Origin of the sequence: Micromonospora sp. NPDC047465, assembly GCF_040643125.1 — a bacterium.
Classification (GTDB): domain Bacteria; phylum Actinomycetota; class Actinomycetes; order Mycobacteriales; family Micromonosporaceae; genus Micromonospora.
On the sequence record NZ_JBEYTP010000001.1, the window covers coordinates 343,944 to 400,688 of the forward strand.

Annotated in this window: 49 protein-coding genes and 1 pseudogene (2 of these 50 running past the window's edge); 23 read left to right on the forward strand and 27 right to left on the reverse strand. The window is 73.4% G+C overall.

Annotation, left to right across the window (positions count from 1 at the left end; genetic code table 11):
• The 4 genes from ABZ793_RS01705 to murJ all read right to left on the reverse strand — a co-directional run.
• On the reverse strand, window positions 1-502 hold the 5' end (the start) of the coding sequence (locus ABZ793_RS01705) for a hypothetical protein (protein WP_357450267.1). It extends 578 nt beyond the left edge of the window; 502 of the gene's 1,080 nt are visible here — the first part of the coding sequence; it begins with the start codon at window positions 500-502; its stop codon lies off the left edge, out of view.
• A complete protein-coding gene (sigM, locus tag ABZ793_RS01710; protein ID WP_357450270.1) occupies window positions 499-1,320 on the reverse strand; it encodes an RNA polymerase sigma factor SigM in 822 nt (273 codons plus the stop codon). The genes ABZ793_RS01705 and sigM overlap by 4 nt, the downstream gene beginning before the upstream one ends.
• A gap of 43 nt (window positions 1,321-1,363) precedes the next feature.
• Window positions 1,364-2,965: a protein kinase family protein gene (locus tag ABZ793_RS01715; RefSeq protein WP_357450273.1), complete on the reverse strand. Its 1,602-nt coding sequence runs from the start codon at window positions 2,963-2,965 to the stop codon at window positions 1,364-1,366.
• A 457-nt stretch (window positions 2,966-3,422) separates the two neighbouring features.
• A complete protein-coding gene (murJ, locus tag ABZ793_RS01720; protein ID WP_357450276.1) occupies window positions 3,423-5,171 on the reverse strand; it encodes a murein biosynthesis integral membrane protein MurJ in 1,749 nt (582 codons plus the stop codon).
• A 135-nt stretch (window positions 5,172-5,306) separates the two neighbouring features.
• Here murJ and ABZ793_RS01725 point away from each other — a divergent pair, with 135 nt between their 5' ends.
• Window positions 5,307-6,767, forward strand: a complete 1,461-nt coding sequence (locus tag ABZ793_RS01725; RefSeq protein ID WP_357450279.1) for a CCA tRNA nucleotidyltransferase — start codon at window positions 5,307-5,309, stop codon at window positions 6,765-6,767.
• A gap of 80 nt (window positions 6,768-6,847) precedes the next feature.
• On the opposite strand, the gene ABZ793_RS01730 is transcribed toward ABZ793_RS01725, so the two are convergent.
• Both ABZ793_RS01730 and ABZ793_RS01735 read right to left on the reverse strand, forming a co-directional pair.
• Complete coding sequence (locus tag ABZ793_RS01730) at window positions 6,848-8,365, reverse strand: SPFH domain-containing protein (protein WP_357450283.1); 1,518 nt, start codon at window positions 8,363-8,365, stop codon at window positions 6,848-6,850.
• A 29-nt stretch (window positions 8,366-8,394) separates the two neighbouring features.
• On the reverse strand, window positions 8,395-8,916 hold the full coding sequence (locus ABZ793_RS01735; protein ID WP_357450629.1) for a hypothetical protein: 522 nt from the start codon (window positions 8,914-8,916) through the stop codon (window positions 8,395-8,397).
• Window positions 8,917-9,024: 108 nt separating this feature from the next.
• Here ABZ793_RS01735 and ABZ793_RS01740 point away from each other — a divergent pair, with 108 nt between their 5' ends.
• A complete protein-coding gene (locus tag ABZ793_RS01740) occupies window positions 9,025-9,429 on the forward strand; it encodes a hypothetical protein (protein ID WP_357450286.1) in 405 nt (134 codons plus the stop codon).
• 90 nt (window positions 9,430-9,519) lie between these two features.
• Window positions 9,520-9,999, forward strand: coding sequence for a methylated-DNA--[protein]-cysteine S-methyltransferase (locus ABZ793_RS01745; RefSeq protein WP_357450289.1), 480 nt, complete (start codon window positions 9,520-9,522; stop codon window positions 9,997-9,999).
• 344 nt (window positions 10,000-10,343) lie between these two features.
• Here ABZ793_RS01745 and ABZ793_RS01750 read toward each other — a convergent pair whose 3' ends face one another.
• The gene (locus ABZ793_RS01750; RefSeq protein ID WP_350677805.1) at window positions 10,344-11,423 is read right to left on the reverse strand and encodes an inositol-3-phosphate synthase; all 1,080 of its coding nucleotides are present in this window, start codon (window positions 11,421-11,423) and stop codon (window positions 10,344-10,346) included.
• Between the two features lie 23 nt (window positions 11,424-11,446).
• On the reverse strand, window positions 11,447-12,085 hold the full coding sequence (locus ABZ793_RS01755) for a PadR family transcriptional regulator (RefSeq protein WP_350677787.1): 639 nt from the start codon (window positions 12,083-12,085) through the stop codon (window positions 11,447-11,449).
• Between the two features lie 175 nt (window positions 12,086-12,260).
• On the opposite strand from ABZ793_RS01755, the gene ABZ793_RS01760 reads away from it, so the two are divergent.
• From ABZ793_RS01760 to ABZ793_RS01770, 3 genes are all read left to right on the forward strand, one after another.
• Window positions 12,261-12,728 (forward strand): DUF5318 domain-containing protein, encoded by a 468-nt coding sequence (locus ABZ793_RS01760; RefSeq protein WP_357450292.1) that lies wholly within the window; start codon window positions 12,261-12,263, stop codon window positions 12,726-12,728.
• Window positions 12,729-12,924: 196 nt separating this feature from the next.
• Window positions 12,925-15,789 carry a transglycosylase domain-containing protein gene (locus ABZ793_RS01765; protein ID WP_357450296.1) on the forward strand — a complete coding sequence of 955 codons (2,865 nt, stop codon included), beginning with the start codon at window positions 12,925-12,927 and terminating at the stop codon, window positions 15,787-15,789.
• A gap of 118 nt (window positions 15,790-15,907) precedes the next feature.
• Window positions 15,908-17,413, forward strand: coding sequence for a glycosyltransferase 87 family protein (locus tag ABZ793_RS01770; protein WP_357450300.1), 1,506 nt, complete (start codon window positions 15,908-15,910; stop codon window positions 17,411-17,413).
• Window positions 17,414-17,468: 55 nt separating this feature from the next.
• Here ABZ793_RS01770 and ABZ793_RS01775 read toward each other — a convergent pair whose 3' ends face one another.
• Window positions 17,469-19,841, reverse strand: a complete 2,373-nt coding sequence (locus tag ABZ793_RS01775; protein ID WP_357450303.1) for a hypothetical protein — start codon at window positions 19,839-19,841, stop codon at window positions 17,469-17,471.
• Entirely contained in the window at window positions 19,838-20,629 is a 792-nt protein-coding gene (locus tag ABZ793_RS01780) for a deoxyribonuclease IV (RefSeq protein WP_357450306.1), read from the reverse strand. Before ABZ793_RS01780 ends, ABZ793_RS01775 begins: the two co-directional genes overlap by 4 nt.
• Before the next feature lie 637 nt (window positions 20,630-21,266).
• On the opposite strand from ABZ793_RS01780, the gene rpsF reads away from it, so the two are divergent.
• The 4 genes from rpsF (at window position 21,267) to rplI (ending at window position 22,906) form a co-directional block, all read left to right on the forward strand.
• Window positions 21,267-21,557, forward strand: coding sequence for a 30S ribosomal protein S6 (gene rpsF, locus ABZ793_RS01785; protein WP_076468436.1), 291 nt, complete (start codon window positions 21,267-21,269; stop codon window positions 21,555-21,557).
• A gap of 79 nt (window positions 21,558-21,636) precedes the next feature.
• On the forward strand, window positions 21,637-22,164 hold the full coding sequence (locus ABZ793_RS01790; protein ID WP_176731587.1) for a single-stranded DNA-binding protein: 528 nt from the start codon (window positions 21,637-21,639) through the stop codon (window positions 22,162-22,164).
• Window positions 22,165-22,205: 41 nt separating this feature from the next.
• Window positions 22,206-22,445, forward strand: coding sequence for a 30S ribosomal protein S18 (rpsR, locus tag ABZ793_RS01795; protein ID WP_007073789.1), 240 nt, complete (start codon window positions 22,206-22,208; stop codon window positions 22,443-22,445).
• Between the two features lie 14 nt (window positions 22,446-22,459).
• A complete protein-coding gene (gene rplI / locus ABZ793_RS01800) occupies window positions 22,460-22,906 on the forward strand; it encodes a 50S ribosomal protein L9 (protein WP_357450312.1) in 447 nt (148 codons plus the stop codon).
• Between the two features lie 90 nt (window positions 22,907-22,996).
• Here rplI and ABZ793_RS01805 read toward each other — a convergent pair whose 3' ends face one another.
• A complete protein-coding gene (locus tag ABZ793_RS01805; protein WP_357450315.1) occupies window positions 22,997-23,287 on the reverse strand; it encodes a hypothetical protein in 291 nt (96 codons plus the stop codon).
• A gap of 917 nt (window positions 23,288-24,204) precedes the next feature.
• Between ABZ793_RS01805 and ABZ793_RS01810 the strand changes: the two genes are divergently transcribed.
• Window positions 24,205-28,290 (forward strand): replicative DNA helicase, encoded by a 4,086-nt coding sequence (locus tag ABZ793_RS01810; RefSeq protein WP_357450633.1) that lies wholly within the window; start codon window positions 24,205-24,207, stop codon window positions 28,288-28,290.
• 15 nt (window positions 28,291-28,305) lie between these two features.
• On the opposite strand, the gene ABZ793_RS01815 is transcribed toward ABZ793_RS01810, so the two are convergent.
• Window positions 28,306-28,986 carry a maleylpyruvate isomerase N-terminal domain-containing protein gene (locus ABZ793_RS01815; protein ID WP_357450318.1) on the reverse strand — a complete coding sequence of 227 codons (681 nt, stop codon included), beginning with the start codon at window positions 28,984-28,986 and terminating at the stop codon, window positions 28,306-28,308.
• 3 nt (window positions 28,987-28,989) lie between these two features.
• Here ABZ793_RS01815 and ABZ793_RS01820 point away from each other — a divergent pair, with 3 nt between their 5' ends.
• Entirely contained in the window at window positions 28,990-29,124 is a 135-nt protein-coding gene (locus ABZ793_RS01820) for a hypothetical protein (protein ID WP_357450321.1), read from the forward strand.
• Between the two features lie 67 nt (window positions 29,125-29,191).
• Here the strand turns inward: ABZ793_RS01820 and ABZ793_RS01825 are convergent, their stop codons facing one another.
• From ABZ793_RS01825 to ABZ793_RS01840, 4 genes are all read right to left on the reverse strand, one after another.
• The gene (locus tag ABZ793_RS01825; protein ID WP_357450324.1) at window positions 29,192-29,611 is read right to left on the reverse strand and encodes a zf-TFIIB domain-containing protein; all 420 of its coding nucleotides are present in this window, start codon (window positions 29,609-29,611) and stop codon (window positions 29,192-29,194) included.
• Window positions 29,612-29,633: 22 nt separating this feature from the next.
• Window positions 29,634-30,269, reverse strand: a complete 636-nt coding sequence (locus ABZ793_RS01830; protein ID WP_357450327.1) for a phosphoribosyltransferase family protein — start codon at window positions 30,267-30,269, stop codon at window positions 29,634-29,636.
• Window positions 30,270-30,278: 9 nt separating this feature from the next.
• Entirely contained in the window at window positions 30,279-31,580 is a 1,302-nt protein-coding gene (locus ABZ793_RS01835; protein ID WP_357450330.1) for a glycosyltransferase family 87 protein, read from the reverse strand.
• 71 nt (window positions 31,581-31,651) lie between these two features.
• Complete coding sequence (locus ABZ793_RS01840) at window positions 31,652-34,168, reverse strand: bifunctional diguanylate cyclase/phosphodiesterase (protein WP_357450333.1); 2,517 nt, start codon at window positions 34,166-34,168, stop codon at window positions 31,652-31,654.
• 1,025 nt (window positions 34,169-35,193) lie between these two features.
• Between ABZ793_RS01840 and moaC the strand changes: the two genes are divergently transcribed.
• The 4 genes from moaC (at window position 35,194) to ABZ793_RS01860 (ending at window position 37,972) form a co-directional block, all read left to right on the forward strand.
• Complete coding sequence (gene moaC, locus ABZ793_RS01845) at window positions 35,194-35,685, forward strand: cyclic pyranopterin monophosphate synthase MoaC (RefSeq protein ID WP_357450336.1); 492 nt, start codon at window positions 35,194-35,196, stop codon at window positions 35,683-35,685.
• Entirely contained in the window at window positions 35,682-36,152 is a 471-nt protein-coding gene (locus tag ABZ793_RS01850; RefSeq protein WP_357450339.1) for a MogA/MoaB family molybdenum cofactor biosynthesis protein, read from the forward strand. Before moaC ends, ABZ793_RS01850 begins: the two co-directional genes overlap by 4 nt.
• Window positions 36,153-36,251: 99 nt before the next feature.
• Window positions 36,252-37,511, forward strand: a complete 1,260-nt coding sequence (locus tag ABZ793_RS01855) for a molybdopterin molybdotransferase MoeA (protein ID WP_357450342.1) — start codon at window positions 36,252-36,254, stop codon at window positions 37,509-37,511.
• A complete protein-coding gene (locus ABZ793_RS01860) occupies window positions 37,508-37,972 on the forward strand; it encodes a molybdenum cofactor biosynthesis protein MoaE (RefSeq protein ID WP_357450345.1) in 465 nt (154 codons plus the stop codon). Before ABZ793_RS01855 ends, ABZ793_RS01860 begins: the two co-directional genes overlap by 4 nt.
• 19 nt (window positions 37,973-37,991) lie before the next feature.
• Here the strand turns inward: ABZ793_RS01860 and ABZ793_RS01865 are convergent, their stop codons facing one another.
• Together ABZ793_RS01865 and ABZ793_RS01870 are read right to left on the reverse strand one after the other, a co-directional pair.
• On the reverse strand, window positions 37,992-39,434 hold the full coding sequence (locus ABZ793_RS01865) for a glycosyltransferase 87 family protein (protein WP_357450348.1): 1,443 nt from the start codon (window positions 39,432-39,434) through the stop codon (window positions 37,992-37,994).
• Between the two features lie 215 nt (window positions 39,435-39,649).
• Window positions 39,650-40,195 carry a DoxX family protein gene (locus ABZ793_RS01870; protein ID WP_350702512.1) on the reverse strand — a complete coding sequence of 182 codons (546 nt, stop codon included), beginning with the start codon at window positions 40,193-40,195 and terminating at the stop codon, window positions 39,650-39,652.
• 147 nt (window positions 40,196-40,342) lie between these two features.
• On the opposite strand from ABZ793_RS01870, the gene ABZ793_RS01875 reads away from it, so the two are divergent.
• Window positions 40,343-40,909: an N-acetyltransferase gene (locus ABZ793_RS01875; RefSeq protein ID WP_357450352.1), complete on the forward strand. Its 567-nt coding sequence runs from the start codon at window positions 40,343-40,345 to the stop codon at window positions 40,907-40,909.
• A gap of 20 nt (window positions 40,910-40,929) precedes the next feature.
• On the opposite strand, the gene ABZ793_RS01880 is transcribed toward ABZ793_RS01875, so the two are convergent.
• From ABZ793_RS01880 to ABZ793_RS01890, 3 genes and pseudogenes are all read right to left on the reverse strand, one after another.
• Complete coding sequence (locus tag ABZ793_RS01880; protein ID WP_350702516.1) at window positions 40,930-42,171, reverse strand: ATP-binding protein; 1,242 nt, start codon at window positions 42,169-42,171, stop codon at window positions 40,930-40,932.
• Between the two features lie 150 nt (window positions 42,172-42,321).
• On the reverse strand, window positions 42,322-42,753 hold the full coding sequence (locus tag ABZ793_RS01885) for a hypothetical protein (RefSeq protein ID WP_350702723.1): 432 nt from the start codon (window positions 42,751-42,753) through the stop codon (window positions 42,322-42,324).
• 572 nt (window positions 42,754-43,325) lie between these two features.
• Window positions 43,326-43,778 (reverse strand): annotated as a pseudogene (locus tag ABZ793_RS01890) (hypothetical protein); the annotation flags it as partial.
• A gap of 392 nt (window positions 43,779-44,170) precedes the next feature.
• Here ABZ793_RS01890 and ABZ793_RS01895 point away from each other — a divergent pair.
• Complete coding sequence (locus tag ABZ793_RS01895) at window positions 44,171-45,199, forward strand: EamA family transporter (protein ID WP_357450356.1); 1,029 nt, start codon at window positions 44,171-44,173, stop codon at window positions 45,197-45,199.
• A gap of 10 nt (window positions 45,200-45,209) precedes the next feature.
• Window positions 45,210-45,947, forward strand: a complete 738-nt coding sequence (locus tag ABZ793_RS01900; protein ID WP_357450359.1) for an A24 family peptidase — start codon at window positions 45,210-45,212, stop codon at window positions 45,945-45,947.
• Window positions 45,948-45,960: 13 nt separating this feature from the next.
• Here ABZ793_RS01900 and ABZ793_RS01905 read toward each other — a convergent pair whose 3' ends face one another.
• From ABZ793_RS01905 to ABZ793_RS01930, 6 genes are all read right to left on the reverse strand, one after another.
• A complete protein-coding gene (locus tag ABZ793_RS01905) occupies window positions 45,961-49,155 on the reverse strand; it encodes a UvrD-helicase domain-containing protein (protein ID WP_357450362.1) in 3,195 nt (1,064 codons plus the stop codon).
• Window positions 49,156-49,255: 100 nt separating this feature from the next.
• Window positions 49,256-50,500, reverse strand: coding sequence for a metallophosphoesterase (locus tag ABZ793_RS01910; RefSeq protein ID WP_357450365.1), 1,245 nt, complete (start codon window positions 50,498-50,500; stop codon window positions 49,256-49,258).
• Window positions 50,501-50,513: 13 nt separating this feature from the next.
• Window positions 50,514-50,792, reverse strand: coding sequence for a MoaD/ThiS family protein (locus ABZ793_RS01915; protein ID WP_357450368.1), 279 nt, complete (start codon window positions 50,790-50,792; stop codon window positions 50,514-50,516).
• Between the two features lie 65 nt (window positions 50,793-50,857).
• Entirely contained in the window at window positions 50,858-51,871 is a 1,014-nt protein-coding gene (moaA, locus tag ABZ793_RS01920) for a GTP 3',8-cyclase MoaA (RefSeq protein ID WP_357450371.1), read from the reverse strand.
• Window positions 51,868-52,782, reverse strand: a complete 915-nt coding sequence (locus ABZ793_RS01925; RefSeq protein WP_357450374.1) for a fructosamine kinase family protein — start codon at window positions 52,780-52,782, stop codon at window positions 51,868-51,870. Before ABZ793_RS01925 ends, moaA begins: the two co-directional genes overlap by 4 nt.
• Window positions 52,783-52,799: 17 nt before the next feature.
• Window positions 52,800-54,191, reverse strand: coding sequence for an MFS transporter (locus ABZ793_RS01930; RefSeq protein ID WP_357450377.1), 1,392 nt, complete (start codon window positions 54,189-54,191; stop codon window positions 52,800-52,802).
• Window positions 54,192-54,356: 165 nt separating this feature from the next.
• Between ABZ793_RS01930 and ABZ793_RS01935 the strand changes: the two genes are divergently transcribed.
• The 4 genes in view from ABZ793_RS01935 to ABZ793_RS01950 are tightly spaced (at most 30 nt apart) and all read left to right on the forward strand, a layout consistent with a single transcriptional unit that may run on beyond the window.
• Window positions 54,357-54,938 (forward strand): NAD(P)H-dependent oxidoreductase, encoded by a 582-nt coding sequence (locus ABZ793_RS01935; protein WP_357450380.1) that lies wholly within the window; start codon window positions 54,357-54,359, stop codon window positions 54,936-54,938.
• A gap of 30 nt (window positions 54,939-54,968) precedes the next feature.
• A complete protein-coding gene (locus tag ABZ793_RS01940) occupies window positions 54,969-55,217 on the forward strand; it encodes a DsbA family protein (RefSeq protein WP_357450382.1) in 249 nt (82 codons plus the stop codon).
• Between the two features lie 20 nt (window positions 55,218-55,237).
• Complete coding sequence (locus ABZ793_RS01945) at window positions 55,238-55,564, forward strand: DsbA family protein (protein ID WP_357450385.1); 327 nt, start codon at window positions 55,238-55,240, stop codon at window positions 55,562-55,564.
• An 11-nt stretch (window positions 55,565-55,575) separates the two neighbouring features.
• On the forward strand, window positions 55,576-56,745 hold the start of the coding sequence (locus ABZ793_RS01950; RefSeq protein WP_357450388.1) for an AAA family ATPase. It continues 1,521 nt past the right edge of the window; 1,170 of the gene's 2,691 nt are visible here — the first part of the coding sequence; it begins with the start codon at window positions 55,576-55,578; its stop codon lies beyond the right edge, outside the window.

Consider the following 56,745-nt stretch of genomic DNA (forward strand, 5'->3'; position numbering starts at 1 on the left):
TGGTCGCGGCCCGGCCGGGCTCCGAGCGGGGTACGCCGGCAGGGCGCCGCGCGGACCCGCCGAGCGGCTGTGCCGGCACGGCCCCGCCCGACCTGCCCGTCCCCGGCTCGTCGGCCGGCAGCGCGTCGCCGCCCCCGGCCCGGGAGCGAACGTCCTCGGAGCGGGCCGGCACGGAGTCGCGCGGCTCGGGATGCACCAGGTCGGAGCGGGCCGGCGTCGGATCGAGCGGGCCAGAGTCGGGCGCGGGGGCGTTGGCCAGGGCCGCGACGAGCCGGTCGGTGACGTCCGTGGGCATCTCGGGGGCCGGGCCAGCCCAGGCGGCGGCCAGGTCGGCCCGGACGCTTGCCAGGGCCGGTGCCAGCAGCGCGTACGCCTCCGCCCAGGCCACGTCCTCGTCGACCAGCCGGGCGACGCGCGCTTCGTCCGGGGTGCCGTCCAGCGCCCCGCCGACGTAGTCGGCGAGCAGGTCGTGGTCGACCTCTCCGAACCCCCCGGCCGTCACACGTCCTCCTGGTGGGCATCCTGCCGGGACCGTCCCGACCCCGATCGGACGCCCTCGGGCGGTCGCGGGTTCCCTCCGGTGACGGCCGGCACGTTGGGGCCCGCCGCCGGGGCGGGCTGCGGCGACTCCTGCCGCTGCGGGGCGGGGCCCGGCGGCTCGGACTGCTGTGGGGTGGGCCGGGGGCGCAGGTGCCCGAGTTGCGTCGCGAGGCGGGCCCGGCCCCGGGCGCACCGGCTCTTGACCGTGCCCTCGGCGACGCCGAGGATCCGGGCCACCTCGGCCACCGGGTAGCCCTGCACGTCCACCAGGATCAGCGCCGCCCGCTGCTCGGCCGGCAGCCCGGCGAGCGCCTGGCGGACCACCAGCGCCGTGTCGTGGTCGTGGACGGGAGCCGCCGGCTCGACGCCGCCGGTGGCGGAGCCGGAGTCGCCGTCCCGGACCCCGTCCGGCAGCGGGACCGTGGGATGCGCCTGCCGGCGGCGGATCCGGTCCAGGCAGGCGTTCACGACGATCCGGTGCAGCCAGGTGGTGACCGCCGAGTCGCCCCGGAACCGGCCGGCGGCGCGGTGGGCGGACAGCAGCGCGTCCTGGAGAGCGTCGGCGGCCTCCTCGCGGTCGCCGAGCGTCCGCAGCGCCACCGCCCAGAGGCGGTCGCGGTGCCGGTGGAACAGCTCGGTGAAGGCGTCCCGGTCGCCCGCCACGTGGGCGTGCAGGAGTTCGAGGTCCGTCGGCCCGTCCGGCGGCACCGACGACGCGACCGGTGGGCCGCTCACTCCGCCCACCGGTCCACCGCCCGTCCGCTCCCCGCGTACGCCCATCACCACGTCCGGCGGGTGCGGTGCCCTGGGCGCGGCGGCCGGCTCACGATCCCTGGACCGTGATCTCCTGGACGCCGAGCTTGTAGCCGCCGTCGCTCGGGGGCAGCTCGGTGATCCAGAGCAGCAGGTAGCGGTACTTCTGGTCGGCGTTGAAGCCGTTGAAGGTCATCTTGGTGCCGTCGTGCTCCTCGAACGGCTGCCCGATCGGCTTCCCCTTGTATTCGGCGTAGAGCTGGCCGTCGCCCGTTGACGACGAGGGCGGGTTGGATGCTCCGGTGAGCAGTTCCGCGGAGGCGCCCCGGGCGGAGAGGAGCACCTGCACCGACTTGACGGTGTGCTCGCCGCCGAGGTCGATCCAGACCCCCATGCCCTTCTTCAGGTTGCCGAAGTTGGACCGGTTGTAGGTGTCGGTCTCCCAGCCCTTGTCCTCGTTGTTGTCGAAGACCTTCTCGGCTCCACCGAGCTCGTCCCGGGACTTGCTGTCCGGGTCGATGATCCGCGCCGCGCTGATCTTCAGCGGTCCGGTCGTGGTGGCGGCCGGGGTGGCTTCGCCGGCGGGCGGGGCCGACGAGGGGGCGGCGACCGGGCTGGGCCGTGGATCGTCACCGCCACGCAGCGCGCTGATGCCGACCAGCAGGCCGACCAGGGCGACCGCCAGCAGACCGGCGATGCCGATCGCGACCTTGCGGCCGCCGGCTGCGGCCAGCGGGGACGGCTCGTCGCCGGTGTCGGCGGCGAAGCGCAGCGGGCCCGTGTTGTCCAGGAACTGCTCGTCGGCCGGCACGTCCAGGCGGGCCAGCTCGGCGGCGAGCACGTCCGACGAGGGCGGCGCGATCTCGGCGTCGAGCAGGTCCATGGTGAGGTCGTCGAGGTACGCCGGCACGCCCGCCCGGACCTGCCGGGGAGCGGCGATCGCGCCGGCGGCGTCGCGGACGGCGTCGGGGATGGCGGCCCGGCCGTGGCCGGCGGTGGCGCCCCGCAGTGGGGCCTCGGCGTGCGGCCAGTGCCCGGTCAGGGCGAAGTAGAGGATCCCGCCGATCGCGCGGACGTCGCTCTGCTGGCTGTCGTCGCCGTCGGTACGCGCGTCGGCCAGCACCACCCGGCCGTCGTCACTGATCATCACCGTGCCGGGGTGGACGTTGCCGTGCACCATGCCGGTGGCGTGCACGGCGGCGAGGGCGCTGGCGACGGCGTTGCCGATGGTGGTGGCACGGGCCGGGTCCAGCGGGCCGTCGGCGGCCAGCTCGCGCAGGGACTGCCCGTCGACCCACTCGCGCACCACGTACGCCCGCTCGGCCTCGTCGATCGCGTCGTAGACGCCGACCAGGTTGGGGTGGATGACCCGGCTCGCCGCGACGGCGCCCTGGAGCATCTCGGTGGCGGAGTCGCCACCCGGGTAGCGCAGCACGACCGCGACGGGACGGCGGAGGATGACGTCGACGCCCCGCCAGACCAGCCGACCCGCGCTGTCGTTGTTGATGTGCTCGACCAGCTCGTAACGCTCGGCGAGGATCTCACCGGCCGTGGGAGCACCGAAGGTCATGACGTGCGGAGCGCTCTCCTCCGCCTCCTGACCCTCGCCGACCTGGGTCACCCGTCCTCCCTCGGTGATCGTGTCGATCGATGGACCCGCGCTGCTGGGCATGTGGCTTCCCGCTCTGCCTTCGAAGGAACCGGCCGACCGGTGTCGACGCGGAGCGTCGGCGCCTGCCGTACCCGTCGAGAGCGACCTTACCCGGGTTGACGGTCTCCCCGACATGTCATCTTCGCGCCGCTCCCGGGTCGGGCTGCCGGCTGGCGATCAACTTGTCCGGTTGCGACCGTTGTCAGCCACGTTGCTGGCACATGTACTAACCAATCTAGACGTTGACCGCAAGTGTTCGCCGGAGGGGTTGACCTGTGTGGCGGCGACGCCGACGCCCCGGGTTTCCCTCCGGCCGTGCCGCCATGCTCAGCCGTACGGCTGGTTATCCACAGGCCCTTCCGGCGGCTGAGCGGTGACTCGCGGAGTTATCCACAGGCGCATCCCCAGGCTGGTGATCCTCGTTCACAGAGCGTGCAGACCATCCGAGGGTCGTCGGCCCGCACCCGAGCGCGGCGCGTCAGCGGCCCAGCCGGCGGCGGACCATGCCGACGACCTCGGTGATCTCACCGATCCGCAGCGCCATCGCCAGCCCGAGGTAGGTCCCGCCGATCACCGCGCCACCGACCACGAGCTGGATGACCGCCTCCAGGCGGGTCGGCGTGTCGTCGCCCGGCAGCAGGGCGACCACCAGTAGACCGGCCAGCGCCGCGCCGAGCGCGGCGACCGCGACCCGGCCGAGAGTGCGCATGATCCCGCCGAGCCCGATCCGGCCGACCCGGGGACGGAGCAGCCAGGCGGAGGCGATCGCGGCGGCCAGGTAGGAGACGGCGTTGCCGATCATCATCCCGGCGGCCGCGAAGTGGGCGGCGAAGGCGGCGAAGAGCACGATCTGAACGCCGATCCGAAGCGCCACCACCGGAATGTTGATCAGCGCCGGGGTCCGGGTGTCGGGGAGCGCGTAGAAGGCGAAGGTGAACAGTTGGCTGACCGCGAACGGCACCAGCGCGAGCGCGGCCACCAGCAACACTACCGAGGTGTCGGCCGCGTTGTCGTCGCTGAACGCGCCGTAGCGGAACAGCACCACCGACAGCGGCGTGGCGAGCACGGCGTAGCAGACGGCGATCGGAGCCAGCACCGCCGAGACGGTCCGGGTGCCCCGGGACAGGTCGGCGGCGAGGTCCGCGTAGCGGCCGTCGGCGGCGGCCGCGCTCATCCGGGGCATCAGCGCCGTGATGATCGAGACGGCGATGATGCCGTGCGCCATCATCAACAGCAGGAAGACGTTGTTGTAGATCAGTGCGCCGGCGTCGCCGTCGCCCGCGCGGTTCAGCAGGTTGAACAGCACGATCAGGCCGACCTGGCTGACCGCGACGTAGCAGAACATCCACCCGCCCAGGCGGCCCAGCTCGGCCAGCCCCAGGGCGCGGAAGTCGAAGCGCAGCTTCCACCGGAAGCCGACCTTGCGCAGCGCCGGCAGCAGGCCGGCGGCCTGGATGGCCACGCCGAGCAGCGTGCCGCCGCTGATCAGCACGATCCGCCCAGGGGTCATCTGCTCCGGCCGGATGATGTCCGCGCCGAAGATCGCGATGTAGAGCCCGGCGGTGCCGATCACCACCAGGTTGTTCAGGATCGGTGCCCACATCGGCGCGGCGAAGTGCCCCCGCGTGTTGAGCACCGCGCTGATCAGCGCGCTGAGGCCGGTGAAGAAGATCATCGGCAGCATCAGGTACGACAGGTTGGTGACCAGGTCCTGGTAGTCGTTGCCGCGGTTGTCGCTGGTGTACAGCTCAGTCAGCCAGGAGGCGGCGAGCACCGCGAGCAGCGCGGCCCCGGCCAGGGTGACCACCGCGAGGGTGAGCAGCCGCTGGGCGTACGCCTGACCGCCGTCCGCGTCCGCCTTGCGCCGGCGCACCAGCACGGGGATCAGGACGCTGGTGAGGATGCCGCCGAGCAGGAACTCGTAGACCATCCCGGGCAGGATCTGCGCGGTGGTGTACGCGTCACCGACCAGCGCGCCGCCGAGCGCCGCGGTCAGCACCAGGGTGCGCAGGAAGCCCGTACCCCGGCTGACGAGGCTGCCGATCGCCATCACCGCGCTGTTGGTCGCGGCGCTGGCCTCGGCCACCTGCTCCTGCGGCGGCGCGGTCGACTCCATGGCCGGCTGGTTGAGCGGCTCGGCGGAGATGAACGTCGCGCCGTCCGACGGCCGGCCGGGCGCGGCGCCGCCCTGGGCGGCGTTCGCGCTGCGGTAGAGACCGCCGCTCATCTTGTCGCCTCCAAGGCAGAGGGGGTACGTCCGAGCCGGGCACGGGCCCGCACGTCACAGACGATAGTCAACAGTCGCCCGATACCCGCGCCCGGCGGACCGCATCCCCGCCGGGACCGATAGTCTGGCGCTCCCATGTCCGAAGCCTCCGCTCCCCACGCCGCCGACCGCCGCGAACTCACCGCCGCGCAGCGCAACGCCGTCGCCGAACTGCTCCGGGTCTCCCCGGTCGCCGACGAGCTGGGCCGCCGGTTCGCGCGGGCCGGCCACGAGTTGCACCTGGTGGGCGGTTCGGTCCGCGACGCCCTGCTCGGCCGCCTCGGCGACGACCTCGACTTCTGCACCGACGCGCACCCGGACGAGACCCTGCGCATCGTGCGCGGCTGGGCCGAGTCGATCTGGGAGACCGGCCGGGAGTTCGGCACCATCGGCTGCCAGCGCGACGGGCTGCGGCTGGAGATCACCACCTTCCGGGCCGAGTCGTACGACCAGGTCAGCCGCAACCCGATCGTCGAGTACGGCACCGATCTCGCCGAGGACCTGCGGCGGCGCGACTTCACCATCAACGCGATGGCGGTCAGCCTGCCCGAGCACCGCTTCACCGACCCGCACGGCGGGCTGGACGACCTCGCCGCCAAGGTGATCCGCACCCCGGGCACGCCCGGGGAGTCCTTCGGCGACGATCCGCTGCGGATGCTGCGCGCGGCCCGGTTCGCCGCCCAGCTGCGCTTCGCGGTGCACCCCGACGTCCACGCGGCGATGACCCTGATGGCCGCCGACCTGGACCGGATCACCGCCGAGCGGATCCGCGACGAGTTCACCAAGCTGCTCTGCGGCGCAGACCCGATCACCGGGCTGCGGCTGCTGGTCGACACCGGGCTCGCCGAGCGCTTCCTGCCCGAGCTGACCGGGCTGAAGCTCACGATCGACGAGCACGCCCAGCACAAGGACGTCTACGAGCACACCCTCACGGTGGTGAGCAACGCCGTCTCGTACGAGACCGACGGGCCGGACTTCATCCTGCGGATGGCCGCGCTGATGCACGACGTCGGCAAGCCGGCGACCAAGGCGGTGGGCCCGGACGGCCGGGTCAGCTTCCACCACCACGAGGTGGTCGGGGCCCGGCTGACGAAGGCCCGGATGAAGGCGCTGCGCTACCCCAAGGAGATCACCTCCAAGGTCACCGCGCTGGTCGCGCTGCACCTGCGGTTCTACGGCTACGGCCGGGGCGAGTGGACCGACTCGGCGGTGCGCCGCTACGTCGCCGACGCCGGCGACCTGCTGCCGCGCCTGCACAAGCTGACCCGGTCGGACTGCACCACCCGTAACCGGCGCAAGGCCGCCCAGCTCGCCGCGGACTACGACGCGCTGGAGGAGCGGATCGCCCGGATCGCCGCCGAGGAGGACCTGGCGAGGGTCCGGCCCGACCTGGACGGCAACGCGATCATGGAGCTGCTGGGCGTGCCGCCGGGGCCGGTCGTCGGGCGGGCCTGGAAACACCTCAAGGAGCAGCGCCTGGAGCGCGGCCCGCTGGACCGCGACGAGGCCGAGGCGGAGCTGCTGCGCTGGGCCCGGGACGAGGGCATCGTCGAGTAGTCGGCCACACGACCAGGGCGCCGCCCCCGGGCCGGGGACGGCGCCCTGTCGCGGCAGCGGCCACACCGCTGCCCGGTGCGTCAGCGGGTCTCGACCGCCGTGGCGTCGACCGAGGGCTTGCCGTTGCCGGGCGAGGACGACGCCGAGCCGAGCTTCGCCAGCAGGCCGGCCAGGTCGATCCCGGTCAGGTCGCTGCCGAGCTGGAGCCCCTGGGCCACGTTGCCCGCCACCGACTTCGTCAGCGACGAGGCGCCGTCGGTGGAGATGACGGTCATCTTGTCGATCGCGCCGATCGGGGCGCTGGCCGCCTCGACCACCTGCGGCAGCACCTTGACCAGCAGGTCCAGCACGGCGGCCTCGCCGTACGCCGCGAACGCCTCGGCCTTGCGGGCCATGGCGTCGGCCTCGGCCTGGCCCTTGGCCAGGATGGCCGCGGCCTCGGCCTGGCCCTCCCGCTCGACCGCCTCGGCGATGGCGGAGCGGCGGCGCTGCTCGGCCTCGCCCTCCTTGGCGCCCTCGATCGCGTTGGCCTCGGCCAGCGCGGCCCGGCGGGCCCGCTCGCCCTCACCGGTGAGCCGGGCCTGCTCGGCGGCGGCCTGGGCGGCGGCGATGACGGCCTGGCGCTGCGCGTCGGCGTTCAGCACGGCCGCGTTGCGGGCCGCCTCGGCCTCCTGCTCCACCTTGTACCGGGCCGCGTCCGCCGGCTTGCGCACCTCGGTGTCGAGCTGGCGCTGCTTGAGTTCGGCGTTGCGCTCGGCAACCTTCTGCTGCTCGGAGAGGATCGCCTGGTCCCGCTCGGCCTGGGCGAGCGGCCCGGCCGCGGCGGACTTGGCCTTGGCCGCGTCGATCTCCGCCTGGATGGCGGCCTGCTTGAGCGACAGGTTCCGGTTGGCCTCGGCGATGGCCTCCTCGGCGAGCAGCCGCTCCTGCTCGGCCTGCTGGCGGGCGCGCGCCTCGGCGATCGCCGCGTCCTTGAGCACCCGGGCCGCCTCCGGCCGGCCCAGGTCCTGCAGGTAGGAACCCTCGGCCAGGATGTCCTGGAGCTGGAAGGTGTCCAGCACCAGGCCCTGGTTGGTCATCGAGTGCTCGGCCTCCTCGGCGACCGCGCTGGCGAACGCCGCCCTGTCCCGGATGACCTCCTCGACGGTGAGCCGGCCGACGATCGAGCGCAGCGCGCCGGCGAGCACCTCCCGCGTGAAGTCCTCGATCTCGTCCTGCTGGTGCAGGAATCGCTGGGCGGCGGCGCGGATCGCGTCCTCGGTGCCGCCGACCTTGACGATCGCGACGCCGTGCAGCTCGGTGCGGATGCCCTGCTTGCTGACCGCGCCCTTGATGCCGACGTCGATCCGCCGGCTGGACAGGTCGAGCGACTGGAGCTTCTGTACCACCGGCAGGACGAAGACGGACGCGCCGAGCACGACCTTCTGCCCGGACATGTCGGTGGACCGGCCGCCGTCGGCGGTCTGGGTGGTGCGGCCCTTGCGGCCGGTGACGATGAAAGCCTCGTTCGGCCCGGCGACCTTGATCCGGGAGAGGACGAAGAGCACGAGCACGATGACGAGGAGGACCGCGCCGCCGATGGCGATGAGAAGGGGCATGTGACCGTCCTGATCTGCTATGAGGGGGTTCAGTAGGTTTCGACGTGCACGCTGGTCTCGCTGAGTGCCTCGACCACGAAGATCTGGGCACCGACCGGGATCGGTCGGTCGGCCCGGGCGTTGAGCTTGACCGGCTGGCCGGCCACCCGGACCCGGACCTCGCCGTAGCCGTCGGCGGGCACCGGGGTGACCACCAGGCCGAGCGCGCCGACCAGGTGGTGGCGGGTGGGGGTGGGGTCGGTGCGCATGTCGCGGGCCGCCCGGCTGAGCCGGGACGCCGCCCACGCGGTGGGCGCGGCGGCGACGAGGCCGCCGGTCAGCGCCACCGCGATCATCGCGGGGGTACGCCCGCCGAGCAGCTCGTTGGCGATCGCGGCGCCGAAGCCGAGCGCCCCGGTGAACCCGGCGACCGCCTCGACCGACACGGGACCGTCGAAGTCCGGGTTGCCGAAGTGCAGCAGCTCGGTGCCGAGCAGGGCGAGCGCCAGCACCGCGACGCCCGCTCCGCCGATGATGAGGAAGATCAGTGTCCCCGTGGCCACGACCTGCACCGTATCGATCTGGCGCAACGTGCCGCCGAACTCGCCCGACACGGAATCTAGCTGTTGACAAGATTCCGGCGAGCGGCCAATCTTGACAACGACAAGACGGAGGTGTCCATGTCCTCGGCAACCCTGACCACCGCCGGCATCCTGCTGATCACCGTCGTCACGGTGGCGTACGGCGGGCTGACCCTGCTCATGCACCTGACCCGGCGCAAGGCCGGCTACCTCGACAATCCGGTCCGCCGGGGCCTGTGGACCGCCGGCCACGCGCACGCCGGGGTGCTGGTCCTCTTCGCGCTGGCCGTGCTGCCCTACGTCGACCAGGCCGACGCGTCCGACGGCACCCGCACGCTCATCCGCACCCTGCTCGTGGCGGCGCCGGTTCTGATGCCGCTCGGCTTCTTCCTCTCGGTGGCCCGGCCGCAGGACACCAGGCCCAACAAACTGATCTGGCTGACCGTCGCGGGCGGCGCCAGCCTCAGCGCCGGTGCCCTGCTGCTCGGCGTCACCCTGCTCTGAGCAGGCCGTCCGGGGCGGGATGCCGGCGGCCACCCGACGGCGTCGCCGGGGCGCACCAACCAGACCGGATGCGACCGGGACAATGGAGACATGCGTTGGACCGTGCTCGACTCCCCGATCGGCGAGTTCTCCGTCGCCACCGACGGGACACACGTGTGCCGGGCCCACTTCGGCCGGGTCGGCACGGCCGACGAGGAGCCGGGCGACGAGACGGCCCGGCAGGCCGTGACGGAGCTGCGGGCGTACTTCGCCGGCGAGCTGACCGAGTTCTCGGTGCCGCTGGCGGTGCCGGGCGGTTCCGACTTCGAGCGCGGCGTCTGGCGGGAGATGACCCGCATCCCGTACGGGGAGACGCTCACCTACGGCGAGGTGGCCCGGCGGCTCGGCGACCAGGGCGCCGCCCGCGCGGTCGGGGTGGCCTGCAACCGCAACCCGATCCCGGTGCTCGTGCCGTGCCACCGGATCGTCGGGGCGGGCGGCAAGCTGGTCGGCTTCGGCGGCGGCCTGGACCGCAAGGTGAAGCTGCTCGAACTGGAGGCCGGGGTCGCCCTGCAACGCGCCTGGTCCTGACGCTGGGCCGCCGTGCGACGGGCAGGTCCTGATGCGGGTCGCTGTGCGACGCGCCTGGTCCTGATCTGGGGCGGAGCCACACCGCCGGCACCCGGCGAGGTCAGCCCGGGGCGGGCAGGCACCGGAAGAAGCACGGTGCCGGCGACCGTGCCGATCGCCCATCGTGCCGCTCGGCGGCCGGGGCGTGGGACGGACGTCACGGCGGTCAGCCTAACCGCGCGTCGCCGATCGCTCGACCCCGTGTGACGCCGGTGGTCGTCGCGCGTACGGCGGTGGGAGAGCCGGACACGGCGAAGGCCGGGTCCGTGCGGACCCGGCCTTCGGTGGTGCTGGTGGTCGGCGCGTCAGCGCTCGACCTCACCGGCGATGAACGCCTCGACGGCGGCGTGCGCGTCGTGGTCGGCGTACTGCACCGGCGGGGACTTCATGAAGTACGACGAGGCCGACAGGATCGGGCCGCCGATCTTCCGGTCCAGCGCGATCTTCGCGGCGCGGACGGCGTCGATGATCACGCCGGCCGAGTTCGGCGAGTCCCACACCTCGAGCTTGAGCTCGGCGTTGAGCGGGGTGTCGCCGAAGGAACGACCCTCCAGGCGGATGTACGCCCACTTGCGGTCGTCGAGCCACGGCACGTGGTCCGACGGGCCGATGTGCACGTCGCTCTTGCTCATCTCGTGCGGGATCTGGGACGTGACCGACTGGGTCTTCGAGATCTTCTTCGAGACCAGCCGGTTGCGCTCCAGCATGTTCATGAAGTCCATGTTGCCGCCGAAGTTGAGCTGGTACGTGCGCAGCAGCTCGACCCCGCGGTCCTCGAAGAGCTTCGCCAGCGCGCGGTGCACGATGGTGGCGCCGACCTGGCTCTTGATGTCGTCACCGACGATAGGCAGGCCCGCGTCCTCGAACTTCTTCGCCCACTCGGGGTCGGAGGCGATGAAGACCGGCAGGGCGTTCACGAACGCGCAGCCGGCGTCGATCGCGGCCTGCGCGTAGAACTTGTCGGCCTGCTCGGAGCCGACCGGCAGGTAGGAGACGACGACGTCGACCTGCGCGTCGCGCAGCGCCTGCGCCACGTCGACCGGCTCGGCGTCGGACTCCTCGACGATCTCGCGGTAGTACTGGCCCAGACCGTCGAAGGTCGGGCCGCGCTGCACGGTCACGCCGGTCGGCGGCACGTCGCAGAGCTTGATGGTGTTGTTCTCGCTGGCGACGATCGCCTCGGCGAGGTCCATGCCCACCTTCTTGGCGTCCACGTCGAACGCCGCGACGAACTGCACGTCCGAGACGTGGTAGTCGCCGAAGGTGACGTGCATGAGACCCGGGACGCGGTCGTTCGGGTCGGCGTTCCGGTAGTACTCCACGCCCTGCACGAGGGACGAGGCGCAGTTACCCACACCGACGATGGCGACGCGGACGGAGCCCATAGCGTCTGCCTCCTTCTTCTTCATCACGGCCGCTCTTTCCTGGACTCTCCAGGCGGAGGCGGGCTGTTGTCTTCTCGTCGGCCGCCGGCCGTCCCGGTTTCCGGGACCGTCGGGGCACGGCCGGAGCGCTCGTTGGCGATGAGCTCCTCCAGCCAGCGGACCTCGCGCTCACAGGCGTCCAGGCCATGGCGCTGCAGTTCCAGCGTGTACGCGTCGAGGCGTTCGGCCGCGCGGCCGAGCACGTCGCGAAGCCCCTCGCGACGCTCCTCGATCTTTCGCCGGCGACCCTCCAGGATGCGGAGTCGGGTCGCCTGGTCGGTCCGGGCGAAGAACGCGAAGTGCACGCCGAAGCCCGTGTCGTCGTACGTCTCGGGCCCGGCCTGTGCGATCAGTTGGGCGAAGCGTTCCTTGCCCTCCGCGGTGATTTTGTAGACCACCCGACCTCGTCGGCTGGTCAGCGCGGGAACCTCCTCGGCGGTGGCGGGTGTCTCGGCGGCCTCGGTGATCCACCCCGCCGCCTGCAACCGACGCAGGGTCGGGTAGAGCGAGCCGTAGCTGATCGCCGCCCGGATCGCCCCGAGCTTGGCGGTCAGCTCCTTGCGCAGCTCGTAGCCGTGCATCGGAGACTCCTGCAGGAGGCCGAGGATGGCGAGCTCGAGCACGGGCCATCCTCTCTGTACCCTCTACGCGGAGTGGTAACCGCCGCGATGTATCGGACCGATACATCGCACGCTAGCGGATCACCGTGATCAGGGCAAACCCCCGTTTCCGGGGTCCTGTGGTCACGCATCGTCACCGTGGTCGCCCCGTCCGGCGAGACCGCGTACCCTCTTCCGCATGCGTACGCAGCGCCAGGTGGTGGACTACTCGCTCCGGAAGCGAGCGGTGCTGCGTGAGCTCCTCGCCGGTCGGGTCGGCACGTACGACGTCTGCGACGCGTCGCCGTACCTGAAGAACGCCGCTCGCTACCACGGCGAGCCGACGGACGAGCGGTGCCCGATCTGCCGGAGCGAGAACCTGACGCGCGTCCACTACATTTACGGCGACGAACTCAAGCAGTCCGCCGGCCAGGCCCGGACGCTGGCCGAGTTGCCCGTGCTGGCGATGACGCTGCGTGAGTTCCAGGTCTTCGTGGTGGAGGTGTGCCTCGGCTGTGACTGGAACCATCTCGTCGAGCAGTACCTGCTCGGCCGGGACGGGCTGGCCGGGGACCCGGAGGGCGGGCCGGAGCAGGACGCGGTGGGCGGCACGGCCGCCTCGGGCACCGGTGCGGTCGGTCGACGGAGGCGAGAGGCGCAACGGTGATCCTGGCTCGATCGGCCGACCCCGGCCAGCACGCGCGCGCCCGGGGGGACCGACGGCTCGTTGGTCTGATTGGCCCGATTGATTCACAACTGACACCGGTCGACCGGCACGTGTGTGCCACCCCGGCGGGTGTCCCATCTCACGGCAAACCGGTGGCGGCGCGGTCGCGCCCCACCGCGACGGCAGGGTGTGAGGAATGAACTCGTACGGCGATCCCAGTTCCCCGCGCGGGCGGGCCCATATTCCGGGCCGGCACGGCGACTCCGGCGGTGACGCCCGCGGGGGCGGTTGGTCGGCTGCACAGGAGGGTACGGCACCTGGTCGCGCCTCGGTCGCGCCCCGGGGTGCCGCCGGTGGGCGGGCCTCGGTCGGCGGCTCGGCGTCCGTGCCGCCGCGCGGCGGTCCGGCCGCCGGATCGGCTTCGGTGGGCTCCGCCTCCGCCGGTCGTGCCGGCGCCGGCCGGGCCTCCGTCCCGGTCTCCCCGGCACCGGGCGCGGGCCGGGCGGGCGCGGGCCGCGCATCGGTGCCGGTCTCCCCGGCGGCCGGCGGATCGGCCGGCCGCGCCACGGTGGGCGCCGCGGCCGTCGGCGCCGCCTCGGCCGGGCGGGCCAGCGTCGGATCGGCGGCCGTCGGCGGCGCCGCGGGCCGGGCGTCGGCGCGGGCGAGCGTCTCGCCGGGCCCGGGTGGCCCGGGGGGCCCCGGCGGGCCGACCGGCCCGGGCCGCGGCGGTCGCGGCTCGGGCGACCCGGCCAAGGCCGCGCGGGCGAAGAAGCGCAAGCGGGTGAACATGCTGATCGCCGCGTTCGCGGTCTTCATCATGCTCGCCGGCCTCGGCGTGGTCGGCTTCACCTACTACTCGACCAGCGTCGTGCTCCCCGAGGACACCACGCCGCCGCAGGCGACCACCTTCTACGCGTTCGACAACAAGACGGTGATCGCGAAGGTCGGCACGCAGAACCGGACCCTGGTCACCATCGACCAGATCCCGCAGCACGTGCAGGACGCGGTCGTGGCGATCGAGGACCGGAACTTCTACAAGCACTCCGGTGTGGACTACAAGGGCATCGCCCGCGCCGCGTGGAACAACCTGACCGGCGGCCACCGGCAGGGTGCCTCGACCATCACCCAGCAGTACGCCCGCAACGCGTACGACAGCCTGGAGGGCGACACCTACGCCCGGAAGGTCAAGGAGGCGATCTTCGCCTCCAAGTTGAACGACGAGTACACCAAGCCGCAGATCATGCAGCACTACCTGAACATCATCTACCTCGGGCGGGGCGCGCACGGCATCGAGGCGGCGGCGCAGACCTACTTCGGCAAGCCGGCGAAGAACCTGAGCGTCGCCGAGGGGGCGGTCCTCGCCGCGCTGATCAAGCAGCCCGAGGCGGGCGCGGGCCACAAGGGCTACGACCCGGCGGTCAATCCCACCGAGGCCAAGTCCCGCTGGGACGACGTGATCCACGCCATGATCGAAGAGGGCATGCTGAACGCCCCGAACAAGCCGGCGGCGCCGACCGCGTACCCGGTGGTGAAGAAGCCGAACCAGGGCGGCGCCGGCATCGACTTCGGCGTCAACACCCCGTACGGCAACGTGATCAACTACGTCAAGCAGGAGATGCGGGACCAGGGGCTCTGCGTCGACGACGAGACCCAGGTCACCGACAAGAAGAAGCTCTGCTCGCAGGCGCTGATGTCCGGCGGCTACCGGATCCGCACCACCATCGACACGAAGATCCAGAAGGCGGCGGTCGAGACGGCCCAGCGCAAGACCAAGGGCTCCGAGCTCGCCGGCCAGCCGAAGAACCTGATGGCGGCGGTGGTGGCCGTCAACCCGGACAACGGCCGGGTGCTCGCCTACTACGGCGGCGACAACGGCACCGGCACCGACTACGCCGGCAAGAACACCGACGCCAATGGGAACGTCACCGGCGGTCACTCGCCGGGCTCCAGTTTCAAGATCTACACACTGGCAGCGGCCCTGAGGGAGGGCAAGGCCCTGGAGTCGCGCTGGAAGGGCCGAGGGTTCACCCCGGAGGGCACGGAGTTCAAGGTCAGCAACGCCGGCGACGACAACCCGGACTGCGGCGACTCCTGCACGCTGAAGGTTTCTACGTTGAAGTCGCTGAACGTGCCCTTCTACCACGTGACCCAGGAGATCGGGCCGGACAAGGTCATCAAGATGGCCGCCGACGCCGGCGTCACCACCATGTGGCGGACGGACACCAACCCGGCGAAGGCGTACGACCTGACCAAGACCGATCCGAAGAAGATCGCGCCGAGCCCGTTCTTCCACGTGGTCGGCTACGGCCAGTACCCGGTCACCGTCCTCGACCACGCCAACGGCGTCGCCACCTTCGCCAACGAGGGGGTCTACAACAAGGCCCACTTCCTCTACTCGGTGGAGGAGCGGGACGAGGTAACCGGTAAGTGGAAGAAGGTCGGCGGGGAGAAGCTCAACCCCAAGCAGCGCATCGAGAAGGACGTCGTGGCCGATGTGACCTCGGTGCTGGAGCAGTACCCGGCGCAGGTCAACCACCGGTTGGAGAACGACCGTAAGGCGGCCTCCAAGACCGGCACCTGGGAGCAGAAGCCGGACAGCCCGGAGAACGGCGACGCCTGGATGATCGGTTACACGCCACAGATCGCCACCGCGGTCTGGGTCGGCAACCTGCAGAACCGACTGCCGCTCAAGCTGAAGGACGGCCGTCGGGTCAGCGGTTCCAACCTTCCCGGTGACATCTGGGAGCGGTTCATGGAAGAGGCGCACAAGACCTCAGACAACTATCGGGAGAAGAAGGATTTCCCGCCCGCGGCGAACATCGGCGACCCCGACTCCGGCAACGGCGAGACGCCCCCGCCGTCCCCGCCCCCGTCCCCGCCGAACTGCCCCAACCCGTTGAACCCGTTCTGCCCGCCGGACGGCAACAACGGCGGTGGCAACAACGGCGGCGGCAACAACCCGGGCGGTCCCACCAGTCCCACCGACCCGAACGATCCTCGGCCGGGTGGCGGCGGTGGTGGGCTGATGCCGAGCATCACACCACGGCCCGGCGACGACTGAGCCACGAGCGCCGCCGGCGGCCGGACGACCTGTCCGGCCGCCGGCGGCGTTTCCGCGTACCGACGTGTCGGGTGCTGAAGGGGACGCGGAGGCCGGTCGTACGGCAGGATGCACCCTCATGAGCACGCAGCCGACGCGAGGCATCGACGACGCCGGTGCCGCCGACCATCCGTCCCGGTCCGACGGCTTCGTCCGGGGCGTCTCCGGCGTCATCGGCGGCCCGCTGGGCGACCACGCCGTCGCGCTCGACCGGCCCGCCGGGCGGGAGAGCCGGTTCTGGACGGCGGCCAGGATCGTCCTGGCCCTGGTCTGCCTGACCCTGGCGCTGCACTGGGTGCAGAAGTCGCCCTGCCAGGACGGCGCGTGGCAGAACAACGTGCAGTACACCCGGTTCTGCTACACCGACGTGCTGGCGCTCTACTACGCCGAACGGCTCAACGAGGGCGCGGTGCCCTACCGGGACCACCCCGTCGAGTACCCGGTGCTCACCGGCTACTTCATGGGCGCGCTCGGCCTGCCCGTGCACGCCCTCGGCGAGAGCGACCCGGGGATCAACCAGGGCCAGTGGTTCTACAACCTGAACGCGCTGGTGCTCGGCGCGCTGGCGGTCGCCACGGTGGCGGTGATCCTCGCCCTGCGCCGCCGACGACCCTGGGACGCCGCGCTCTTCGCGCTCGCCCCCGCGCTGATGCTCACCGCCACGGTCAACTGGGACCTCCTCGCCATCGGGCTGGCCGCGTTCGGCCTGTTCGCCTGGGCCCGCAGCCGGCCCCTGCTCGCCGGCGTCCTGCTCGGCCTCGCCGGGGCGGCCAAGATGTGGCCGCTGTTCGTCCTCGGCCCGATCCTGGTGCTGGCGCTGCGTGCCGGGCGTCTCCGCGCCGCCCTCACCGCCTTCGGCGCGGCCCTGGTGTCCCTGGTCGCCGTGAACCTGCCGGTCGCCGTTCCGTACCGGGAGAACTGGGACCGCTTCTTCGAGCTGAACTCGACCCGGCCGATCGACTGGGGCACCCTCTGGTACATCGGGCGCTACCTGGACGGAAAGGTCGGCAGCGCCAACCCCGCCGATCTCGGGCCCTTCGAGTGGCTGAACGTCAACATCCCGGCGCTGAACGCCCTGTCGTACGCCCTCTTCGGGCTGGCCTGCCTCGGGGTGGCCGCGCTGGGGTTGCTGGCGCCGCGCCGCCCACGGCTCGCCCAGCTCGCGTTCCTGGTGGTCGCCGCGTTCCTGATCTTCAGCAAGGTGTGGTCGCAGCAGTTCGTGCTCTGGCTGCTGCCGCTGGTGGTGCTGGCCCGCCCCAAGTGGGGCGCCTTCCTGGCCTGGCAGGTGGCCGAGGTCTGCTACTTCGCGGCCTTCTACGGGGAACTGCTCGGCGCGTCGACCGGCAAGCCGGTCTTCCCGGAGGGCGTCTTCGTGCTGGCGGCCACGCTGCGCCTGACCACCGTGGTGGTGCTCTGCGTGCTGGTCGTGCGGGAGATCCTGCGGCCGGAACTCGACCCGGTGCGGGCCACGTACGCCGACGACCCGGATGGCGGTCTCCTCGACGGCGCGCCGGACGCACCCTGGCTCGACCGCTGGCGACGCCGGCCCACGGCCCCCGCCGAGCCGGCACCCCTCCCGGCGTGACCCGTCCTGCCGGCCGCCCGGAGGTGACACCTCGGGGCGGCCGGCGGCACGCGGGTCAGAGCCGGTAGACCACCACCTGGCCGAGCTCCTCGCGGGTGATGCCGAGGCCGTCGACCGGCGCGTCGACCGTGACCTCCCACGGCGTGCCGGAGATCTGGTCGCGCATCAGCAGCACGTTGCGGACACCGAGGACGCGCAGGTAGTCGACGCTGGTCTGATCCGGGAAGGAGAGCGTCACCCGGCGCACCTCGTCGAGCTGGTGCGGAGTGAAGCCGCTGCCCCCGTTGACCACGTCCTGGAACCTGGTCGTGGACCAGAGCATCACGGGCTGGTCGAGGTTCTGGCTGCTCGGCAGCACCAGCAGCGGGCCGTCCACGGTCCGCATCGCGGCGGGCTGCTGCGGCACGACCGGGTGCGGCGTGACGTTCAGGCCCTCGGCGATCACCAGCACCAGCGGCAGCAGGGTGGCCAGTCGCAGCCACGGGCCCGGCCACGAGGGGATCCGCTCGGCGCAGATCTCCCGCACCCGCGTGGCGAACGCGCTGACCGCGCCCGCCGCGAGCAGCCCGAGCAGCAGCGTGGTCCAGAGCATCAGCCGGCCGGGGGTGCGCAGGCCGCTCCACCCGGGCAGGTGCTCGAAGAGCGGCACGTAGGTGTACGTGCCGTCGAAGAACCGGGTGCCCATGGCGAGCACCATGGTCACCACCACCCCGGCGAGCAGCAGCAGCCGGTGGCGCAGCTTCCAGACGGAGAAGAAGAGCCCGCCGGCGGCGAGCGCGTAGAGCACGAACCCGGGCAGCAGGGTCATCTCCGGGTGCCAGGGCAGCGCCGCCCGCGCGCCCTCGTGCAACTCGCCCCAGATACGCGACTCGGCAGGCGCGGTGAGGAAGCCGCTCGCCGGCGGGGAGAAGATGCCGATGTCGGCGACCGTCCGCTCCGCCTGCGGGTGCTGCTCCTTCACGGTGAAGTACGGAACCGCCAGCAGCGCGCCGACGCCGGCGAAGAGCAGCCCGCCGACCAGGTCCGCGGCCAGCAGCCGGCGCCCGAACGGGCGCTTCACGGCCCAGAACCAGGTTCGCCGGACGTACCAGGTCACGGCGGCGACGACCACCGTGCCGCCGAGGAAGTACGCGAACGGCAGGCCGATGCCGAAGCCCAGGCTGAGCTGCCAGGCGGCCACCAGCCAGCCGGTGTAGACCCAGCCGTCGTGCCGGCGCTCCGGGCGGTAGCTGTGGCGGAGTGAGTAGCCGTGCCCTCGCGCCAGCATGGCCAGCGCCAGCGGGATGCCGCCGTTGGAGATCACGTGCAGGTGCCCGGCCTGCGCGAGCAGCCAGGGCGCGTAGGCGTAACCGACCCCGGCCACCGCCCCGCCGATCCGGCCCGCGCCGAGCTGGCGGGCCAGCGCGTACGCCCCGAGCGTGGCGAGCGCGTGGGCCAACACGAACATGATGTTGTAGCGCAGCACGGCGGCCTCGGGGCCGGTGCCGATCATGCCCGCCGGGGCGTAGCCGAGCAGCGTGTCGGAGAAGGCGAAGCTCCAGTCCTCCGGGAAGAAGGTGTTCGACTGCCAGAGCTGCGCCGGGTTGGTCAGCAGGATGTGCCCGGACCAGGCCATCTGCCACGCCTGCAGGCTCGGGTCCCAGTAGTCCTGCGGGAGGGTGTGCAACGGGTAGCGCAGGGTCGGCCAGGTCATCAGGACGGCCAGCGCCAGCGAGCCGAGCGTCGCGAGCGTCCACTCGTGGATCAGCACGCGACCGACCGCCCGGGCGGCACGCCGTACCCAGCTCGGCCGGGGTTCCGGGGCGGACGCGAAGGCGGCCCACCGGTCCGGCTTCCCCGCCTCCTTGCCGCCCTCCTCGGCCTTGCCGCTCTCCATGCCGTCGCCGTCCTTGTCGGTGCCGTCCTTGGTGGCACCGGCCTTGTCCGTGCCGGCCTTGGCGGCACCGTCCTCGCGGTCCTTGCCGTCGGCGTCCTTGGCCCTGCCGTCACCGGTGGTGCTGCCGTCACCGGCGGCGGCCTTGGCGTCGCCGCCGGTCGTGACGTCGTCGCTGGCTCCGGCGTCACCGGGCTTGGTGCCGGCGTCGCCGAGCCTGGTCCTGGCGTCTCCGCTGTTCGTGGCGTCGCCGGCCTTGTCGCCGGTGCCGCTGACCGTGCCCGGCCGGTCGTTGTCCCTGCCGCTCGTGCCGCGGGCGTCCCTGGTGGCCGGGTCCTTGTCGGCGGAGCGGGTCCCGGCGGGAGCACCGGCCGTCGGCGCGGTGCCGCCACCCGTGTCGCTGGCCGGGCCGGCCGGGTCGGAGACGTTCGCGCGCGCGGCGTCGGTGGAGGTGGTCGGGCCCGAGGGTGGGCCGGCCGGCGCGTCGCCGCCGGAAGCCGTCGACCGGTCGGCGGCGGGGTGGGGGCCGCCGGTGGCGGACTGGTCGGTCGTCATCCGGCGGGGCTCTCCGCGCCGAGCCGGTCACGCAGGAAGGTGATGTCGGCGCCCTGACCCTCGACGCCGCCCGGGGTCTCGACGATCACCGGCGCGCCGGCCGCGCGGATCACCGCCACCAGCAGTTCGGGGTCGATCGTCCCGCCGTCGAGGTTGTCGTGCCGGTCCTGCCCGGAGTTGAACGCTCCCTTGGAGTTGTTGGCGTGCACCAGGTCGATCCGTCCGGTGATCGCCTTGACCCGGTCGACCAGACCGAGCAGCTCCTCGCCGCCGGCGTGCGCGTGGCAGGTGTCCAGGCAGAAGCCCACCTCGTAGTCGCCCACGGCGTCCCAGAGCCGGGCCAGCGCGTCGAGCCGCCGGGCGCACGCGTTGTCGCCCCCGGCGGTGTTCTCGATCAGGACCGGCAGCTCGAAGCCGCCCGAGTCCGCCGCGTACGCGAAGGTCTTGCGCCAGTTGTCGAACCCGACGGCGAGGTCGTCCCCCGCGTTGACGTGCCCGCCGTGCACGATCAGCCCCTTCGCGCCGATGGCGGCGGCCGCCTGGGCGTGCCCGAGCAGCAGCTTCCGGCTGGGAATGCGGATCCGGTTGTTCAGGGTCGCGACGTTGATGACGTACGGCGCGTGGACGTAGAGGTCGACGTCCGCCGCCCGCAACTGCTCCGCGTCCTCCCGGGGCTTCGGGGCTTTCCACCCCTGCGGGTCGGCGAGGAAGAACTGTACGGCCCCGGCCTCTCGGGCCGTCGCCTCCGCCAGCGGGTCGGTCGAATCGACGTGGGCTCCGATACGCATGCACGGGAGCCTACGTCGCCGTGCCGACAGCCGGGCGACGGCGGCGGTGGGGAGTGGGAAGCGTGCCCGCGTCACCTCCCGGCGTCGGCGGTCGTTGATGCGAGTGGGATCCACGGTTGGTGCTCCCGCGCGAGGCGGCCGCAGGTCGCCCGCCGGGTGGCCGCGCCGTCCGGGAAGCGGGGGCACCCCCGTCGCGCGGCCCGGCGCGACGGGGGCCGGCCCCGGAACCGGTACCCGGGCCGGCCAAAAATTTCGGAGAAATCCGCCATTTACGCCAACAAGGGTCAAGAGCCGTTGTAACGTCAGGTAACAACACGATAAAGCTCCGCGGGGCGTCCCCGGTCCAACCTCATCGGTGTGGTCGTTCCTCCCCAGGTCCCACCCAAGGAATGCGGACGGGACGCCCCGCGGCCTCGTGCACGGGGGCTCGCATCGACAGTGACGTCGAGGCGGGCCCCCGTCGCCTCTGCCCGGGGCGGGGTGGACCGACCACCCCGGGCATGATCGTCCGGACCGGGTATCCTGGTCCGGTTGTCCGCGTCCGGCCGGGTCCCCCCGGGACCGGCGTGGGCCACGACGCACGACCTCCTGCCACGGAAGGACCGTGGCCGCTTAGCCCACAGGAGGTGAGCACGTCTTGCGTCATTACGAGATCATGGTGATCCTCGACCCCAGCCTCGAGGAGCGCACCGTCGCCCCGTCGCTCGACACGTACCTGAACGTGATCCGGACCGCGGGTGGCTCGGTGGAGAAGACCGACGTGTGGGGCCGCCGGCGCCTCGCGTACGAGATCAACAAGAAGGCCGAGGGCATCTACGCCGTCATCGACCTGCAGGCGACGCCTGCGGCGGTGGCCGAGCTGGACCGTCAGCTGCGGCTCAACGAGTCCGTGCTGCGCACCAAGGTCATCCGGCCGGAGATGCGCTAAGCATTCAACCCGGTTCACCCGGACCAGCCTCACCGGTGCTGTCAGAGGGCTCTGAGAGCCTGTACGGCAGAACTGATGAGTGCGCGAGGAGATGGTCATGGCAGGAGACACCACCATCACGGTCATCGGCAACCTGACCGATGACCCCGAGTTGCGGTTCACCCCTTCCGGTGCTGCGGTCGCCAAGTTCCGGGTCGCCTCGACGCCCCGGTTCATGGACAAGGCGTCCGGCGAGTGGAAGGACGGCGAGCCGTTGTTCCTCTCGTGCACCGTCTGGCGGCAGGCCGCCGAGCACGTCGCGGAGTCGCTTCAGCGCGGCGCCCGCGTGATCGTGTCCGGCCGGCTGCGTCAGCGGTCCTACGAGACCCGTGAGGGCGAGAAGCGCACCGTCATCGAGCTCGAGGTCGACGAGATCGGCCCGTCGCTGCGCTACGCCACGGCGAAGGTGCAGAAGATGTCCCGCTCCGGCGGCGGTGGCGGCGGCTTCGGTGGCGGTGGTGGCCAGGGCGGCGGAGGCAACTTCGACGACCCCTGGGCCTCGGCCGCTCCGGCACCCTCGCGCGGTGGTTCGGGTGGCGGAAACTTCGACGAGGAGCCCCCGTTCTAATGGCGCCGAGCGCCCGCGATCGCAAACCAGGAGCACGAGCAATGGCCAAGGCCGCTGCACTTCGCAAGCCGAAGAAGAAGGTGAACCCGCTCGACAAGGACGGGATCACCTACATCGATTACAAGGACACCGCGCTGCTGCGCAAGTTCATCTCCGACCGCGGCAAGATCCGCGCTCGGCGGGTGACCGGCGTGACCTCGCAGCAGCAGCGGCAGATCGCCCGTGCGGTCAAGAACGCCCGCGAGATGGCGCTCCTGCCGTACACCGCCACGGCCCGCTGAGAGGAGGCACCGATATGAAGATCATCCTGACTCAGGAGGTGTCCGGCCTCGGTGCCCCGGGCGACATCGTCGAGGTCAAGAACGGCTACGGCCGTAACTACCTGCTGCCGCAGGGCTTCGCGATCGCCTGGACCAAGGGTGCGGAGAAGCAGGTCACGGTCATCAAGCGGGCCCGCTCGGCCCGGGAGATCCGCGACCTCGGCCACGCCAACGAGGTCAAGGACCAGCTCGAGGGCCTCAAGGTCAACCTGAAGGCCCGTGCCGGTGACGGTGGTCGGCTCTTCGGGTCGGTCACCCCGGCCGAGATCGTCGAGGCCGTCAAGGCCGCCGGCGGCCCGGCCCTCGACCGTCGTCGGCTGGAGCTGCCCGGTCACATCAAGTCGACCGGCTCCTACCCGGTGCGGATCAAGCTGCACCCCGAGGTGACCGCCAAGTTCGACCTCAACGTCGTCCAGGGCTGACGCCTCACCACAGCACCACGACAGGGCCCGCACCGACCGGTGCGGGCCCTGTTCGCGTCCGACAAGCCGGCCCGGCCGGGTAGTGGCGCGTCAGCCGATCGGCTGCCCGGTGACCGCGCTGATCATGACCGTCGAGACGCCACCGCCGACCACCGCCGCAGCCAGCGCCACCGTGGCCGAACGCCAGGTGGTGCCGACCCGGTGCAGCAACAGCGTCACGACCAGCCTGCTGGCCAGCGCCAACCCGAATCGCGGCAGGCCCGATGCCAGGGAACCCAGCGCCCGCGCCCGCGGCGAGTCGCAGCCCCCGCCGCTGATGTCGGTGACGCAACCCGCCGGCGCCTGCTCGTCCAGGGTCGACAGCCAGGCGAAGATCAGCACCGCCGCCACCACGTAGCAGGCGGCGGTGTAGAGCAGCGGCCGCCACGGCCCACCCGGATCGGCGTCGATCAGGTCGTCCTCGACGCGGCGGCTCCGGGCTTCCGCCCCGGCGGCCTAGACCCGACGGCGTACGGCTGCCGAGGTCGACGCCCGCGACGGGGCGACCGGCTCGGACGCCCGCCGTCGCGGCGCCATGACGGTCAGGCGTAGGAGGTTGTCGCCGATCCGCGTGCCTCCCGGTCCTCGGCCCGGTGGCGCCCCGAGTAGCCCCGCTCCTGCGGTCGGTCGAACGTCCACTCCCCGGTGTGGTCCGACTCCGGGACCGCGCCGCCCGCCGGGGTCTCCCGCCAGGTCGTCTCGCTGACCCGGCGCCAACGGCTCGTGGTCTCCGTGGTCCGCCAGCCGCCACCGGACCGGCGGCGGTCGAGGTCGTCCTCGTCGTCTGGGGCGGCGTGCCGTCGCTTGCGCGGATCATCCTCTCCGACTCCCCAGTCCCGGTAACTCACGGCCGGAGCGTCACCCTTCCCCACCGATGGCGCAATCCGCTGTCCAGGTGTAGCCGTTCGCTGGAAGGGGCCCGGGACGTTCGACCGGGCAGTTCGACCGAAAACTTCTCCTCCACAGGGTGTGGATTGAGTTTTCCCAGCTCAGCGGCTTGCCCGGGGGAATTCCCCAACAGTTGTCCACAGCCTGTGCACACCCTGCGCACATGGTCGTCCACCGGCATCCACAGGTTGTCCCGAGGCTCGTCCACCGTCATGGTTGAGGGGCTGACCTCGGGTTCCGTAAGGTGGGCCCCCGACCGGCCGTGCGATGACCCCCGATCGACCGGCAGGTCGAGGTTGTCGTACCCCGGCGGTAGAGCTGGCTTTGGATCCGACGCAGTGGAGGGGGGACCCGTGTCGGTCACCGACGACATGCGGGCGGACCAGCGCACCGGCGGCGGCCAGGCGTCCGCGCCGCCCCAGCGCGACGGTCAGTTCGACAAGACCCCGCCTCAGGACGTCGCTGCCGAGCAGTGCGTCCTCGGCGGCATGCTGCTCTCCAAGGACGCCATCGCCGACGTCGTCGAGATCCTCAAGACCAACGACTTCTACCGGCCGGTGCACGCCACCATCTTCGACACCATCCTGGAGATCTACGGTCGGGGCGAGCCGGCCGACTCGATCACCGTGGCGGCGGCGCTGGCCGACTCCGGCGACCTCGTCCGGATCGGTGGCGCCCCCTACCTGCACACGCTGATCGCCAGCGTGCCGACCGCCGCGAACGCCGCCTACTACGCGCGGATCGTCAGCGAGCGGGCGGTCCTGCGGCGGCTGGTGGAGGCCGGCACCAAGATCGTGCAGCTGGGCTACGGCACCGGGCAGGGCGGCAGCCGCGACGTCGACGACATCGTCGACCTCGCCCAGCAGGCGGTCTACGACGTCACCGAGCGCCGCGTCAGCGAGGACTTCGCGGTGCTCGCCGACATGCTCCAGCCGACGCTCGACGAGATCGAGGCGGTGGGTGCCCAGGGTGGCGTGATGACCGGCGTCCCCACCGGCTTCACCGACCTGGACCGGCTGCTCAACGGCCTGCACGCCGGGCAGCTCATCATCGTCGCCGGGCGGCCGGGTTTGGGTAAGGCGCTCGCCCTCGACACGCCGCTGCCAACCCCGGACGGATGGACCACGATGGGCGAGGTCGCCGTGGGCGACCGCCTGCTGGCCGCCGATGGCAGCCCGACCACCGTTACCGCCGCCTTCGAGGTGATGTACGACCGGCCGTGCTACGAGGTTGAATTTTCCGACGGCACAGTGATCGTCGCGGACGCGGAGCACCTATGGAAGACCACGACCCGGGCGAGCCGACGCCAGCCTGAGCAGCGAACGCGTCAGTACTGGCCGGAGTCGTCGTTGTCCAGGGTGCGGGCCGCCCAGGCGACGGTCGGTGCCGAATCCCGACGCCTCGTCACCGTGGCGCAGGCCCTGGAACAGGTCGGCCCTGAGTTCCGCAACGTCCTGCACGCCGTCGCGCGGGAGGTCGGCGCCGAGGGGCGGGTAAGCCGGCTGGTGACGCGCGCGGGGAAGGCGCGGAACTGGAGCGCACCGGGGTACCCGGCAGGGCCACTGCTGACTGGGCTGCGCGAGCGGGCCGAGCGGCACGTCAATGCCGGTGCCCGGGTCCGGCACGGCGGCGTGGTGACCACTGCCCAGATCGCGGCGACGTTGCGTACCGACACGGCCGACCGGCGGTTGAACCACGCCGTCGAGAACTGCGGTCCCCTGCGACTGCCGGAGCGCGACCTGCTGATCCCGCCCTACACCCTGGGCGTGTGGCTCGGTGACGGGCACACCGGCACCAGCCGGTTCACCACCGCTGACGACGAGATGGTGGACCTTGTCGAGCGGGACGGATTCGTGGTGCGGCCCAGCGGCCCGATGCTCTACAGCATCTCTCTGCCGGCGGCGACGCCATCGACCGAGCGGACGTGTGTCAACTGCGGCCGGTCCACCCGGGCACTTCGGGAGAACCCTGCCGTCAAGCGCTGCGCGGACTGCAGGGTCGTGCACGGTTCGTTTCTGGCGCTGCTCCGCCGGCTGGGGGTGGCGACGGACAGGCACATCCCGCAGGAGTACCTTCGGGCCTCCGAGCCCCAGCGCCGCGCGTTGCTGGCGGGCCTGATGGACACCGACGGCACGGTCGCTCCCGCCGGTAACCTCCAGTACACCTCCACCTCTAAGCGGCTCGCCGAGGACGTGTGGGAGCTCGTGGTGAGTCTGGGCTACCGCTGCACTGTCACGGAAAAGGCGGTGCCCGGGCGCAGCCCCGATTCGTCGATCGCGTACACGCTGAACTTCTCCACCCCGGATCCAATCTTCCGGTTGGAGCGGAAGCGCTCGGCTCACGCTGCGAGGCGTCGTACCAGTTCGGACGTGCGGACGAATTCCCGCTTCATCGTGGACGTCCGACCGGTGCCGAGCGTCCCGGTTCGGTGCGTGACGGTGGACAACCCCGAGCACCTCTACCTCGCGGGTCGGGCGATGATCCCGACGCACAACAGCACCGCGAGCATGGACTTTGCCCGAAACGCGGCCATCCGCGCCAACCAGGCATCGGCGATCTTCTCGCTGGAAATGAGCAAGGTCGAGATCGTCATGCGGCTGCTCTCGGCCGAGGCGCGGGTGCCGCTGCACGTCCTGCGCAGCGGTCAGCTCTCCGACGACGACTGGACCAAGCTCGCCCGGTGCATGGGCGAGATCAGCGAGGCGCCGCTCTTCGTCGACGACACGCCGAGCATGAACCTGATGGAGATCCGGGCCAAGGCGCGGCGGCTCAAACAGCGGCACGACCTCAAGCTGATCGTCGTCGACTACCTTCAGCTGATGACCTCGCCGAAGCGCACCGAGAGCCGGCAGCAGGAGGTCGCGGACCTGTCCCGTGGCCTGAAGCTGCTGGCCAAGGAGGTCGAGTGCCCGGTGATCGCGGTGAGTCAGCTGAACCGTGGCCCGGAGCAGCGCACCGACAAGCGACCCCAATTGTCTGATCTGCGTGAATCTGGTTGCCTGACGGCGGAAACCCGGTTGGTCCGGGCCGACAACAACTCTGAGGTCACGCTCGGTGAACTCCTCGCCGGTGGGGCCAAGGACATCCCGGTCTGGGCGCTGGACGAGAGCCTTCGCTACACCCCGCGGACCATGACGCATGTCTTCCCGAGCGGCAATCGGGATGTGTTCCGTATGACGCTGGCTTCAGGTAAGCAGATCGACGCGACGGCGAACCATCCCTTCCTCACTTTTGCGGGATGGGTGCCGCTCGGGGAGCTGACGCCGGGGACGCGTCTCGCCACCCCCAGGCACGTACCGCCTCCACTCGCGATCCAACCGTGGGCGGAGGCCGAGGTCGTCCTGCTGGCGCACCTCCTGGGCGACGGCTCGTTCGTACGCCGTCAGCCGATTCGGTACGCGAGCTGCGATGAGCACAACCTGCAGGCCGTGGCGGAAGCAGCCAAGCACTTTGGCGTCACTGCCATCCGTGACGAGTACGAAGCGGCCAGGGTCACTACCCTGCGGCTGCCGGCTCCCTACCGTCTCGCTCGTGGTCGGCGTAACCCGGTCGCCGAGTGGTTGGACGGTCTAGGGTTGTTCGGCTTGCGGTCGCACGAGAAGTTCATCCCGCCGTCGGTCTTCGGCATGCCGAAGGAGCAGATAACCCTCTTCCTCCGGCACCTGTGGGCGACGGACGGCTCGGTGAGCATGAACAAATCCGGCCGTGGTGGCCGCGTCTACTTCTCGTCCACGAGCCGCCGGATGCTCGAGGACATCTCCCGCCTGCTGCTGAGGTACGGCATCACCGCCCGCCTCAGGTCGGTGTCTGTCGAACGTCACCGACCCCAGTACACCCTCGACGTCTCCGGGAGGGATGACCAGCTGCGGTTCCTCCGGGAGATCGGCGTCCACGGTGACAGGGCACGCAATTGCGCCGACCTGCTCGCATCCCTCGTGACGATGGAGAGCAACACCAACGTCGACACGGTGCCGCGTGAGGTGTGGAGCCGGGTCCGGGAGATCCTGGCGGAGAACGGCATGACCCATCGCGAATTCGCGGCGGCGATCGGAACACAGTTCTGCGGCAGCGCCTTGTGGAAGCACGCGCCCAGTCGATCTAGGCTTGCGGAGATCGCTTCGGTGCTCGACGCCGCCGATCTCGACCTGCACGCCACGAACGACATCTTCTGGGACGAGATCGTGTCGATCGAGTCTCTCGGTGCGCGCGACGTCTTCGACGCGACCGTCCTCGGCACTCACAACTTCATCGCCAACGGCATCGCCACTCATAACTCGATCGAGCAAGACGCCGACGTGGTCATCCTGCTGCACCGCGACGACTACTACGACAAGGAATCGCCGCGTGCCGGGGAGGCGGATTTTATCGTCGCCAAGCACCGGAACGGTCCGACCGACACCGTGACGGTGGCCGCCCAGCTGCACCTGTCGCGCTTCGTCGACATGGCCATCGTCTGAGAGCAGCGGCGCGGGTCAGCCCAGAAGCGGGAACCAGCCGGCGACCTCGCCGAGTTCGAGCTGGTCGCGGTCGGTGAGTGGCACCCGGCCGGTCGCCTTGAGCAGGTATTCCGCGTCGCTCCATCCAGCCGGGCGGACGGCGTCGTCGCTGAGCAGGCCGTCCATCGTAGCCACGGCGACCCGCGTGGCGAGCACCCCGGGCAGGGGCGCGTCGGGCAGGTCGAGGACCAGGTCCAGGTGGTGCACGACGGCCTCGGTGGTCAGGGTGGCGAGCAGGTCCGGCACGCGCAGCACGTGCCCCTGCGTGGTGACGCAGCCGTCGGGGTCTGCCGCGCCAGCAGCGCGTACGGCGGCGGGGGCCGTGTCGGTCCAGAGCCGGACGATCTCGCTCGGACGGTCGAAGGCGGCGGCGGAGCGGCGTGCCCACCAGGCATGTCGGGCAGCGGCTCCGTCCGCGTCGGCCGGGAAGGCGCGCCAGTAGCTCACGTCGTCCACGTCGGGCGGACCCTCGGCGGGGCTGGCCAGCGCGACCAGTGCCCGCTGGGCGTCGCAGAGCACGTGGAACAGCAGGTCCGCGACGAGCCAGCCCCGGCACCGGGTGGGCCGTTGCAGGTCGGCGTCGTCGAGGTCGGCCACGACCCGGCTGATCGCGTCGTACGCCTGCGCCAGCGCGAGGTGCTGCCTCTGGTGCGTCATGGGGTGCAGCGTCGCACGCCCGTCGCCGGCCGGCACGGCGAGCGGCGGCACGGCGAGTGGCGGCGCGGCGAGCAGTGGCACGGCGAGTGGCGGCGCGGCGAGCAGTGGCACGGCGAGTGGCGGCGCGGCGAGACGTGAGAGGCGGTGCGGGCGTGGCCACGGGTGACCGGGCCGGTCGAGGCACCGACCCGGTCGACGGAGTGGCTCAGCCGAACATCTCGTCCAGGAAGCTCTTGTGCTTCTTGCGCTTGTAGTGCCCGTGGTAGCCGTGGTGCTGGTGGCCGTGCCCGTACGCCGGGGCCGGCGGGTAGCCGTGGGCCGGCGGGGGCGGGGGCGGCGGGACGGCGCCGTAGCCCGGCTGGTGCGGGGCGGGGGCGGGCGGCGGGGGCGGCGGAGGCGCGTAACCGCCCTGCTGCTGGCCGGGGTAGCCGCCCGGCTGGTGGGCGGGCTGCGGCGGCGTCGGGGCGCCCTGCTGGCGATTCCAGTTGGCCTCCGCCTCGAACAGCTTCTCCAGCTCGCCGCGGTCGAGGAAGATCCCCCGGCACTCGCCGCACTGGTCGATGACGACGCCGCTGCGCTCGTACTGGCGCATTTCTCCGTGGCACTTGGGACAGGTCAGGCTCATTCTCCGACCGTACCCGGTCCGGTCATGCGGTTGCTGTCAGCGTTTCCGTTACTTCGGAGTCGGGCACCTCGTGGAAGTCCTCGTAGTAGGCGCTCACCGCCATAAAATCCGGTGGGTGCTGCGCGCAGATGACCTGGTCGGCCTCGGCGGCCAGCATCTCGTACGCCTCCTGCGAGCCGACCGGGACGGCGACCACGACCCGGCGGGCGCCGAGGTGGCGGGCGACCTGGACGGCGGCGCGGGCGGTGGCCCCGGTGGCCAGGCCGTCGTCGACGATGACGGCGGTGCGCCCGGACAGGTCGAGCGGTGGCCGGCCGGCGCGGTAGAGCTGCTCCCGCCGCTCCAGCTCGGCCTGCTCGCGCTGGCGCACCTCGGCGATGTCGTCGGCGCCGAGCCGGCTGGCCACGACGTCGTTGAGCACCTGCACGCCGCCGGGGCCGAGCGCGCCGAAGGCGACCTCGGGCGCCCACGGCATGCCGAGCTTCCGGACGACCAGCACGTCCAGCGGCGCGCCGAGGCGCTCGGCGACCACCCGGGCCACCGGCACGCCGCCGCGCACCAGCCCGAGCACGATGACGTCCGGTTCGCCGATCAGGGCGGTGAGGCGGTCGGCGAGCATCCGGCCCGCCTCTTCGCGGTCGCGGTAGGTGGTGGTCATGCCTCAGGTCTACGCCGTGTCGCCGCCCTTCGCCCGCCAGTTCGGCGAACCGGGGTGCCGCAGTGCGGCGGCCCAGACCAGGAGGGCGAGTGGGTAGAGCAGGTAGCCGAAGCGGGTCGACGGCATCAGCAGGATCGCGGCCAGCAGCCCGTACCCGCAGGTCAGCGCGACGGCGACGGCGGTGCGGGGCGGTCGGCGGGTGAGCCGGACGGCGATCGCCAGCCCGGCCGCGAGCAGCAGGGCGGCGGCGACCGCGCGGCCGGCGGGCAGCGCGGTGGCGATCAGGTGGCCGGGGAACGGCGACTGTGCCGGGCTGGTCACCAGGCCGTGGCCGAGCGGGAAGCGGAGCACGTTCTCGACCAGCGCGTCGCGGTCGACGAGCAGGGCGGGGAGCAGCGCGGCGACGGGCAGGCCGACCGCTCCCGCCGCGACCCGCAGGCCGGCCCGCCGGGTCATCCCCCAGATGATCAGCACGAGGGCGACCGGCCAGGCGAAGAGCTTCAGCGCCCCGGCCAGACCGACGGCGATGCCGGCCCGGCCGGGTCGTCCGGCGGCCGCGAGGGCCAGCGCGAGCAGGCAGAGCGCGAGGACGGGCAGGTCGTCGCCGCCGGTGGCGAGGGTGAGCGCGCAGACCGGCAGCACGGTGGCGGCCTGTACGCCCCGGAGTACGGCGGCGCCGGCCGCGTGGTGGCCGGCGGGACGCTCGACGCGCGTCAGGGCGCGGACCGCCAGGGCCAGCGCCAGTGCGGTGCCGACCGCGAACCAGACGCGGGCGTCGGTCCACCAGGCGTCGAGGACCGCCCTGGGCAGCCCGAACAGGGCCATCCCGGGCTGGTACGGGGTGTAGCCGAGCAACTGCTCGCCGGGCGGCAGGGCGGCGATCGCGTCGTGCCCGAGGTACGGCGTGCCGGTGTCGACCAGCCGCCTGCCGGACTCCTCGACGACCAGCACCTCCTCCTGTGCCCGGTCGCCGCGCCCGCCGGCCCGTTCGACGCTCTGCCAGGCCAGCGGCAGCAGGGCGGTGGTGAACCAGGCGAAACCGGTGACCGCCCAGCGGGCCGGCAGGCCGGCCAGCGGCGACCGCGGGTCGCGCCGGCGCAGCACGAGTTGGGCGGTCGCCGCGAGGGCGGCGAGGAGGTACCCGGCGGCGGCGACGCCGCCCCAGGCCCGGTGCGGGACGAGTGTGGACGTGGCGGCGGTGGTCGCGGCGAACGCCGACGACACGGCGTACAGGCCGAGGTCGAGGGCGAGGCCACCGGCGGCGGCGTCGAGGGCCCGCCAGCCGCGGCGGTTGGTCGGGGCGGCGGTCACGCGCGCCAGTCTGGCAGACCGGGCTGACGCCACCGCCACGCGTCGACGGGGGGCTGACGGCCGTTCCCGGTTCAGGCCGGCAGGTGGCGGTCGGCGCGCCCGCGCCCGCCCTGCCGGCGGCCGGGGGCGAGACGGATGACCGCGCCGGCGTCGTGCAGCGGCGGCGCGAGAGCGCCTGGACTGCCCCCGGAGCCCCGCCGGAACGCGGCGAGGAGCGTGCCGGCGGGCATCGGCCGGGCGAAGAGGTGGCCCTGCCCGGCGGTGCAGCCCAGCTCCCAGAGCGCCCGGCGCTGCGGCTCGCTCTCCACCCCCTCCGCCACCACGTCGAGGCCGAGGCTGCGGCCCAGGTCGAGGGTGGAGCGGATGACGGCGGCGGCCTCGGCGGAGCCCTCCATGGCGGTCACGAAGCTGCGGTCGATCTTCAGCTCGTGCACCGGGATCCGGGAGAGCAGGGAAAGGGAGGAGTAACCGGTGCCGAAGTCGTCCAGCGCCAGCCGCACTCCCTCGTCCCGCAGCCGGCTGAGCACCCGGTCCACCACGTCGAGCTGGCTGAGCGTGAGCGTCTCCGTCAACTCCAGCACCAGCCGGTCGGGGGGCAGGTCGTGGGCCCGCAGCCGGGCCAGCACCGAGCCGGGGAAGCGGGCGTCGAGCAGGCTGCGCGGCGACACGTTGACCGCGACCGGCACGTCGAAGCCGGCCTCCCGCCAGGCGCTCGCCGCGAGCAGCGCCTCGTCGAGGATCGCCTCGGCGAAGGCCGGCAGCAGCCCGGACCGTTCCACCGCCTCCAGGAAGCGCAGCGGGTCGATCACCCCGTGGACGGGGTGACGCCAGCGGGCCAGCGCCTCCGCGCCGGTGACCAGGCCGGAGCCCAGGTCGACGATGGGCTGGAAGTTGACGGTGAACTCGTGGTCGGCGACGGCGCGGGGCAGCTCCCCGCCGAGGGTCAGCCGGCCGAGGTCGGCGGTGTCCCGGGTCGGGGCGTACGTCGAGGTGCGCTGCCCGGCCCGCTTCGCCTGGTACATCGCCACGTCCGCGCGGCGCAGCAGCTCCGGCATGCCGCCGGTGGCGGGCGCGGCGGCGATCCCGCCGCTCGCCTCGACGCTGATCCGCATGCCGTCCAGGTCGAACGGCTCGTGCAGCGCGGCGAGCAGGGTCTCCGCGCGGTGCGCGGCCACCGCCGGGGCCGGCAGACCCCGCAGGAGTACGGCGAACTCGTCGCCGCCCAGCCGGGCCACCAGGTCGCCCTCCTGGGCGGCGGCGCCCAACCGTTCGGCGACCTGCACGAGGACCTGGTCCCCGGCGGCGTGCCCGAGGGTGTCGTTGACTTCCTTGAAGTGGTTGAGGTCGATCAGCACCAGCGCGGTCACCCCGTCGGCGTGCCGGGCGCTGAGGTGCTCGGTGCCCTGGTCGAGCAGGTGGCGGCGGTTCGCCAGCCCGGTCAGCGCGTCGTGCGTGGCGGCGTACGCGTGTTCGTCGGCGACCCGGGCCAGCTCGGCGTACGCCTGGGCGTTGCGGACCGCGGTGCAGAGCGCCGAGGCGAAGGTGCGCAGCGTGTACTGCTCCCGCTCGGAGAGCTGCACGGGGCCGCGGAAACGCAGTCGCAGCACGCCCACGTCGGCTGTCCGGTCGTGCCCCTCCAGCGTGGCCGGGACCACGGTGCCGTCGACGGAGGTGGGCTCGCCGGCCGGCCCGTCGTACGTGATGGCGCCCGTTCCGCCGCGCACGGTCCGGCCGCCGTCGCGCAGCTCGACCTCCACCTCGTCGGCGGAGAACAGCTCGGCGGCCTGGGTGACCGCCGTGGTGAGGACCTTGTCCAGGTCGACCACGTTGAGCGCGTCGGTGGTGCGGGCGAGCCGCTGCCACGCCTGCTGCTCGGCGCGCCCCCGCACCCGGGTCGAGTAGGCGAGGTGCAGGCTGAGGACGAGGGGCGGGACGGCGAGCAGCAGCCGAGGATCCGCTCTGAGGATGAGCAGCGTGCAGACCGCGACGACGAAGCGTACGCCGAAGCCGGCCAGGCGCAGATCCAGGTTGTTGAGGAACTGGCGACCGACCCGGTTGCCCGACGCCAGTGCGATCACCGGAATCGCCAGGAGGTCGTCCAGCAGTGCCGCCACGAGATAGACCGCGCCGAGTGACGTGATGAGCTCGACCACGTCCGTCGGCGGCCACCGCCACTGCAGCGCCAGCGCCACCGCGCCGGCCCCGGCGGCGACCAGGATGTTCTTGCCGACGCCGAATGCGGTCTTGATGGCCGGGAGGCCCATGGTGACGGACGCGATGCCGACGCCCGCCCCGGTCGAGAGCACGACCCACGCCGGCGGGGCGACGGCGAGCCCGATCACGATCGCCGTTTCGATCCACGTGATGGCGTGGGTCGTCGACCGAATGCGTATCGGAGCCTTCACCCTCGTCCCGAGGGCCGTCATGCAGGTCAGGGCGACGATCGTTGCCACATCGCCGATGGAGTGGGGTGGACCGTCGACCAGCGACACGAGTGCGACGAGGGTGGGTGCGACCGCCAACGCGACCACCAGGCCGACGAGCGACAGCAGTTGCCGATCTGTTCTGCTCGCGTTTCCTGGCGTCATCCCGGCCATGAGGCTCCTGTCGTCGCCGACAGTTACATGTTGACGACGGGAGCCTACCGCTCTGTGTCATCAAAAGTCAGTGCCAGTCGCTGCCGCGCATGACGCGCTCCTTTCGCTCCGTCCCGGCTTGAGGCCGCGTCCCTGGGGATCAGCCGTCGTGACGGGAGCGTAGGAGAAATGACGAATGGTTTGCAGCAATAAATGTCGGTATGCGCAACATTAGCCAAGCCTGGGACCCCTTGTCACGGTCTGTCCATCGTTCCTGAGCGGAGCGCGTAGGCGTCGTGTACGAGGGGCGGTGCCGTTGACTTCTGATGATGACAGCAGGGAAAGGAGTCTCTCCCGGCAAGTGTGGAACCGCGGGATCGCCGACATCATCCGCGCTTCGGTTGGACCGCAACTGTCAATCACCTTGTGGACCGCGCGTTGCGGTCGCGTCACCCTGGCGTGCCGTGGCGGTGAATCGCCGAACGTGCGGAGACCTTGTCCGCCCGGCTCCGGGTGATCATTTCAATCCGCCGGTGCGGAAATAGCGCGCGGTTCTCACCTTGGTGGCCGCGCACCCGGGACGGTTCGTCACCACCGAAGAACTGGTCAACGAGTTGCGTGCGGTACGCACGCACCGGCTGCCGCCGTGGCGATACCGAGCCGCGAACGCCCCCGGCATCGCCTATCGGATCTGCCGGACGAGGTGTGCCGGCAACACGCATTGGTGCTCGAATTGGCGGCCGAATCGGGCGGGAGCCACGCGGAATGTGGCGCGCCGAGCGACCTGGCTGTCACCCTCGTCCGTGCCGGCGAGAGGGCGGAATCCGCCACCGCCGAGGCGCTCGCCGTCGGGTTCCCCCGGCGACCGTGACGGCGGGCAGGTGGGAGACGAGCGGCGCGCGGGCGGCGTCGACGGCCGCACGACCCCGCGACGGCACGCCGGCGCGGCGAGCGGTGGACGCCGGCGCGAGGTCGGGTGACCGGCGCGCTCGGGGTGCAGCCGGCAATGGCGTCGTACGACGGATAGGCTCGCGGCCGTGACCGATCCCGCGCAGCTCACCCACGTCGATCCGGCCGGCGCGGCCCGCATGGTCGACGTCTCCGCCAAGGCGGTCACCGGCCGCCTGGCCGTCGCCGCCGGCCGGCTCCGCACCACCGCGGAGGTGGTCGAGCTGCTGCGCCGCGACGGGCTGCCCAAGGGCGACGCGCTGGCGGTCGGCCGGCTCGCCGGCATCATGGGCGCGAAGCGGACCCCGGACCTGATCCCGCTCTGCCACCCCATCGCCCTGCACGGCGTCACGGTCGACCTGACGCTGACCCGCGACACCGTCGAGATCACCGCCACGGTGCGGACGGCGGACCGCACCGGGGTGGAGATGGAGGCGCTGACCGCGGTGGCCGTCGCCGGGCTGGCGCTGGTCGACATGGTCAAGGCGGTCGACCCGGCGGCGAGCGTCGACGCCGTCCGGGTGCTGCGCAAGGAGGGCGGCAAGACCGGCGAGTGGGTCCGTCCGGAGGACCGGCCGTGATCCGGGCGCGGGTGGTCGTGGCGTCCAACCGGGCCGCCGCGGGGGTGTACGCCGACACCAGCGGGCCGCTGCTCGTGGCCGGGCTGCGCGAGCTGGGTTGCGAGGTGGACGACCCGGTGGTGGTGCCCGACGGCGAGCCGGTGGGCGAGGCGCTGCGCGCCGCCCTGGCCGACGGGGTCGACGTCGTGCTGACCAGCGGCGGCACCGGGATCAACCCGGCCGACCGCACCCCCGACGTGACCCAGGCGCTGCTCGACTACGAGGTCCCCGGCATCGCCGAGGCGATCCGGGCGCACAGCCGCGACAAGGTACCCGCCGCCGCGCTCTCCCGCGGGCTCGCCGGCGTGGCCGGCCGGATGCTGGTGGTCAACCTGCCCGGCTCCACCGGCGGGGCCCGGGACGGTCTGGCCGTGCTCGGGCCGATCCTCGCCCACGCCGTCGACCAGCTCCGCGGCGGCGACCACTGACGCCCCGCCACGTCGATCCCGGCCGCCCGTTCGGCCACGCGCCGGGCGTGGTGCAGGTGACGGGGCGACCGGCACCCGGCACCGGCTAGGCTCGGCCGGGTGAGCACGGAAACCGCACCGGCCGCCGATCCAGTCGTCGCGCCCCCGCCGGCCGGCTGGGAGGAGGCCCGATCCCGGGTGTACGCGGCCGGCCTGGCCGCCGCGCTCCCCGCCGTGAGCCGGCCGCTCGCCGAGATCGACGGGCACACCCTCGCCGAGCCGTTGACCACGCGTACGGACCTGCCCGCCTTCCCGACCTCCAGCGTCGACGGCTGGGCGGTGCGCGGGGCGGGCCCGTGGCGCCCGGTCGGGCGGGTGCTGGCCGGCAGCACTCCGGCGCCGCTGACCGACGACGGGACGACCGCCGAGATCGCCACCGGCGCGATGATGCCCGCGGGCGCCACCGCCGTGCTGCGGGTGGAGGAGTCCCGCCGTACGCCGGAGGGCCTGGTCGACGGCACGCCGCGGCCCGCGCCGGAGTGGCGTGAGCCCGGCGAGGAGGCGTACGCCGGGGAGGAACTGGTCCCCGCCGGCATGCCGGTGGACCCGGCGCTGGTCGGCCTGGCCGCCTCCTGCGGGCACGACAGCCTGCTGGTGCGGCGGCAGCCGCGCGCCGCGCTGCTGGTCTTCGGCGACGAGTTGCTGACCGCGGGTCCGCCCGCCGCCGGCCGGGTCCGGGACGCGCTCGGGCCGGCGGTGCCGGCGTGGCTGCGCCGGTACGGCTGCGTGGTGCGTCCGTCGGACGTGGTGGGACCGGTGGCGGACACCCTGGCCGCGCACGTGGCGGCCCTGCGCGCCGCGCTGGCCACCGCCGACCTGGTCTGCACCACCGGCGGCACGATGCACGGCCCGGTCGACCACCTGCACCCCGCGCTGGAGGCGCTCGGCGCCGACTACGTGGTCAACACGGTCGCGGTGCGGCCCGGCTTCCCGATGCTGCTGGCCCGGCTGACCGACGCCGACGGGCAGGTCCGCTTCGTCGCCGGGCTGCCCGGCAACCCGCAGTCCGCCATCGTCGCCCTGGTCTCGCTGGTCGCCCCGCTGCTGGCGGGCCTGTCGGGCCGCCCGATGCCGGTGCTGCCGCACGCCACCCTCGCCGAGCCGGTGCCCGGCCGGGGGCGGTACACCCACCTGGCGCTGGTCCGGCTGGACCGGACCGCCGGCACCGCCCACCCGGTCCGGCACGTCGGCTCGGCGATGCTGCGCGGGCTGGCCGGCGCGGACGGGTTCGCCGTCATCCGCCCCGGCACCTCGGGCGAGCCCGGCGACCGGGTGCCGGTCGTGCCGCTGCCGCTGCTGCCCGGGGAGCGTGCGTGGTGACCGCGTCGACCGCCGACGCGTCAGGCCGACTCGCGGACCACGGGCCCACGACGTTCGGCGAGGTCACCGACCGGCCGCTCGACCTGGCCGCGCACGAGGCGGCGGTCGCGGACCGCCGGGCCGGCGCGGTGGTGTCGTTCCAGGGCGTGGTCCGCGACCACGACCACGGCCGCGCGGTGACCAGCCTGGAGTACGAGGGCCACCCGAGCGCCGAGCGGGTGCTCCGCGAGGTGGCGGCCGAGATCGCCGCCGAACCGGACGTGTACGCGGTCGCGGTGTCGCACCGGATCGGCCCGCTCGCCATCGGTGACGTGGCCCTGGCCGCGGCGGTTAGCACCGCCCACCGGGCCGCCGCGTTCGCGGCCTGTGCCCGCCTGGTCGACGAGGTCAAGGCGCGGCTGCCGATCTGGAAACGGCAGGTGTTCGCCGACGGCACCGAGGAGTGGGTGAACTGCCCCTGACGGGCGGCCCACCCACCCCTCAGCGGCGGACGCCGAGCGCGGCCTGGCGGCCCATCCGGTCGCCGTAGAAGGCCGGCTCGGCGCCGGGGCGCCACGGCAGCGCGGCGACGAGCACGATCAGGGCCAGCGCCAGCGAGTTCTCCATCAGGGCGCCGAAGAGGCCGTCCTGGTAGTGCGACACCTCGGGGAGCTGGTGTTCGTACGGCCAGATCGGGGAGACCAGGAAGAGCAGGTAGAGCCCGATCGCCGCGACGCCGTGCCGGAGCCCGGTCAGCGTCGGGTACCAGATCGGCGGGCGCAGCCCGTTGACCCCCGGCAGCCCGCCGTACGCGCCCTGGCCGGCCCGCTGGGCCAGCCCGCGGCTGGCGTCCCGGCGGCGTACGGCGGCGTCGGCCAGCACGATGATCGCGGGGATCACCCAGACCAGGTGGTGCGTCCAGGAGATCGGGCTGATCACGTTGGCGGTGAGGCCGACCAGCGTGAACGCGGTCAGCTCGTCGCCGTCGGCGCGCGCGTTGGCGGCGCGGGACAGGCCGAGCGCCAGCATCAGCACCGCGAACGACAGCCAGAGCAGGCCGGGCGTCTCGATCGAGTCGTAGAGCCGGGCCAGCAGCCCGGCCAGCGACTGGTTGGGCGTCATGTCGGCGGCGCCGACCCGCTCGGTCTGCCAGAGCACGCCGCCGAAGTAGGCCCGGGACTCGGGGCCGACGACGGCGAAGGAGCCGAGGGTCACGGCGATCACCGTGCCGACCGCGGTGGCCGCCGCCCGCCACTGTCGGGTGATCATCAGGTAGGCGATGAACAGGGCCGGGGTCAGCTTGACCGCGGTGGCCAGACCGATGCCCACGCCGGCCCACGCGCCGCTGTAGACGAAGCGCAGCAGCGGGCCGTCGGTCTCGGCGACGTGGGTGCCCCGGCGGGACCGCCAGCGCAGGCCGATCAGGTCGGCCATGATCAGTGCGAAGAGGAGCAGGTTCACCTGGCCGTAGCCGAGGGTCTCCCTGGCCGGCTCGATGGCGACCGCCAGCGGCGTCGCGATCGCCACGGTGAACGGGAGCGGCCAGCCGAGCCGGTCGACGATGGGGCGGAGCAGACCGGCGAGCACGACCGCCAGGGCGGCGATGCTGGCGAGCGCGTTGGCCATCCCGGCCAGCTCGACCGGCAGGTGCGCCATCGGCAGCATGACCAGGCCGCCGAACGGCGGGTAGGTGAAACCCAGGGTGGTGCCGGGTGCGATGAACTCGTAGAGCTCGTGACCGCTCGCCCACCACACCACCGCGCCGTGGTAGATCTTCATGTCGAAGAAGTTGTACGGCCGCCCGAAAGCGCCGATGGCGAGCCATGCGGCATAGGCGACGGCGGCCACGACGCCGGTCCGTACGACTGTCCTACGATCGATCCCACGCGTTACGCGACGGACTGGGGCGAGGCGGCCCACCCGTCTTCCGACGGTCGCCGGCATGGCGTGGCCACCCCCGTACCAAGGTCGTCCTACCCGTCCAGGTCCTGCACGGAGCCTAGAACGGCGCCTCACGTTAATGCCTCCCGCGTTATGCGACCGTGTCCGATCCCACACATGTTTTTGACATTTCCACCGCGTTAACGCCTACCGGGTGGTTCAGGTGATTCGCGGCGTTGGCGGGTGGCGGGCCGGCGGAGGGGAGGTATCGACGCAGGTCAGCCGGGGAGTCGTCGGGCCGTCGCTGCCGATCGTACGGCGATCCGGGCCTCTCTGCGGGCGGTACGGACGGCTCGCTGCACCGAACGTCGGGAGTGGCCGATCCGGTGGCCGGTCCGCCACCGCAGGCCGGGCTTGCCGCCGGTGTCCGCGGCGGCGAGCAGCAGCCCGCCGAAGAGGCCGATGTTCTTCAGGAAGTGGATCTGGTTGTTGTTCCGCGCCGCCGGGTCGTCGTTGTTCCAGAAGGGATGCCCGGCGAGGGTCACCGGGACCAGCGTGCCGGCGAGGACCAGCGCGGCCGGCCGGGCGAACCTGCCGGTGGCGAGCATCAACCCGGCGCCGACCTGCACCACCGCGTTGACCCGGATCAGCGTCTCCGTGTCGGTGGGGATGCGCGGGCTGGCCTTCTCCAGTAGCGGGGTCACCCGGTCGGTCACGGGCTTCGCGGCCGGGGCCAGCCGCCCCGGGTTCTGGAAGTTGTGCAACCCGCTGACCACGAAGATGCCGCTCAACATGGCGCGGGCGAGGGAGCGTACGGGTTTCATGGGTCAGTCATACCCCGTCACCAGCCCGGTTACCCCCGCAACCGCCGATCCGGATCGGCCGACGTGGACCTCCCCGGGCTGGTCGCCACGCCGACCCGGCGAGGCCGCGCCACGCCGATTCGAGCGACCGTCGCTGATGGACCGCCGATGAGGGGTAACGTCCCCCGCGTGACGACGCTGCGGCTGCGACCCGAGGACCCGGCCGACACCGGCGCGGTCCGTCGCGTGCTGGCCGCCGCCTTCGCCAGGCCCGACGTGGCCACGCCGCCCGAGGTGGGACTGGTTGACGAGCTGCGCGGCAGCGACGCCTGGCTGCCGGAGCTGGCGATGGTCGCGGAGTACGGCGGCGAGGTCGTGGGGTATGCCCTGCTCACCCGGGTCCGGGTGAGGTCCGACGACGCCACCGCCCCGGCGCTGGCCCTCGGCCCGGTGGCGGTCGCGCCGCACCGGCGGCGGATCGGGCTCGGCGCGGCGGTGGTCCAGGCCGGCCTCGACGCGGCCACCGAGCTGGGCGAGCGGCTGGTGGTGGTGCTCGGCGACCCGTCCTACTACCACCGCTTCGGCTTCGGCAGGGCCGACCGGATGGGGCTGACCAGCCCCTGGTCCGGCCTCGGCGACCCCTGGCAGGCGCTGGTGCTCCCGCCGACCACCGGCGGCGAAGGGCCGCCGCCGCGCGGCGAGGTCCTCTTCCCCCCGCCCTGGTCGAAGGTCTGACCCCGCGCCCACCCCGCCCGTCAGGCCGGCTGGGTGCGCAGGTAGCGGCCGAAGTGGGGGACGGTGAAGGCCACGGTGCCGCGCTCGCCGGAGTAGATGAGGCCCTTCTTGATCAGCGCGTCCCGGGCCGGGGACAGGCTGGCCGGCTTGCGCCCGAGGGTGCGGGCGATTTCCGCCGTCGGCACGGCGGCGTCCATGTCGTCCCGCCCGCCGCCGTCGACCTCGCCCTCGACCAGGGACAGGGTAGCCATCGCCCGCATGTACTCGCGCTCGGCCGGGGTGGCCCGCTCGAACCGGGAGCCGAAGAAGCCGACCGCCAGCTCGGCCTCGGCCTCCGGCGCGGCGACCCGCACGTCGGCGGCGGTGATCGGCGAGCGCGGCGCGTGGTCCCAGGTCGCCTTCCCGTACGCCTGGACGAAGTACGGGTAGCCGCCGGACTTCTCGTAGAGCAGGTCGAGCGCCTTCTGCTCGTACTCGACCTCCTCGCGTTCGGCGGGCGCGCAGAGCGCCTGGTCGGCGGCGATCCGGTCGAGCCGGTCGATGCGCTGGTAGCGGAAGAGCCGCTCGGAGTACGACTTGGCGGCGCTGAGCACGGCCGGCAGGTGCGGCAGCCCGGCGCCGACCACGATCAGCGGCGCGCCCAGCTGGGACAGCTCGTGGCAGGCGGCGCAGAGCGCGGAGACGTCCTCCGCGCCGAGGTCCTGCATCTCGTCGATGAAGACGGCGATGCCGGTGCCGACGTCGGCGGCCACCGCGGCGGCGTCGGTGAGCAGCTCGACGAGGTCGATCTCGATGTCGCCGGAGTCGGCCCGGCCGCTGGCGGCGGGCACGTCGATGCCGGGCTGCCACCGGTCGCGCAGCTTCGGGGCGGCGCCGCCGCGACCGGTCGGCGCGGATCGTTGGGCGAACGCCTTCAGCACGCCGAGGAAGGCGTCGATCCGGTCCGGCGCGCGGTGCCGGGGCGCGAGTTCACGGACGGCCATGTGCAGCGCGGCGGCGACGGGGCGGCGCAGTGACTGGTCCGGCCGCGCCTCGATCTTGCCGCTGCCCCAGAGGTGGTTGATCGCCTGGGACCGGAGGGTGTTGAGCAGCACCGTCTTGCCGACCCCGCGCAGGCCGGTGAGCATCAGGCTGCGTTCCGGCCGCCCGCGGGCGATGCGCTCCAGCACGACGTCGAAGACGTCCAGCTCGCGCCCCCGCCCGGCCAGCTCGGGCGGACGCTGGCCGGCGCCCGGTGCGTACGGGTTGCGGACCGGATCCACGCATCGCACAGTATCGGGCCGTCTAGCTGCGGGGCTAGACATCCGTAGATGGGGCTACCGGCGTGTCGGAGCGAGGCGGGAGCCGGATCCGGCGTCGAGACAAAACTAGGGCTGTCTAGCGTCCATGCTAGACAGCCCTAGTTTTGGTAATCAGCGCTTCTTCAGGCAGAGCACGTAGTCGAGGAAGTCCACCGAGTTGTCGTGCACGTAGTTCGCCGTCGACTTCGGCGCCCGGGTCTTGCACTGGTCACCGTCGCTCGACCCCGGGATCCGCAGCAGCACCTCGTACGTGTTGGGGCCGCAGGGCACCTTCCGCAGCTCGGCGTCGGTGGACGTGCCGTCGTTGACCACGCAGTCGCCCTTGGCGAAATCGTCGTCGTCGTCCTCCTCGCTCGGGCTCGGCTCCGCCGAACTCGGCGCCGCGCTGGGCTCGTCGGTCGGCTTGCCCGTCGGATCCGCGGGGGCGCTCGTCGCCGGGGCCGAGATCGACGGGTCGTCGTCCTCGCCGGCCTGCCAGACCGCCCAGCCGGCGATTCCGAGGCACGGGCAGAGCACGAGCACCACCACCAGGCCGATGATCAGGGCGATCTTTCCGCCGCCCTTCTTCGCCGGCGGAGGGGGCGGCGTCCCGTACCCGCCGGGGGCCGGCGGCGGGGCGCTCCACTGGGCGCCGGGCGCCGCCGCGGGCGTCGGGCCGGCCGGCGGGAACGGCCCGGCCGGCGGATAGCCACCCTGCTCCGCCGACGGCTGAACCCCCGCCGGGGGCGGATACCCGGCCCCGGAGGTGGGCGGCGGCGGGTAGCCCGACCCGGAGGTCGGGGGCTGCGGGGGGTAGGCCGGCCCGGGGGCCGGAGGCTGGCTCCACATCGGCGTGGTCGGCGGCTCGGCGGCCGGGCCGGGCTGGCCCCACTGCGGTTCGCCACCCGGCTGCGGCTGGCCCCACTGCGGGGCGGCGGGCGGTTCGCCACCCGGCTGCGGCTGGCCCCACTGCGGGGCGGGCGGCTCCGCGGCGGCCGACGGCGGCTGCCCCCACTGGGGCAGCGTCGGGTCGATGGGCGGCAGGCCCCCGGGATTGTCGGCCGGGCGCTGGTAGGGGTCGTCCGGCTGGCCGGGTGATCCGTAGGTTGTCATCTCTTCCCCAGGGGTGCGGTGGTTCAGCGCTGCTTCAGGCACAGCACGAAGTCGAGGGTGTCCAGCTCGCTGTCGAAGAAATACCAGTTGGTGTAGCCGTCGACCTTGGCGCACTTGGCCGCGGCGTCCTTCTCGCCGCTGGTCGCGCCGTCGATCCGGCGTAGCACCTCGTACGTCCGCGGGCCGCAGTCACTGATCAGCAGCTTGGGCTTGCCGCCGGCCGGACCGTCGTTGCGTACGCACTGCCCCGCCTCGACGAAGCGGGGGTCGGCGGAGGAGTCGGGTGCCGGGGCACTGGGCGCCGGGGCGCTTGCCGGTGCCTCCGGCACCCCGGACCCGGCGGCGGGCGCCGGCCCGCTCGGCGTGGCCACCGGGGCCTCGTCGTCCTGGCCGAGCAGGTAGAACACCGCCGCGCCGCCGACGAGGACCAGCACCGCCACCGCCGCCAGCACCGCGACCACCGGCCCCCGGCCACGCCGGCGTTCCGGCGGCGGGTACGGGGAGGGGGTCGCGGAGCCGGGCCAGGAGGCGTACGGCGGCGCGTCGGGACCGTGGTCGTAGGCGGGAGGCGGGGCCCCCTGCTGGTACGGCCCCGGTCCGTGACCCGGGTCGTCCCGCCGGTACGGCTGACCGCCGTACCCGGGCTCCGGCGGTGGATACGTGACGTGCGGATCGTCCCACCCGCCGCGCCCGGGCGACGCCGCCGACGGGCCGTACGCCTCGTCCGGCTGCCGCCCACGCCACGGTGCCGGGTCTCCCCGACCCGGTGGTGGTCCGTAGTTCGCCATGCACGTCTCCCGCGTGAGTGGTGAGAGGCCGGCCACCAACGAGGGACGCCGACGCCCACGTCACCGTAGCGTGTCCACCGATGAGACCACGCCCACCGATTCCGTCACCGGCCGCCGAGCCGCCCACCGGGACCGACCCGGGCACCGGGGCGCGTCGGGCGGCCGTTGCCACGCCGGCCCTGGTCTGGACCGCCCTGCTGCTGGTCTACGTCCTCTGGGGTTCCACCTACCTCGGCATCAGGATCGCCGTGGAGTCGATGCCGCCGCTCGGCTCGGCCGCCACCCGGTTCGCCGCCGCCGGTCTGGTGCTGGCGATCGTGCTGCGGCTGCGCCGGGGCCCGGGCGCGCTGCGGGTCGACCGGCGGCAGCTCGGCTCGGCCGCGCTGGTCGGGGTGCTGCTGTTGGCCGGCGGCAACGGGCTGGTGGTGCTCGCGGAGTCCGGCCCGCCGGGCGTCGCGGTGCCCTCCGGGATCGCCGCGCTGCTCGTGGCCACCGTCCCGCTGCTGGTGGTGCTGCTGCGTACGGTCACGGGCGACCGGCCCCGGTTCTGGACGCTGGCCGGGGTGACGCTGGGCTTCGTCGGCCTGGTGCTGCTCGTGCTGCCAACCGGCGGGGCGGACGCCGTACCGCTCGCCGGGGCGCTGACCATCGTCGCAGGCGCCGCCAGCTGGTCGATCGGCTCGTTTCTCTCCGGACGGATCCGGATGCCCGCCGATCCGTTCGTCGCCACCGTCTACGAGATGTTCGCCGGGGCGGCGGCACTCGCCGTCCTCGCCGTGGGGCGCGGCGAGCTGCACGGCTTCGACCCGGGCCAGGTGACCGGCCGGTCGTGGCTCGCGCTCGCGTACCTGATGGTGGCCGGCTCGCTGGTCGCCTTCACCGCGTACGTCTGGCTGCTGCACCACGCCCCGATCTCGCTGGTCGCGACGTACGCCTATGTCAACCCGGCGGTCGCGGTGGCGCTCGGCGCGCTGTTCGCCGCGGAGTCGATCACCGTGCAGGTGCTGCTCGGCGGCGCGGTCATCGTCGCCGGGGTCGCCCTCGTCGTGAGCACCGAGAGACCCCGACGTCCTGCCGAGGGGACCGCACCGGAGCCGTCCCGCCGGTAGCGTCCGGCCCGTGTCGGGCGGGCTGGTGGCGTGCGCGGCGCTGCTCGGCGGCGCCGCCGGCCTCGCCGCGCTCCGGGTCGCCCGCCGCTGGACGGGCCGACCGGCGTCGACCCGTTCCGGGCCCGCCGTCGGGGCGGTGGCGTCCGCCGCGACGGGCCAGCCGGGTCGGCCGGTCGACCGCGGTGGGCCGCCGGCCCCCGCCCGGGCCGCCGGCATCGGCCCGTCCACCGGGCTCGGGGCGGCGGTGGTGGGCGCGGTCGTGTTCGCCGGGCTCGCGGTGGCCCTCGGCGGCGACCCCGTCCTGCCGGCCTTCCTCGGGCTGGCGGCGGTGGGGCTGGTGCTGGCCGTGGTCGACCTGGCCTGCCTGCGGCTGCCCGACCCGCTGGTGGGCGCGGCCGCGCTGGTCGTCGCCGTCGGCCTGACCGGCGCGGCGCTGCTGGCCGGGGCCCCGGAGCGGCTGCTCGGCGCGGTGGCGGGGGCCGCGCTCTGCTTCGCCGGGCACGCGCTGCTGGCCCTGCTGCCCGGCTCGCGGCTGGGCTTCGGCGACGTGAAGCTCGCCGCCGTGCTGGGCCTGCCGCTCGGCTGGCTGGGCTGGTCGCCGCTGGCGCTCGGGCTGCTCCTGCCGCACCTGCTCAACGGCGTGGTGGTGCTCGCCCTGCTGGCCGCCGGCAGGGTGCGCCGGGACACCCCTCTCCCACTCGGGCCGGCCCTCCTCACCGGCGCCTGGCTGGCCACCCTCACCACCTGACCCGCGCGTTCCCTCAGATGAGGCGGAGTTGGCGGTCTCGGGGGCGGCGGGGTTCGGCTTCGCCGAAGCGTTCGAAGAGGCCCGGGTCGATGGCGTCGAGGAACGGCGACGGGGAGCAGTCCCGCTCGCTGCCGTGCCGGCTGCGGCGGGCGGCGTGGGTGACGTACAGGCGGTCCTGGGCCCGGGTCAGCCCCACGAAGAAGAGCCGCCGCTCCTCGGCGATCGCGTCGTCGTCGGGCGTGCTGCCGGGCCAGCGCAGCGGGAGCAGCCCGTCCTCGGCGCCGACCAGGAAGACGACCGGGAACTCCAGCCCCTTCGCGGCGTGCAGGGTGAGCAGGGTGACCGCCTCGGCGCGCGGGTCGAGGGCGTCCACCTCCGCGCCGGTGGCGAGCTGGGACAGGAACAGCGGCAGGTCGTCGCCGCAGCGGCGGGCCAGCGGGGTGAGCAGGTCGACCGCCGCCCGGACGTCCTCCGGGCGTACCGCGCCGGCGCTGTCCAGCGTCGGCACGGCGAAGCGCTCCGCCAGCACCTGACCGGCCAGCCGGACGCGGGCGGCCAGCGAGCCGTCGAGCCCGTCGGCGTGCCGCAGCTCGCGGGCGATGGCCGCCACCCCCGGCCGGTCCCGCAGCCGGTCGTGCGAGCGCTTCTGCACCGGGATGTTGGCCCGTGCCAGCGCGTCCACGATCGGTGCGGCCTGCGCATCGGTGCGGTAGAGCACGGCGATGTCGGAGAAGGAGAGCGAGGTCGACCGGCCGTCGATCCGCCCCGAGTCGAGCGACCGGTGGGAGAGCCCGCCGACCAGCTCGTCGATGGTGCGTACGACGAAGTCGGCCTCGTCGGCGACGGAGGCCGCGGGATAGCGGCCGACCAGCGGGGCCTCCGGGTCGAGCCGGGCCGGGTCGAGCCGGCGGCCCCGGACCAGCGACGACGGCGCGATCGCCTGCACCGCGGCGGCCAGGATGGGGGCGGAGGAGCGGTAGTTGCGGTTCAGCCGCACCAGCCGGGCGTCGGTGAAGTCCTGCGAGAAGCGCAGGAAGTAGCCGACGTCGGCGCCCCGGAAGGAGTAGATGGCCTGGTCCGGGTCGCCGATGGCGCAGAGGTTGCCGTCGGCGGGGCTGAGCAGGCGCAGCAGCTCGTACTGCACCTCGTCGACGTCCTGGTACTCGTCGACGAAGATCCACCGCCAGCGCTCCCGGTAGCGCTGCACCAGCTTCCGGTCGGCCCGCAGCAGCGCGACCGGCAGGGTGAGCAGCTCGTCCAGGTCGACCAGGCCCTGCTTGCGCAGCAGCGCCGCGTAGCCGGCGTCGTCGGCGCCGGCCTCGGCACGGGCCTCCGCCCGCTGGGCGTCGTCGGCGATCCGGAAGTCCGCCGGCAGGCCGACGGCGTCGGCGTTCTCCCGCAGGATGGTCAGCCCCAGCGAGTGGAAGGTGCCGACCGTGACGTCCTCGGCGACCGGCCCGAGCAGGCCGTCGAGGCGGTGCCGCAGCTCCTCGGCGGCGCGCCGGGTGAACGTGATCGCCAGGCACTGCTCCGGGAAGACGTTCAGCTCGGCGCAGAGGTAGGCGATCCGGTGGGTCAGCGTCCGGGTCTTGCCGGTGCCGGGCCCGGCGACGATGAGCAGCGGCCCGCCGGGCGCGGAGGCGGCCACCCGCTGCATCGCGTCCAGCCGGTCCAGCAGGCCGGTGCCGACCTCCTCCATGCCCGCGAGCATCGGCTCGAACGGCTCGTGCGGCGAGGGCGCCGGCGCGATCGGGGGCGGCGGCGTGGCCGGCGCGGCCTTGCGCTTCGGCTCGGCCTTGGCCACCGCCGGGCGCTTGGCCCGCGGCTTCGGCGCCGGCTCCGCGGGGGTGCGCTGCGCCGGCACGGGTACGTCGAAGAGCGTCTCCTGCGCCGTGCCGGTGCGCGCGCCCAGCTCGGCCGGGTCGAACAGGGTGATGACGCCGTACTCGCCGTCGTAGCCGGGGACCCGTCGGACGTCGCCCCGGCGCAGCCGGCCGATGCCCTCGGCGAGCAACTCCCCGCCGACCCGGGCGATCTCGGCGAGCGGGGTGGTGGTGAGGATCTCCAGCTCCGGGCCGAGCGCGGCGAGCAGGTCGTTGAGCTTCCCCTCGACCTTCTTCGAGCGGGCGCCCACCTTGTTGATCTCGCCGAGGACCTCGGCCAGCGGCACGAGGTGGGTGACGTCCCTGGCGTGCGGGGGCCGGTGCCCCGCCGGACGGTCGGCCAGCTCCTCCACCCGGCTCAGCACGCCGACGGTCAGCGGCTTGTCGCACTCCGGGCAGCGCCCGCCGGCGGCCCGGGTCCGCTCCGGGGACCAGTTGACCCCGCAGAGCCGGTGCCCGTCCGCGTGGTACTTGCCCTCCTCGGGGAAGAACTCGATGGTCCCGGCCAGCCCGTCGCCGGTGCGCAGCGCGTCCCGGATGGCGAAGTAGTCCCGGGCGGTGGCGAAGACGGTGGCCTCCCGGGCCAGGGCGGGCGGCGAGTGGGCGTCCGAGTTCGACACGAGCTGGTAGCGGTCCAGGCTGCCGACCCGCCAGTTCATCTCGGGGTCGGAGGAGAGGCCGGTCTCCACCGCGAAGACGTGGTCGGCGAGGTCGGCGTAGCAGTCGGCGATCGCGTCGAAGCCGGACTTGGAGCCCAGCGCGGAGAACCACGGCGTCCAGATGTGCGCGGGTACCAGGTAGCCGTCGGCGCTGGCCTCCAGGGTGATCTCCAGCAGGTCCCGCGAGTCCAGGCCGAGGATCGGCCGGCCGTCCGAGCCGAGGTTGCCGATCCGACCGAGCGCCGTGTTGAACCGGGCCACCGCGTCCAGGTCGGGCAGGTAGATGAGGTGGTGCACCTTGCGGGTGCGGTCGTCCCGCTTGTAGATCGTGGAGATCTCCACGCTGAGCATGAAGCGGACCGGGTCGGTCTCCGCCTCGCTGGCCAGCCGGGGCGGCAGCCGGCGGGCGACGTCCCGCTCCGCCTCCGGGCTGAGCCGGTGCAGGCCGGGCTCGGCGGGGTGCAGGGTCTCGCGCAGGTGGTCGTACCAGGCGGGGTGGGTGAAGTCGCCGGTGCCGAGCACGCCGATGCCCTTGCGCCGAGCCCACCAGGCGAGGTTGGGCAGGGTGAGGTCGCGGCTGCACGCGCGCGAGTACTTCGAGTGGATGTGCAGATCCGCGACGAACGGCGAAAGGCCACCGGAGGGTGCGGCGCTGAACGGAGGCACGCCGCATCCTGTCACGCCCGCTCGATTACCCGCCGGTCGCCACGCAGACCCGTGACCTGAGCGTCCGGTGCTGGACAAGCCGCCTGCCCCGCGCTATGGGTCAGCGGGCGCGGAGCTCGACCAGGGTGACCTGCGGCTCCGCGCCGACGCGGACCGGCGGGCCCCAGAATCCGGCGCCGTTGGTGACGTACACCTTGGTGCCGTCGACCTCGCCGAGGCCGGAGACCACCGGCTGCTGGAGCTTCACCAGGAGGTTGAACGGGACGATCTGGCCGCCGTGGGTGTGCCCCGAGAGCTGGAGGTCGACGCCGAACTTCGCCGCCTCCACCGCGGCCACCGGCTGGTGGGCGAGCAGCACCACGGGGCGGCTCGGGTCGCGGTCGCCGAGCGCCGCCGCGTAGTCCGCCGGGGCGGCCAGCCCGGTGCCGGCGGCGGTGACGTCGTTGACCCCGGCCAGGTCGAGCACGCCGCCCCGGGCCTGGATCTCCGTCCGCTCGTTCTGCATCACCCGCAGCCCGAGCCGGTCCACCTCCTGCACCCACTCCTCGACGCCCGAGTAGTACTCGTGGTTGCCGGTGACGAAGTAGCTGCCGTGCCGGGAGCGCAGGCGGCGCAGCGGCTCGGCCGCCTCGCCCAGTTCGGCCACCGAGCCGTCGACCAGGTCGCCGACGACCGCGACGATGTCGGCGTCCAGGCGGTTGATCGCGGCGACGATCCGCTCGGTGTGGGCCCGGCCGCGCAGCGGGCCGAGGTGGATGTCGGAGACGGTGGCGATCCGCAGGCCGTCCATGCTCCGGGGGAGCTTGGCGAGCGGGATCTGCACCCGGTCGAGCTGGGGCGGGCCGAGCGCGGTGCGGATGCCGGACCCGGTGAGGCCCGTCGCGGTGAGCCCGGCGAAGATCGCCGCCCCGCGGGCGAGCAGCAACCGGCGGGCCGGGTCGTGGTCCGGCTGCGCGACCGCGCCGGCGGCCGGCGGATCGGCCGGCCCCGTCGCGCCGACCAGGGCGGGCGCGGGCGCGGCGGCGGTGGGCTCCGCGGCGGCGACCCGGCGGCGCAGCACCAGCCGGGCCACCAGCATCGGCACCTCCAGCGCCACGAGCAGCACCAGCAGGTAGAACATGACGGCGAGCCAGAGGTAGCCCGGCCACGCGAGCCAGTAGAGGCCCGCCTGGGTGCCGGCCATGGTCGCCGGTACGAGCAGCGCCAGCACCAGGGCGGTGATCCCGCCGATCCGCCGCCAACGCCCCGGGGTGGTGGTGTCGCGCACCAGCCGCTTCCAGAGGTAGAGGTGGATCAGGCCGGTGATCAGCGCCATGGTGGCCACGAAGGCCAGTGCCGCCAGCATGTGTGCGCCTCCCTCAGCCGCCCGCGAAGGGGGGCAGGACGTCGATCGTGGCCCCGGCCGGTAGCGGTGCCCGACGATCATGGCAGGTCACACCGTCGACGAGGAAACTCGCCACCCGCAGCACGGCGGCGAGCCGCTCGCCGTGCCGCTCGGCGAGTTCCACGACGAGTTCGTCGAGGCAGCTGCCGCCGGGTGCGGTCTCCTCGGGCCGGCCGGCGGCGGCCCGAGCCCCGGCGAAGTAGCGAACGGTCAGTCGCGCCCCGGCGTCGACCGGGCGTGCCGGTGCTGCCACGGTCCCGTTTCCTCCGCGGACGTCGGCCGCCTCGGCGGCGGCCCGCTGTGCCGGTTCCGCCACGGTCAACCCCCGATCGCGGACATCGGCCGGGCCGGCTGGAGGAAGGTCGGGTCGTCGATGTCGTGCCCGGCCCGCTTGCCCCACATCGCCGTGCGCCAGCGCCGGGCCAGCTCGTCGTCGTCCGCCCCGGCCCGCAGCGCGCCGCGCAGGTCGGCCTCCTCGGTGGCGAAGAGGCAGGTGCGGACCTGTCCGTCGGCGGTGAGCCGGGTGCGGTCGCAGTCACCGCAGAACGGCCGGGTGACGCTGGCGATCACGCCGACCCGCGCGGGGCCGCCGTCGACCAGCCAGGTCTCGGCCGGCGCCGCGCCGCGTTCCGTGGGGTCGGGGGCCAGGGCGAACTCCCGGCGTAGCGAGGCGAGGATCTCGTCGGCGGTGACCATGGTGGCGCGGTCCCAGCCGTGCTGGGCGTCCAGCGGCATCTGCTCGATGAACCGCAGCTCGTAGCCGTGCGTCAGGGCGAAGCGGAGCAGCGCCGGCACCTCGTCGTCGTTGATCCCGCGCATCAGCACCGCGTTGACCTTGACCGGGATCAGCCCGGCGGCGGTGGCTCCGGCGAGCCCGGCCAGCACGTCGGGGAGGCGCCGGCGCCGGGTGAGCCGGGCGAACCGCTCCGGGTCCAGGGTGTCCAGCGAGACGTTCACCCGGTCCAGCCCGGCGGCGCGCAGCGCGGGGGCGAGCCGGTCCAGCCCGATGCCGTTGGTGGTCAGGGAGATCCGGGGACGCGGCTCCAGCGCCGCCACGGCGGCCACGATGCCGACCAGTCCGGGCCGGATCAGCGGCTCCCCGCCGGTGAACCGCACCTCGGTCACCCCGAGCCGCCGCACCGCGACCCCGACCAACCGGACGATCTCGTCGTCGTCGAGCAGTTGCGGGCCCGCCAGCCAGGGCAGCCCGTCGGCCGGCATGCAGTAGGTGCAGCGCAGGTTGCACTTGTCGGTCAGCGACACGCGCAGGTCCCGGGCGACGCGGCCGTACCGGTCGACGAGGACGCCGTCGGTCGGCGGGGCGGCGTTCACCCGTCGACGGTAGCGCGCACCAGCCCGGCCAGCGCCGACCGGGCGGTGCGGACGACCGCATCGCGGTACGCCCCGCCGAACAGGGCGGTGTGCACCAGCATCAGGTGGAGTTGGTGCAGCGGCACCCGCTCCCGCCACCCGTCGGCCGGCGGCCACGCCTCCGCGTACGCGGCGAGGATCCGGTCCAGGTGGGGCGCGCCGCCGAAGAGCGCCAACTGCGCCAGGTCGGTCTCCCGGTGCCCGCCGTGCGCCGCCGGGTCCACCAGCCAGGCCCGGTCGTCGGCCCCCCAGAGCACGTTGCCCGGCCAGAGGTCGCCGTGGACGCGGGCCGGCGGCTCGTCCCCGCCGAACTCGCCGATCCGGTCGACGATCTCCTCGACCAGCCCGGCCTCCGCGCCGGTCAGCGCGCCGCCGTCCACGGAGCGGCGCAGGTAGGGGACCAGCCGGCGCTCGGCGAACCAGCGCGACCACGGGCCGTCGTCCGGCGTGTTGTCCTGCGGGAGGGCCCCGATGAACCCGGCCCACTCGGCCCCGAAGGCCGGCGCTCCGGCCCGGTGCAGCCCCGCCAGTTCCCGGCCGAACCGTTCGGCCGCCTCGGGCGTCGGCTCGCCGGGCTCGACCCAGTCGAGTGCCAGCAGCTCCGGCAGCGCCACGACCACCTCCGGCACCGCGACCGCGCCCGCCTCGCGCAGCCAGCGCAGGCCGGCCGCCTCGGCGGCGAAGAAGCCCTCCGGCAGCGACCGGCCGGACCCCTCCGGCCAGGTCTTGGCGAAGACGGAGTGGCCGTCGTCCAGGGTCAGCCGGGAGGCGGCGCAGATGTCGCCGCCGGAGACGGGCGTCTCCCGGATCCGCTGGTGGGTCAGGAAGGTCGGCAGGTGCTCCGGGTGCGCCCGCAGGTACGCCAGATCCATCTGCGCAAGGTAACCCGTCAGTCGCCGGCACGGGCGGGTACCGGGGCGGGGCTGCGGTGCCGGGCGGCCAGCAGCGCCAGCGCCCCGGCGGCCTGGATCGCCGTGAGCACCACCAGGGCGGTGCGGAAGCCGGCCAGCCCGCCACCGCCGACGGTCCAGCACAGCGCGGCGACCGCGGGCGCGAGGGTTGTCGCGATCATCCGTACCGTGCCGCTGACCCCGCCGGCGGCGCCGGTCGACCCGGTGGGCGCCGCCGCCATGATCGCCGCGATGACCGGGGTGTTGAAGAGGCCGAACCCGATGCCGATCACCGCGACCTGCCATCCGACGTGCACCAGACCGGCGTCGGCCGGGAGCGTCACCGGCAGCAGCGTCGCGCCGGCGACCAGCGCGGCGCCCAGTGCCGCCGCGGGCAGCGCGCCGATCCGGTCGGCGAGCCAGCCGGCGGCCGGCGAGGCGACCGTCATGGCGCCGATGTTGACCAGCAGCAGCATCCCGGTGACCTCCGGGCCCTCGTGCAGGACGTCGGCGAGGAGATACGGCAGGAGGAAGGCCGTCAGCGCGACGTTGAAGCACACCAGGAACAGCCCGAGGACGGTGAACCCGAAGCGGCGACCGCGTACCAGCGCGATGACCGGTCCTGAGGCGGGCAGCCGGGCCCAGGTCAGGCCGAGTACCACGGCGAGCGCGCCGAGCCCGGCGGCCACCGCCGGCCGCGCCGTGATCTCGTCGACCGCGACGAGCACCGCGGCGACCGTGCCGCCCAGCAGCACCACCTCGCGAAGCAGCGGCAGGCCGGGGGCGGGCAGTCCCCGGCCGTCGCGGGGAAACGCCCGCAGGCCCAACCAGAGCGCGACCGCCACGAGGGGGAGCTTCAGCAGGAACACCGCGCGCCAGCCGAGGGCGCCGGCGACCAGCCCGCCGAGCGACGCGCCGGCCATCCCGCCGACGGTCATGATGGTCACCACCGTGCTGATCGCGCGGGCCCGCTGGTCCGCCCGCACGGCCGCGGCGATCACCGGCAGGTAGACCGCCAGGGTGAGCCCGCCGGTGACGCCCTGGAGCAGGCGTACGGCCAGCAGCACCCACATCGCCGGTGCGAGGGCGGCGAGCACGCTGGTGATCCCGATGCCGGCCATGGACACGACGAAGATCAGTCGGGGGTCGGCCTGGTCGGCCCAGCGGCCGGCCGGGATGGAGATCGCGGCCATCGGGAGCGCGTACGCCAGCAACACCCAGGTGGTGGCCGCCGGGTCGGCTCCCAGCTCGGAGCCGATCGAGGGCAGCACCACGCCGGCGATGCTCAGCTCGGAGGTCACCACGAGCATGGCGAGGGCCACGGCGGCGACCGGGGCCCAGCGGGTGCGGACGACGGGCGGCTGCTGCTGCGGCGCGTGTGTGGCGGTCATGGGCGCCGACGGTAGGGACGCGGACGTCCGTCGGGCATCTGTCGAACGACCGTACCGGCCACCGGGGCCGCGGCCCGGATCGTGACCGGTCGGTTGACAGATGGCGGGGCGCCGCCGGCTGCCTAGCGTGGTCGGCACACACCCGATCGACCTGGGAGAACATCCATGACCACGCAGCAGTTGCGTCTCGCCGTCATCGTGGCCAGCACCCGGGAGGGGCGCTTCGGCCCGGTGGTGGCCACCTGGTTCGTCGACCAGGCGCGCCAGCACGGCGGCTTCGACGTCGACGTGATCGACCTGGCCGAGGTCGACCTGCCGGCGACGCTCACCGCGTTCGGCGCGCCGCAGCCGGCGGTGGTCGACGCGCTCGCGCCGCGGCTGGCCGCCGCCGACGCCTTCGTGGTGGTCACGCCGGAGTACAACCACAGCTACCCGGCCTCGATCAAGGCCGCGATCGACTGGTACCGCGACGAGTGGCGCGCGAAGCCGGTGGGCTTCGTCTCCTACGGCGGGGTCTCCGGCGGCCTGCGCGCCGTGGAGCACCTGCGGCAGGTCTTCGCCGAGGTACACGCCACGACCGTGCGGGACACGGTCAGCTTCCACGGCTGCTGGGACAGGTTTGACGAGTCCGGGACGCCGGTGGAGCCGCAGGGCTGCAACAACGCCGCCAAGACCGTCCTGGACCAGCTCGGCTGGTGGGGCCGGGCGCTGCGGGAGGCCCGCGAGCGCGCCCCGTACACGGCCTGACCCGGGGACGACGGAGAGAAGGAGCGGACGATGGACGTGGAGTTCGTCTTCGACGTGCCGTGCGTGTGGTCGTGCTTCGCCTACGCCCGGTTCCAGCGTGCGGCGGCCCGGATCCGGGCCGGGGGCGGGGAGGTGACCGTACGGTTCCGGCCATTCCAGTTGGACCCGCGCGCCACGGCCGACGGCGAACCGAAGATCGACGTGCTGCGCCGAGCCTTCGGGGCGGGGCGGACGACGCCGTCGCCGGCATCGAGTCGAAGGCGGCGAGCGAGGGGCTGACGTTCCGGCACCGCCACGCGGTGTGGTCCGACACGCTGCCCGCGCACCGCCTGATCGCGGTGGCCGCCCGGCAGGGGCGGGGCGAGGCGATGGTGGAGCGGCTGTTCCGCGCCCACCACACCGACGAACTCAACGTCGCCGACCCGGCCACGCTGCGCCGGCTCGCCGGCGAGGTGGGCGTCGCCTGGCAGGACGGTGGCGACGACGACGTACGCGCCGCACTCGCCCGGGTGCGCGCCGAGGGCGTACGCGGGGTGCCGGTGTTCCGGATCGCCGGCCGTACGCTCAACGGCGCGCTGTCGGAGGAGACGCTTCACCAGGCGATGAGCGCGACGATGGCCGCGTAGCCTTGACTCCCGTGCTGCACGGCCGGACCGAGGAGATCGCCCGGATCGATGCCCTGCTCGGGCAGGTTCGGTCCGGGCGCAGCGGGGTGCTCGTCCTGCGCGGTGAGGCCGGGATCGGCAAGTCCGCGCTGCTCGACCACGCCGCGCACCTGGCCGGCGACATGCGGGTGCTGCGCACCGACGGGATCGAGTCGGAGGCGGGCTTCCCCTATGCCGGGCTGCACCTGCTGCTCGGCCGGGAGACCGACCGGCTGGACGCCCTGCCCGCCCCCCAAGCCCGGGCGCTGCGGGCGGCGCTCGGCCAGGAGACCGGCGGCGACGCGAACCGGTTCCTGGTCGGGCTGGCCGTGCTGACCCTGCTGGCCGAGTTGGCCGAGGAACGCCCGCTGCTCTGCCTGGTCGACGACGCGCACTGGCTCGACGCGGCCTCGGCAGAGGCGCTGCTCTTCGCCGTGCGTCGGCTTGACGCCGAGGCGATCGCGGTGGTCGTCGCGGTCCGCGCCGACGAGCCGTCCCCGTTCGACCCGGTCGGCCTGCCGGAGCTGCCGATCGGGCCGCTGGACGAGGCGGCGGCCGCCGCCCTGGTCGCGCAACGGCCGGAGCCGGTGCCCGGCTACCTCCGGTCGGACCTGCTCACCGAGGCGCAGGGCAACCCGCTCGCCCTGCTGGAACTGCCCCTGGACGGCGAGCCGCGGCGCGTGCCGTCCTCGCGTTACCAGCGGCTTCACCAGGTCTTCGCCGAGCGGGTGCGGCGGCTGCCCGAGGCGACCCGGCGGCTGCTCGGCGTCGCCGCCGACGCGTCCACCGCCGACGCCGCCGTGGTGCTCCCGGCCGCCGAACGCCTCGGCTGCACCCGGGACGACCTGACCCCCGCCGAGCAGGCGCAGCTCGTGCGGCTGGTGGAGGGCCGGCTGGTGTTCCGCCACCCGCTGGTGCGTACGGCGCTGCGGGAGACCGCGGAAGCCGGCAGCCGGATGGCGGCGCACGAGGCGCTCGCGGCGGTCTACGCGGCCCGGGGCGACGTCTGCTCGTACGCCTGGCACCGGTCGGCGATGGCCATCGGCCCGGACGAGGAGGCGGCGCAGGCCCTGGAGGCCGCCGCCCGGAGCGGGTCGCCCCGGGTGAGCGCTGCGGTCTCGGCGATGTGCGAGCGGGCCGCCGCGCTCACCGCGGACCGGGCC

Bases quoted from the DNA above. Each gene is read 5' to 3' on its own strand.
- sigM (WP_357450270.1), bottom strand. From the start codon at position 1,320: ATGGGCGTACGCGGGGAGCGGACGGGCGGTGGACCGGTGGGCGGAGTG.
- ABZ793_RS01715 (WP_357450273.1), bottom strand. From the start codon at position 2,965: ATGCCCAGCAGCGCGGGTCCATCGATCGACACGATCACCGAGGGAGGA.
- murJ (WP_357450276.1), bottom strand. From the start codon at position 5,171: ATGAGCGGCGGTCTCTACCGCAGCGCGAACGCCGCCCAGGGCGGCGCC.
- ABZ793_RS01725 (WP_357450279.1), top strand. From the start codon at position 5,307: ATGTCCGAAGCCTCCGCTCCCCACGCCGCCGACCGCCGCGAACTCACC.
- ABZ793_RS01730 (WP_357450283.1), bottom strand. From the start codon at position 8,365: ATGCCCCTTCTCATCGCCATCGGCGGCGCGGTCCTCCTCGTCATCGTG.
- ABZ793_RS01740 (WP_357450286.1), top strand. From the start codon at position 9,025: ATGTCCTCGGCAACCCTGACCACCGCCGGCATCCTGCTGATCACCGTC.
- ABZ793_RS01745 (WP_357450289.1), top strand. From the start codon at position 9,520: ATGCGTTGGACCGTGCTCGACTCCCCGATCGGCGAGTTCTCCGTCGCC.
- ABZ793_RS01750 (WP_350677805.1), bottom strand. From the start codon at position 11,423: ATGGGCTCCGTCCGCGTCGCCATCGTCGGTGTGGGTAACTGCGCCTCG.
- ABZ793_RS01760 (WP_357450292.1), top strand. From the start codon at position 12,261: ATGCGTACGCAGCGCCAGGTGGTGGACTACTCGCTCCGGAAGCGAGCG.
- ABZ793_RS01765 (WP_357450296.1), top strand. From the start codon at position 12,925: ATGAACTCGTACGGCGATCCCAGTTCCCCGCGCGGGCGGGCCCATATT.
- ABZ793_RS01770 (WP_357450300.1), top strand. From the start codon at position 15,908: ATGAGCACGCAGCCGACGCGAGGCATCGACGACGCCGGTGCCGCCGAC.
- ABZ793_RS01775 (WP_357450303.1), bottom strand. From the start codon at position 19,841: ATGACGACCGACCAGTCCGCCACCGGCGGCCCCCACCCCGCCGCCGAC.
- ABZ793_RS01780 (WP_357450306.1), bottom strand. From the start codon at position 20,629: ATGCGTATCGGAGCCCACGTCGATTCGACCGACCCGCTGGCGGAGGCG.
- rpsR (WP_007073789.1), top strand. From the start codon at position 22,206: ATGGCCAAGGCCGCTGCACTTCGCAAGCCGAAGAAGAAGGTGAACCCG.
- rplI (WP_357450312.1), top strand. From the start codon at position 22,460: ATGAAGATCATCCTGACTCAGGAGGTGTCCGGCCTCGGTGCCCCGGGC.
- ABZ793_RS01810 (WP_357450633.1), top strand. From the start codon at position 24,205: ATGCGGGCGGACCAGCGCACCGGCGGCGGCCAGGCGTCCGCGCCGCCC.
- ABZ793_RS01815 (WP_357450318.1), bottom strand. From the start codon at position 28,986: ATGACGCACCAGAGGCAGCACCTCGCGCTGGCGCAGGCGTACGACGCG.
- ABZ793_RS01825 (WP_357450324.1), bottom strand. From the start codon at position 29,611: ATGAGCCTGACCTGTCCCAAGTGCCACGGAGAAATGCGCCAGTACGAG.
- ABZ793_RS01830 (WP_357450327.1), bottom strand. From the start codon at position 30,269: ATGACCACCACCTACCGCGACCGCGAAGAGGCGGGCCGGATGCTCGCC.
- ABZ793_RS01840 (WP_357450333.1), bottom strand. From the start codon at position 34,168: ATGACGCCAGGAAACGCGAGCAGAACAGATCGGCAACTGCTGTCGCTC.
- ABZ793_RS01865 (WP_357450348.1), bottom strand. From the start codon at position 39,434: ATGCCGGCGACCGTCGGAAGACGGGTGGGCCGCCTCGCCCCAGTCCGT.
- ABZ793_RS01870 (WP_350702512.1), bottom strand. From the start codon at position 40,195: ATGAAACCCGTACGCTCCCTCGCCCGCGCCATGTTGAGCGGCATCTTC.
- ABZ793_RS01875 (WP_357450352.1), top strand. From the start codon at position 40,343: ATGAGGGGTAACGTCCCCCGCGTGACGACGCTGCGGCTGCGACCCGAG.
- ABZ793_RS01895 (WP_357450356.1), top strand. From the start codon at position 44,171: ATGAGACCACGCCCACCGATTCCGTCACCGGCCGCCGAGCCGCCCACC.
- ABZ793_RS01910 (WP_357450365.1), bottom strand. From the start codon at position 50,500: ATGCTGGCGGCACTGGCCTTCGTGGCCACCATGGCGCTGATCACCGGC.
- ABZ793_RS01925 (WP_357450374.1), bottom strand. From the start codon at position 52,782: ATGGATCTGGCGTACCTGCGGGCGCACCCGGAGCACCTGCCGACCTTC.
- ABZ793_RS01930 (WP_357450377.1), bottom strand. From the start codon at position 54,191: ATGACCGCCACACACGCGCCGCAGCAGCAGCCGCCCGTCGTCCGCACC.
- ABZ793_RS01935 (WP_357450380.1), top strand. From the start codon at position 54,357: ATGACCACGCAGCAGTTGCGTCTCGCCGTCATCGTGGCCAGCACCCGG.
- ABZ793_RS01940 (WP_357450382.1), top strand. From the start codon at position 54,969: ATGGACGTGGAGTTCGTCTTCGACGTGCCGTGCGTGTGGTCGTGCTTC.